54 protein-coding genes (2 of these 54 cut by a window edge) are annotated in these 56,678 nt (G+C 60.1%); 35 read left to right on the top strand and 19 right to left on the bottom strand.

What is annotated here, in order from left to right; genetic code table 11:
- From ABOK31_RS04140 to ABOK31_RS04130, 3 genes are all read left to right on the top strand, one after another.
- Positions 1 to 226: the 3' portion of a polysaccharide deacetylase family protein gene (locus ABOK31_RS04140; protein ID WP_174174201.1), read on the top strand. The gene continues 668 nt to the left of window position 1, outside the view; only the last 226 of its 894 coding nucleotides appear in the window; its start codon lies beyond the left edge, outside the window; it ends in the stop codon at positions 224 to 226.
- 117 nt (positions 227 to 343) lie between these two features.
- Positions 344 to 2,404, top strand: a complete 2,061-nt coding sequence (locus tag ABOK31_RS04135; protein WP_349957856.1) for a prolyl oligopeptidase family serine peptidase — start codon at positions 344 to 346, stop codon at positions 2,402 to 2,404.
- Between the two features lie 142 nt (positions 2,405 to 2,546).
- The gene (locus ABOK31_RS04130) at positions 2,547 to 3,656 is read left to right on the top strand and encodes a TRAP transporter substrate-binding protein (RefSeq protein WP_174174199.1); all 1,110 of its coding nucleotides are present in this window, start codon (positions 2,547 to 2,549) and stop codon (positions 3,654 to 3,656) included.
- A 95-nt stretch (positions 3,657 to 3,751) separates the two neighbouring features.
- On the opposite strand, the gene ABOK31_RS04125 is transcribed toward ABOK31_RS04130, so the two are convergent.
- Positions 3,752 to 5,521 carry a TRAP transporter large permease subunit gene (locus ABOK31_RS04125; RefSeq protein WP_349957855.1) on the bottom strand — a complete coding sequence of 590 codons (1,770 nt, stop codon included), beginning with the start codon at positions 5,519 to 5,521 and terminating at the stop codon, positions 3,752 to 3,754.
- Positions 5,521 to 6,096 carry a TRAP transporter small permease subunit gene (locus tag ABOK31_RS04120; RefSeq protein WP_349958853.1) on the bottom strand — a complete coding sequence of 192 codons (576 nt, stop codon included), beginning with the start codon at positions 6,094 to 6,096 and terminating at the stop codon, positions 5,521 to 5,523. Before ABOK31_RS04120 ends, ABOK31_RS04125 begins: the two co-directional genes overlap by 1 nt.
- A 228-nt stretch (positions 6,097 to 6,324) precedes the next feature.
- On the opposite strand from ABOK31_RS04120, the gene ABOK31_RS04115 reads away from it, so the two are divergent.
- Together ABOK31_RS04115 and ABOK31_RS04110 are read left to right on the top strand one after the other, a co-directional pair.
- Positions 6,325 to 7,248: a Gfo/Idh/MocA family oxidoreductase gene (locus ABOK31_RS04115; protein WP_349957854.1), complete on the top strand. Its 924-nt coding sequence runs from the start codon at positions 6,325 to 6,327 to the stop codon at positions 7,246 to 7,248.
- Positions 7,249 to 7,323: 75 nt separating this feature from the next.
- Positions 7,324 to 7,869 (top strand): GrpB family protein, encoded by a 546-nt coding sequence (locus ABOK31_RS04110; protein ID WP_174174195.1) that lies wholly within the window; start codon positions 7,324 to 7,326, stop codon positions 7,867 to 7,869.
- 27 nt (positions 7,870 to 7,896) lie between these two features.
- On the opposite strand, the gene ABOK31_RS04105 is transcribed toward ABOK31_RS04110, so the two are convergent.
- Both ABOK31_RS04105 and ABOK31_RS04100 read right to left on the bottom strand, forming a co-directional pair.
- Entirely contained in the window at positions 7,897 to 8,346 is a 450-nt protein-coding gene (locus tag ABOK31_RS04105) for a DNA polymerase III subunit chi (protein WP_349957853.1), read from the bottom strand.
- 32 nt (positions 8,347 to 8,378) lie between these two features.
- Positions 8,379 to 9,875 (bottom strand): leucyl aminopeptidase, encoded by a 1,497-nt coding sequence (locus ABOK31_RS04100; RefSeq protein ID WP_349957852.1) that lies wholly within the window; start codon positions 9,873 to 9,875, stop codon positions 8,379 to 8,381.
- A 201-nt stretch (positions 9,876 to 10,076) separates the two neighbouring features.
- Between ABOK31_RS04100 and ABOK31_RS04095 the strand changes: the two genes are divergently transcribed.
- From ABOK31_RS04095 to ABOK31_RS04080, 4 genes are all read left to right on the top strand, one after another.
- Positions 10,077 to 10,859: a phosphatase PAP2 family protein gene (locus ABOK31_RS04095; protein ID WP_349957851.1), complete on the top strand. Its 783-nt coding sequence runs from the start codon at positions 10,077 to 10,079 to the stop codon at positions 10,857 to 10,859.
- A 102-nt stretch (positions 10,860 to 10,961) separates the two neighbouring features.
- Positions 10,962 to 12,140 carry an LPS export ABC transporter permease LptF gene (gene lptF, locus ABOK31_RS04090; RefSeq protein WP_349957850.1) on the top strand — a complete coding sequence of 393 codons (1,179 nt, stop codon included), beginning with the start codon at positions 10,962 to 10,964 and terminating at the stop codon, positions 12,138 to 12,140.
- Positions 12,137 to 13,222: an LPS export ABC transporter permease LptG gene (lptG, locus tag ABOK31_RS04085; RefSeq protein ID WP_174174190.1), complete on the top strand. Its 1,086-nt coding sequence runs from the start codon at positions 12,137 to 12,139 to the stop codon at positions 13,220 to 13,222. Before lptF ends, lptG begins: the two co-directional genes overlap by 4 nt.
- Entirely contained in the window at positions 13,223 to 15,628 is a 2,406-nt protein-coding gene (locus ABOK31_RS04080; RefSeq protein ID WP_349957849.1) for an LPS-assembly protein LptD, read from the top strand. It begins immediately after the preceding gene.
- Here ABOK31_RS04080 and ABOK31_RS04075 read toward each other — a convergent pair.
- Complete coding sequence (locus ABOK31_RS04075) at positions 15,610 to 15,855, bottom strand: hypothetical protein (RefSeq protein ID WP_349957848.1); 246 nt, start codon at positions 15,853 to 15,855, stop codon at positions 15,610 to 15,612. The two genes, ABOK31_RS04080 and ABOK31_RS04075, sit on opposite strands and share 19 nt — an antisense overlap.
- 38 nt (positions 15,856 to 15,893) lie before the next feature.
- On the opposite strand from ABOK31_RS04075, the gene ABOK31_RS04070 reads away from it, so the two are divergent.
- The 3 genes from ABOK31_RS04070 to rsmA are packed head-to-tail and all read left to right on the top strand — an operon-like array spanning position 15,894 to position 18,640.
- Entirely contained in the window at positions 15,894 to 16,781 is an 888-nt protein-coding gene (locus tag ABOK31_RS04070; RefSeq protein ID WP_349958851.1) for a peptidylprolyl isomerase, read from the top strand.
- 6 nt (positions 16,782 to 16,787) lie between these two features.
- Positions 16,788 to 17,813, top strand: coding sequence for a 4-hydroxythreonine-4-phosphate dehydrogenase PdxA (gene pdxA / locus ABOK31_RS04065; RefSeq protein ID WP_349957847.1), 1,026 nt, complete (start codon positions 16,788 to 16,790; stop codon positions 17,811 to 17,813).
- Complete coding sequence (rsmA, locus tag ABOK31_RS04060) at positions 17,813 to 18,640, top strand: 16S rRNA (adenine(1518)-N(6)/adenine(1519)-N(6))-dimethyltransferase RsmA (RefSeq protein WP_349957846.1); 828 nt, start codon at positions 17,813 to 17,815, stop codon at positions 18,638 to 18,640. Before pdxA ends, rsmA begins: the two co-directional genes overlap by 1 nt.
- A gap of 25 nt (positions 18,641 to 18,665) precedes the next feature.
- Here the strand turns inward: rsmA and gmk are convergent, their stop codons facing one another.
- From gmk to fabD, 7 genes are all read right to left on the bottom strand, one after another.
- Positions 18,666 to 19,328 carry a guanylate kinase gene (gene gmk, locus ABOK31_RS04055; protein WP_349957845.1) on the bottom strand — a complete coding sequence of 221 codons (663 nt, stop codon included), beginning with the start codon at positions 19,326 to 19,328 and terminating at the stop codon, positions 18,666 to 18,668.
- A gap of 3 nt (positions 19,329 to 19,331) precedes the next feature.
- Entirely contained in the window at positions 19,332 to 20,219 is an 888-nt protein-coding gene (locus ABOK31_RS04050; RefSeq protein ID WP_349957844.1) for a YicC/YloC family endoribonuclease, read from the bottom strand.
- A 109-nt stretch (positions 20,220 to 20,328) separates the two neighbouring features.
- Positions 20,329 to 21,543 (bottom strand): endolytic transglycosylase MltG, encoded by a 1,215-nt coding sequence (mltG, locus tag ABOK31_RS04045; protein ID WP_174174993.1) that lies wholly within the window; start codon positions 21,541 to 21,543, stop codon positions 20,329 to 20,331.
- A gap of 212 nt (positions 21,544 to 21,755) precedes the next feature.
- Positions 21,756 to 23,018, bottom strand: a complete 1,263-nt coding sequence (fabF, locus tag ABOK31_RS04040) for a beta-ketoacyl-ACP synthase II (protein WP_349957843.1) — start codon at positions 23,016 to 23,018, stop codon at positions 21,756 to 21,758.
- Positions 23,019 to 23,132: 114 nt separating this feature from the next.
- Positions 23,133 to 23,369, bottom strand: coding sequence for an acyl carrier protein (locus ABOK31_RS04035; protein ID WP_004122114.1), 237 nt, complete (start codon positions 23,367 to 23,369; stop codon positions 23,133 to 23,135).
- Between the two features lie 286 nt (positions 23,370 to 23,655).
- Positions 23,656 to 24,393 carry a 3-oxoacyl-[acyl-carrier-protein] reductase gene (gene fabG, locus ABOK31_RS04030; RefSeq protein ID WP_349957842.1) on the bottom strand — a complete coding sequence of 246 codons (738 nt, stop codon included), beginning with the start codon at positions 24,391 to 24,393 and terminating at the stop codon, positions 23,656 to 23,658.
- 24 nt (positions 24,394 to 24,417) lie between these two features.
- Positions 24,418 to 25,362 carry an ACP S-malonyltransferase gene (gene fabD / locus ABOK31_RS04025; RefSeq protein WP_349957841.1) on the bottom strand — a complete coding sequence of 315 codons (945 nt, stop codon included), beginning with the start codon at positions 25,360 to 25,362 and terminating at the stop codon, positions 24,418 to 24,420.
- A 195-nt stretch (positions 25,363 to 25,557) separates the two neighbouring features.
- On the opposite strand from fabD, the gene ABOK31_RS04020 reads away from it, so the two are divergent.
- Entirely contained in the window at positions 25,558 to 26,601 is a 1,044-nt protein-coding gene (locus tag ABOK31_RS04020) for an aldo/keto reductase (RefSeq protein WP_174174180.1), read from the top strand.
- 145 nt (positions 26,602 to 26,746) lie between these two features.
- A complete protein-coding gene (locus ABOK31_RS04015) occupies positions 26,747 to 27,235 on the top strand; it encodes an AAA family ATPase (protein ID WP_349957840.1) in 489 nt (162 codons plus the stop codon).
- Between the two features lie 43 nt (positions 27,236 to 27,278).
- On the opposite strand, the gene ABOK31_RS04010 is transcribed toward ABOK31_RS04015, so the two are convergent.
- A complete protein-coding gene (locus tag ABOK31_RS04010) occupies positions 27,279 to 28,025 on the bottom strand; it encodes a phosphoglycerate mutase family protein (RefSeq protein ID WP_349957839.1) in 747 nt (248 codons plus the stop codon).
- Between the two features lie 390 nt (positions 28,026 to 28,415).
- On the opposite strand from ABOK31_RS04010, the gene rpsF reads away from it, so the two are divergent.
- The 4 genes from rpsF (at position 28,416) to rplI (ending at position 30,870) form a co-directional block, all read left to right on the top strand.
- Positions 28,416 to 28,862 carry a 30S ribosomal protein S6 gene (gene rpsF / locus ABOK31_RS04005; RefSeq protein ID WP_015339354.1) on the top strand — a complete coding sequence of 149 codons (447 nt, stop codon included), beginning with the start codon at positions 28,416 to 28,418 and terminating at the stop codon, positions 28,860 to 28,862.
- Between the two features lie 12 nt (positions 28,863 to 28,874).
- Positions 28,875 to 29,123: a 30S ribosomal protein S18 gene (rpsR, locus tag ABOK31_RS04000; RefSeq protein WP_004122103.1), complete on the top strand. Its 249-nt coding sequence runs from the start codon at positions 28,875 to 28,877 to the stop codon at positions 29,121 to 29,123.
- Positions 29,124 to 29,290: 167 nt separating this feature from the next.
- A complete protein-coding gene (locus tag ABOK31_RS03995) occupies positions 29,291 to 30,271 on the top strand; it encodes a DUF2232 domain-containing protein (RefSeq protein ID WP_174174177.1) in 981 nt (326 codons plus the stop codon).
- A 20-nt stretch (positions 30,272 to 30,291) separates the two neighbouring features.
- Positions 30,292 to 30,870: a 50S ribosomal protein L9 gene (gene rplI / locus ABOK31_RS03990; RefSeq protein ID WP_174174176.1), complete on the top strand. Its 579-nt coding sequence runs from the start codon at positions 30,292 to 30,294 to the stop codon at positions 30,868 to 30,870.
- 93 nt (positions 30,871 to 30,963) lie between these two features.
- On the opposite strand, the gene ABOK31_RS03985 is transcribed toward rplI, so the two are convergent.
- From ABOK31_RS03985 to ABOK31_RS03975, 3 genes are read right to left on the bottom strand one after another with little or no spacing between them, the layout of a single operon-like run.
- Positions 30,964 to 32,031, bottom strand: coding sequence for an HlyD family secretion protein (locus ABOK31_RS03985; protein WP_349957838.1), 1,068 nt, complete (start codon positions 32,029 to 32,031; stop codon positions 30,964 to 30,966).
- A gap of 17 nt (positions 32,032 to 32,048) precedes the next feature.
- Complete coding sequence (locus ABOK31_RS03980) at positions 32,049 to 33,695, bottom strand: MFS transporter (RefSeq protein WP_349957837.1); 1,647 nt, start codon at positions 33,693 to 33,695, stop codon at positions 32,049 to 32,051.
- Between the two features lie 8 nt (positions 33,696 to 33,703).
- Complete coding sequence (locus ABOK31_RS03975; protein ID WP_349957836.1) at positions 33,704 to 34,147, bottom strand: MarR family transcriptional regulator; 444 nt, start codon at positions 34,145 to 34,147, stop codon at positions 33,704 to 33,706.
- A 349-nt stretch (positions 34,148 to 34,496) separates the two neighbouring features.
- Here ABOK31_RS03975 and ABOK31_RS03970 point away from each other — a divergent pair, with 349 nt between their 5' ends.
- On the top strand, positions 34,497 to 35,993 hold the full coding sequence (locus ABOK31_RS03970; protein ID WP_349957835.1) for a replicative DNA helicase: 1,497 nt from the start codon (positions 34,497 to 34,499) through the stop codon (positions 35,991 to 35,993).
- 105 nt (positions 35,994 to 36,098) lie between these two features.
- On the opposite strand, the gene ABOK31_RS03965 is transcribed toward ABOK31_RS03970, so the two are convergent.
- The gene (locus tag ABOK31_RS03965) at positions 36,099 to 36,596 is read right to left on the bottom strand and encodes an N-acetyltransferase (protein WP_349958849.1); all 498 of its coding nucleotides are present in this window, start codon (positions 36,594 to 36,596) and stop codon (positions 36,099 to 36,101) included.
- Between the two features lie 233 nt (positions 36,597 to 36,829).
- Between ABOK31_RS03965 and alr the strand changes: the two genes are divergently transcribed.
- Positions 36,830 to 37,993, top strand: coding sequence for an alanine racemase (gene alr / locus ABOK31_RS03960; RefSeq protein ID WP_349957834.1), 1,164 nt, complete (start codon positions 36,830 to 36,832; stop codon positions 37,991 to 37,993).
- A 46-nt stretch (positions 37,994 to 38,039) separates the two neighbouring features.
- On the opposite strand, the gene ABOK31_RS03955 is transcribed toward alr, so the two are convergent.
- On the bottom strand, positions 38,040 to 38,675 hold the full coding sequence (locus ABOK31_RS03955; RefSeq protein WP_349957833.1) for a LysE family translocator: 636 nt from the start codon (positions 38,673 to 38,675) through the stop codon (positions 38,040 to 38,042).
- Between the two features lie 153 nt (positions 38,676 to 38,828).
- On the opposite strand from ABOK31_RS03955, the gene radA reads away from it, so the two are divergent.
- The 11 genes from radA (at position 38,829) to rarD (ending at position 50,148) form a co-directional block, all read left to right on the top strand.
- Positions 38,829 to 40,232 (top strand): DNA repair protein RadA, encoded by a 1,404-nt coding sequence (gene radA / locus ABOK31_RS03950; protein ID WP_174174169.1) that lies wholly within the window; start codon positions 38,829 to 38,831, stop codon positions 40,230 to 40,232.
- Between the two features lie 91 nt (positions 40,233 to 40,323).
- Entirely contained in the window at positions 40,324 to 40,944 is a 621-nt protein-coding gene (locus tag ABOK31_RS03945) for a CvpA family protein (protein ID WP_075852151.1), read from the top strand.
- Positions 40,945 to 41,108: 164 nt separating this feature from the next.
- Entirely contained in the window at positions 41,109 to 42,593 is a 1,485-nt protein-coding gene (gene purF, locus ABOK31_RS03940) for an amidophosphoribosyltransferase (protein WP_349957832.1), read from the top strand.
- Positions 42,594 to 42,673: 80 nt separating this feature from the next.
- A complete protein-coding gene (locus ABOK31_RS03935) occupies positions 42,674 to 43,414 on the top strand; it encodes an SDR family NAD(P)-dependent oxidoreductase (protein ID WP_349957831.1) in 741 nt (246 codons plus the stop codon).
- 226 nt (positions 43,415 to 43,640) lie between these two features.
- Complete coding sequence (cysS, locus tag ABOK31_RS03930) at positions 43,641 to 45,032, top strand: cysteine--tRNA ligase (RefSeq protein ID WP_349957830.1); 1,392 nt, start codon at positions 43,641 to 43,643, stop codon at positions 45,030 to 45,032.
- Entirely contained in the window at positions 45,029 to 45,508 is a 480-nt protein-coding gene (locus ABOK31_RS03925; RefSeq protein ID WP_349957829.1) for a GFA family protein, read from the top strand. Before cysS ends, ABOK31_RS03925 begins: the two co-directional genes overlap by 4 nt.
- Positions 45,505 to 45,996: a GFA family protein gene (locus ABOK31_RS03920; RefSeq protein ID WP_349957828.1), complete on the top strand. Its 492-nt coding sequence runs from the start codon at positions 45,505 to 45,507 to the stop codon at positions 45,994 to 45,996. Before ABOK31_RS03925 ends, ABOK31_RS03920 begins: the two co-directional genes overlap by 4 nt.
- The gene (locus tag ABOK31_RS03915; protein WP_174174163.1) at positions 45,989 to 46,465 is read left to right on the top strand and encodes a GFA family protein; all 477 of its coding nucleotides are present in this window, start codon (positions 45,989 to 45,991) and stop codon (positions 46,463 to 46,465) included. Before ABOK31_RS03920 ends, ABOK31_RS03915 begins: the two co-directional genes overlap by 8 nt.
- The gene (gene pip, locus ABOK31_RS03910; protein ID WP_349957827.1) at positions 46,462 to 47,421 is read left to right on the top strand and encodes a prolyl aminopeptidase; all 960 of its coding nucleotides are present in this window, start codon (positions 46,462 to 46,464) and stop codon (positions 47,419 to 47,421) included. The genes ABOK31_RS03915 and pip overlap by 4 nt, the downstream gene beginning before the upstream one ends.
- A 90-nt stretch (positions 47,422 to 47,511) precedes the next feature.
- Positions 47,512 to 49,128 carry a citramalate synthase gene (cimA, locus tag ABOK31_RS03905; protein WP_174174161.1) on the top strand — a complete coding sequence of 539 codons (1,617 nt, stop codon included), beginning with the start codon at positions 47,512 to 47,514 and terminating at the stop codon, positions 49,126 to 49,128.
- 108 nt (positions 49,129 to 49,236) lie between these two features.
- Positions 49,237 to 50,148, top strand: a complete 912-nt coding sequence (rarD, locus tag ABOK31_RS03900; protein ID WP_349957826.1) for an EamA family transporter RarD — start codon at positions 49,237 to 49,239, stop codon at positions 50,146 to 50,148.
- Between the two features lie 129 nt (positions 50,149 to 50,277).
- Here rarD and ABOK31_RS03895 read toward each other — a convergent pair whose 3' ends face one another.
- Positions 50,278 to 50,901 carry a TIGR00730 family Rossman fold protein gene (locus ABOK31_RS03895; protein ID WP_174174159.1) on the bottom strand — a complete coding sequence of 208 codons (624 nt, stop codon included), beginning with the start codon at positions 50,899 to 50,901 and terminating at the stop codon, positions 50,278 to 50,280.
- A 155-nt stretch (positions 50,902 to 51,056) separates the two neighbouring features.
- Between ABOK31_RS03895 and ABOK31_RS03890 the strand changes: the two genes are divergently transcribed.
- From ABOK31_RS03890 to pyrE, 4 genes are all read left to right on the top strand, one after another.
- A complete protein-coding gene (locus tag ABOK31_RS03890) occupies positions 51,057 to 53,120 on the top strand; it encodes a LysM peptidoglycan-binding domain-containing protein (RefSeq protein ID WP_349958847.1) in 2,064 nt (687 codons plus the stop codon).
- 205 nt (positions 53,121 to 53,325) lie between these two features.
- Positions 53,326 to 55,212, top strand: coding sequence for an ABC transporter ATP-binding protein/permease (locus ABOK31_RS03885; protein WP_349957825.1), 1,887 nt, complete (start codon positions 53,326 to 53,328; stop codon positions 55,210 to 55,212).
- Between the two features lie 130 nt (positions 55,213 to 55,342).
- Positions 55,343 to 56,041 carry a phosphatase PAP2 family protein gene (locus ABOK31_RS03880; RefSeq protein ID WP_349957824.1) on the top strand — a complete coding sequence of 233 codons (699 nt, stop codon included), beginning with the start codon at positions 55,343 to 55,345 and terminating at the stop codon, positions 56,039 to 56,041.
- A gap of 185 nt (positions 56,042 to 56,226) precedes the next feature.
- Positions 56,227 to 56,678, top strand: the 5' portion of a protein-coding gene (gene pyrE / locus ABOK31_RS03875; protein ID WP_349957823.1) for an orotate phosphoribosyltransferase. Its footprint extends 91 nt past the window's final position; the window shows 452 of its 543 coding nt (coding positions 1-452); its start codon is at positions 56,227 to 56,229; the stop codon falls past the right edge of the window.

Here is a 56,678-nt window from a genome sequence, read left to right as displayed (position 1 = left end):
TTCGACGCCCGCCTCGGTGGTCGATCGCACCATGAAACAACTCCATCAGCGCGGCCGCGGCATCGTTCTGATGCACGACATCCACCAGCGTACGGTCAGGATGCTGCCCACTCTTCTGAGCCGCCTGGAGAAAGAGGGCTACAAGGTCGTCACGCTGAAATACAAGCGCGAGTCCGCTCCGGCGACCAATCTGGTCGCACAGGCCGATACCAAAATGGTGCGCTGAGGCGGTCAATACCGAAAAATCCATGGACAATAAGGGCGCGGATGCACGGTTGCTTCCGCGCCCTTATTTTGGTTTGCTGATGCCTCACCACCATCAGCAATAGAATCCGGAGCCGCCATGCACCTCCACCTTGAACGCGACGACGATCCGCAAACCCTGCAATTCGTCGCCAAAATGGATGCGGACTCCGAGCGGCTGCTGAAGACGCCGGAATTCGAGGCGGATCGCATCGCGATCAAGGAAATGATCGAGCGAGAGGACCGGCTGATCACCACCACCCGGCGCGGCAACTGGCTGTTCGATTTTCATCGCAGTGCCGATCATCCGCTCGGCCGATGGTATCGGCTGCCAGCGGATCTTGCGCCCCTGCCCGATGCACCGTGGGAACCGATCTTCGATCTCGATGCCTTCTGTGCCCAGGAAGACAGGAAATGGCTCTGGCGCGGCGCGATCACCTGCCCCTGGGAGCCGACGCGGGTGCTGCTTTGCCTTTCCGACGGCGGCTCCGATCCCATCCGGCTATTGGAATTCGACTGTGAGACAAAAGGCATCGTCCAGGGCGGCTTCGATACGCCGGCGGTTCGCAGCCATGCGACCTGGCTCAGCCGCGACGAAATCGCCTATTTCGGCTCGATCGACCGCGAATCCTCGACGCGGTCCGGTTGGCCGCGCGTCGGCCGTCGCCTGAAACGCGGCCAGTCACCGGCGGATGCTCCCGTCCTCTATGCCGCCGAAGACAGCGACATCTATGGCTCCTGTTCGATCTTCGACCCACAGCTTGCCGGTCTTGCAGGGGAAGGTGAGGCCCGGCCGATCCGGATCTTCAGCGCGGGTCATGAAATCGGCAGCGCCAGTCACTTCATCGAGGATCGGGACGGTTCGCTGCGACAGATCGATTTGCCTGATGATATCGAATTCGGATTCAACCATTCCCATCTCGTCTGGCTTGCCAAGACCGACGAACGCATCCCCGCCGGCAGCCTGGCCTTGCAGCCCCTGCCGCGAGAGCCGGGGACATCTGGCGCCGATGCGAGACGCATCCTGTTTTCGCCCAATGAGCGGCAATCGGTTTCGCAATTCCTGCTGATGCGCGAATGGTGCGTCTTCATCGTGTCGGACAACATGCGGCCACATCTCTTCGTCCTTGATCTGGCCAAGGCCGATGCCGAAATCCGCGAAATCGCGCTGCCTGAGGATGTTCAGACGGCGTCGGTCGCACCGCTCTATTCCGATCTGCATCTCGGCGACGACACGCTCCAGGTCTATGGCGCAGGCTTTCTGCAGCCACCCTCCTCCTACCAGCTGGATCTTAGCGATCGCCGGACATCCCTTGAACTCAAGCACATTGCTAGTTCGCCGACCTACTTCGACAGCGAAGGCATGACCTCCATCCTGCTGGAAGCCATCTCCGAGGACGGTACGAAGGTGCCCTATCATGTCGTCCTGCCGAAAGTCTGGACCAAGGGTGAACTGCCTGTCCTGATGTATGGTTACGGTGGCTTCGACGTCGCGCTCGGCCCCTATTATTCCGGCGTCATCGGCCGCTGGCTCGAACAGGGCAACGCCTATGTGATGGCCTATATTCGCGGTGGCGGCGAGTTCGGACCGAACTGGCACCGCAGCGCCAAGAACCACGGCCGTCACAGGGCTTTTGCGGACTTTGCCGCCGTCGCCCGCGATCTGGTCGCACGCGGCTACACCAAACCATCCCGCATCGCCGGCAACGGCGGCAGCAATGGCGGTTTGCTGACCGGCGTCATGACGACGCGCTACCCGCAGGATTTCGGCGCGATCTGGTGCCAGGTGCCGGTGCTGGACATGACCCGCTTCCATGTCTTCCCGGCCGGGAAAGCCTGGATCGACGAATATGGCGATCCCGATGATCCGGCCGACCTTGAATATCTGCAGTCCTATTCACCCCTGCACAATGTCAAGGCCGCCTCCGAGATCACCTATCCGTCGATCTACATCGAAAGCTCGAGCAATGACGACCGGGTCCACCCCTCGCATGCCCGGCGTTTTGCCGCTCAATTGGAAGAACTCGGCCATCACCCGCTGTTCCACGAATTCGGCTCGGGTGGCCATGGCGGTGACGGCGCGTCCACGGAACGCGCGACGCGTACGGCGCTGGGCTACAGCTTCCTGCGGGAAACGATCGTGAAAGGCAAAAACCTCTAGGCCCACCTTCCGGTTCCGAGCAAAAATCAATGGTTGCACTCGCTTCCGATACGCTTGAAACGCGTCGAGGGGCATGGTTAGCTGCAGCCGTGATCACGAAGAGCGGGCGAGCCCGCCCGCTCGTATCCGGGGGGAGTAATAGATGGATCGTCGTTCATTTCTGCGGAAAGCAGGCGTCGCCGGCGCCGGCTCGGTTGCGGCTGCTGCAACCCTTGCCGCTCCGGCTATTGCGCAGAGCAATCCGAAGATCAACTGGCGCCTGACGTCGTCGTTTCCGAAGTCGCTCGATACGATCTATGGCGGCGGCGAAGTGTTGTCGAAATACGTGTCGGAAGCCACCGACGGCAATTTCAACATTCAGGTCTTTGCGGCCGGCGAAATCGTGCCGGGCCTGCAGGCGGCTGACGCAACTTCGGCTGGAACGGTCGAGGCCTGCCATTCCGTCGCCTATTATTATTGGGGCAAGGATCCGGTCTGGGCCCTGGGTGCTGCCGTTCCTTTCGCGCTCAACGCTCGCGGCATGAATGCCTGGCAATATCACGGCGGCGGCATCGACATGTTCAACGAATTTCTGGCGACGCAGGGGCTGATCGGCTTCCCGGCCGGTAATACCGGCGTGCAGATGGGCGGCTGGTTCCGCAAGGAAATCAACACGGTTGCCGATCTCAAGGGCCTGAAGATGCGCATCGGCGGCTTTGCCGGCAAGGTGGTCGAACGCCTCGGCGTCGTGCCGCAGCAGATCGCCGGCGGCGACATCTATCCGGCGCTCGAGAAAGGCACGATCGATGCGGCCGAATGGGTCGGCCCCTATGACGACGAGAAGCTCGGCTTCTACAAGGTTGCGCCCTACTATTACTATCCCGGCTGGTGGGAAGGCGGCCCGACGGTGCATGTCATGTTCAACAAGGCGGCCTATGACGGCCTGCCGAAGGCTTACCAATCGCTGCTGCGCACGGCCGCCCAGGCGACGGACGCCAACATGCTGCAGAAATACGATTACCTGAACCCGGCCGCCATCAAACGGGTCGTGGCCGAAGGTGCGAAGCTCAGGCCCTTCAGCACCGAGATCATGAATGCCTGCTTCGACAAGGCCAACGAGGTCTATGCCGAGATGGAAGCCAACAACCCGACCTTCAAGAAGATCTGGGAATCGATCAAAGGCTTCCGTGGCCAGCACTACCTCTATACCCAGGTCGCCGAATACAGCTACGACGTCTACATGATGACGCTGCAGCGCTCAGGAAAGATCTGATCGGCCAGCATATCGGAAAGAGAAAACCCCGGAGCGGTGCTCCGGGGTTTTTCGTTGTGTCCGATCGAAAAGCTGGCCGATGCAGACCACGCGTATCAATTGAACGACGGAGGCTGGCTGAGATCGTTGGCCGGTGGTTTCGGCTGATCGCTGCCGCCCTGTCCGGCCGGCTTGTCGTCCAGCGGGCTTCCCCCGGGAAGCTGCAGGCCCGGCAGGCCGAGGCCGCCGCCATTGTCCTGACCGGGCGCGCCGAAACCGGGAACCTCGATCTTGATCGTGTTGGGATCGACGCCCGCACCCTCTCCCTTGTAGTGCATGACCATCTGCGGGAACATGATCGTCAGCGCCACCATCAGGACCTGAATGCCGACAAAAGGCACCGAGCCCCAATAGATCTGCCCGGTTGTGACAGGCGCGATCTGCTTGCCTGTCACCTTGTCGAGATAGGGCACGCGTGCCGCCACCGAGCGGAGATAGAACAGCGCGAAACCGAAAGGCGGGTGCATGAAGCTCGTCTGCATGTTGACGCCGAGCAGCACGCCGAACCAGATGAGGTCGATGCCGAGCTTGTCGGCCGCAGGTGCAAGCAACGGCACGATGATGAAGGCAAGCTCGAAGAAATCGAGGAAGAAGGCCAGGAAGAAGACGAGCGCGTTGACGGCGATCAGGAAGCCGACTTCGCCTCCGGGCAGCGACACCAGCAGATGCTCGACCCAGACATGGCCGTTGACGCCATAGAAGGTCAGCGAAAAGACGCGCGAGCCGATAAGGATGAACAGCACGAAGGCCGAAAGCCGCGTAGTGGACGTCAATGCCGAGCGGATGACCTCCATGTTCAGCCTGCCTTTGGCGGCCGCCATTATGAGCGCGCCCACCGCGCCCATCGCGCCGCCCTCGGTCGGCGTTGCAATGCCGAGGAAGATCGTGCCGAGCACGAGGAAGATCAGTGCCAGCGGCGGAATGAGGACGATGATGACCTGCTGCGCCAGCCGGGACATGACGTTGAGCTTCATCCCCTTGTCGAGCACGGCAATCGCGTAGATGAAGGCGACGCCGACGGTTGCGCCGAGAATGTCGGCATTTTCGCCGTAGGCAGGCGTCAGATAGACGTGTGCGGCATAGGCCACGCCAGCGCAGATCAGCAGGGCGACGAGCAAAGAGGTAACGCCGGAGCCGAGCGAGCGGGCCTCCTTCGGCAATGCCGGCATGGAGTTCGGCTTCACGATCGACATGATCAATACATAGAGCATGTAGAGACCCGTCAGCACGAGGCCGGGAATGAGCGCGCCGGCATACATATCGCCGACCGAACGGCCGAGCTGGTCGGCCAGCACGATCAGGACCAGCGACGGCGGAATGATCTGCGCCAGCGTGCCGGAAGCGGCGATGACACCGGAGGCAACGCGCCGGTCATAGCCATAACGCAGCATGATCGGCAGCGAGATCAGCCCCATAGCAATGACCGAGGCCGCGACGACGCCGGTGGTGGCGGCCAGCAGCGCCCCGACGAAAATCACCGCATAGGCGAGACCGCCGCGGATCGGCCCGAACAGCTGGCCGATCGTGTCGAGCAGATCTTCGGCCATGCCGGATCGCTCCAGCACGATACCCATGAAGGTGAAGAACGGGATCGCCAGCAGCGTATCGTTCGACATCACGCCCCAGAACCGATCCGGCAGCGCGTTGAGAAGCGGCCAGGAGAGGTTGATGGTACCGCCCGAATAGGGCGCGAGCTCGACGCCGATCCAGAAGAACAGCAGCCCGTTCGCCGCAAGCGCGAAGGCGACGGGATAGCCTATGAGCAGGAAAATGATCAGCGAGGCGAACATGATCGGCGCCATGTTCACGGCGATGAATTCGAGCATCAGTGTGCCTCCCCTGCCGGTGTTTCGACATCGAGGGGCGCATGAGTCGGCATATAGGGGGTCGGATCGTCCATATCGCCGCGCATGACGGCGATCTTCTTGATAATCTCCGAGATCCCCTGCAGTGCCAGCAGGAAGAAGCCCGCCAGCAGCAACGCCTTGCCTGGCCAGATGATCAGGCCGCCGGCGCTGGAAGACACCTCTCCTGACAGGAAGGAGGTGCGGACATAGGGCACGAGGTCATAGACCATCAGGAGCACGAAGGGCATCAGGAACAGGCAGTGGCCGAGCAGATCGATCCAGTGCTGCACCCGGCGCGGCAGCGAGCCATAAATGATATCGATGCGGATATGCTCGTTCTGCCGGAGGGTATAAGCGGCGGCGAGCATGAAGGCTGCGCCGAACAGATACCATTGCGCTTCCAGCCACGCATTGGACGAAGTGTTGAAGACCTTACGGACGATGGCGTTTCCGGCGCTGACCAAGACAGCGACCAGAATGAGCCATGAGACTGATTTTCCAATGATCTCAGCCACATAGTCAACGATTCGGCTGAAGCCGAGCAATGCTTTCATGATTTCCCCCCGCAGCGATTCTTCCCGGATCTTTTGCCTGCGCAGAGGAAGAGTGCCGATTTCAGGCTGTGAATCAAGAGCCGGCACTCGTTTTCCAAGCATGATGACGCTTGGGCATAATGGTCCAACATTGGACCCAGCACCTACCTTTGCGATTTGCCGCCCCTTGCCCGAATGTGGCATTCTGTTAAAGATCGCATCAATAATCATACTAATCGAGAGACACCCATGTCCCCCATCAACCTCGCCATCGTCGGCGTCGGCAAGATCGTCCGCGATCAGCACCTTCCATCCATCGCGAACAATCCGGATTTCAAACTGATCGCAACGGCAAGCCGCCATGGTACTGTCGAAGGCATCCCCGCCTTCACGACCATCGAAGCCATGCTCGATGCCGTGCCGGAGATCGACGCCGTTTCTCTCTGCATGCCGCCGCAATATCGCTACGAAGCGGCCTACAAGGCTCTGTCGGCCGGCAAGCATGTTTTCCTGGAAAAGCCGCCGGGCGCGACGCTGAGCGAAATCGTCGACCTCGAAAACCTGGCAAAAGCCAAGGGCGTTTCGCTTTTTGCAAGCTGGCATTCGCGCTATGCGCCGGCGGTGGAGGCTGCAAAAGCTTTCCTCGCCAGCACCAATATCCGCAGCGCCCACGTCATCTGGAAGGAAGATGTCCGCCACTGGCATCCGAACCAGGAATGGATCTGGCAGGCCGGCGGCCTCGGCGTCTTCGATCCCGGCATCAATGCGCTATCGATCGTCACCCACATCCTGCCGCCGCTCTTCCTGACCGGCGCGACGCTGGAATTCCCGGAAAACCGCGATTCCCCGATCGCCGCCGATCTCCACTTCAAGAGCGGAACCGGGCTTCCCGTCCATGCCGAATTCGACTGGCGCCAGACCGGCAAGCAGAGCTGGGACATCGTCGCCGAGACGGATGCCGGCCAGATGGTTCTCATCGAAGGCGGCTCCAAGCTTTCCGTCAATGGAGAGCTGAAATTCTCGGCACCTGAGGCCGAATATCCCTCGCTCTATCGCCGTTTTGCCGAGATCGTCAAAGCTGGCACGTCCGATGTCGACGTTTCGCCACTGCGCCACGTCGCCGACGCCTTCATGCTCGGCAAGCGCAAATTCGTCGAAGCATTTTACGATTGATAGGTCTTTCCCGGTGAAGACAATGCCGCCCGCGACGTGCTAGCGTAGCGCATCGTCTTCACTGGAGAGATGCCTATGGCATCGGAGCATGAACAATCTTTCGGGCTCGGCGTCGGCAACAAGTCCGTCAAGCTCGCCGACCCGAACCAGAGCTGGCACGAGGCCTACCTGCTGGAAGAATCCGCCATTCGCAAGGCTCTCGGCGACCTTGCCGTGGACGTCCAGCATTTCGGCAGCACCTCCATTCCGGAGATCAAGGCCAAGCCGATCATCGATATCGCCGTCGGCGTGCGGCACTTCGAGGACGGTCTTGCCTGCGTCGAGCCGATGGCCTCTATCGGCTATGTCTATGCCGGCAGCAATATCGTTCCGGACGACCATATTTTCGGCCGCGATATCCAAGGCGATACCCGCACGCACCTCGTGCATGTGGTCGAATATGGTGGCCCGACCTGGCGCAACTTCCTCATCTTTCGCGACCGATTGCGCAGGGAGCCGGATCTCGCACACGCCTACGAAGCGCTGAAGATCGAACTCGCGGCGAAATATGCCAATGATCGCGCGTCCTATACGGCGGCGAAGAAGGAATTCATCCAGAAGATCCTGGCGGAAGGCGCATAAAGCCACTCCTCGCGAAGCGGGGAAAGGTCAGGCCTTCTTCTCCCAGCGGCCATCCTGCGTCTGCTGCCAATAGGTGAGGTTATGCCCCTCGCCTTTCAGGCGCTTCCATTGAGTGCGCGCTCTTTCCAGCTGCTCCTGATCGTAGCCGTCGAACATCAGCACGACGCGCTGATAGGCTTCGACATCCGTCGCTTCGGCGCCGTCGATGAAGAAACGCACGGTGGCATTATTCATATTGTCAGGCGAAATCGTCAGCAGCACGGGTTGGCGACTTGCCATCTCGTCTTCATCGGTACCATGCGGCAGAAAGCTATCCTCGCGATAGGTCCAGAGATGACCATCGAGGAGATCGCGCCGTGCAGGCTCACGCATCTGCACGGCGACCTGCCAGCCGCGCTCAACACTCTTGTCGATCAGCGGCGGCAGGGCGTCTTCGAGCTTCGATTCCGTCAGGTGATAGAAGAGAACATCTGTCATGGCGCTCCTTCTATCTCACAAAGCAAGGCTGGTCACGATTCGTAATTGGCGCGGACCAGCTCATCGAGCAAGCGCACGCCGAAACCGGAACCCCAGGACTGGTTGATCTCGTCCTGAATCGAGCCCATCGCCGTACCGGCGATATCGAGATGCGCCCAGGGCGTGTCGCTGACGAAGCGCTTGAGGAACTGGGCAGCGGTGATCGAGCCGGCATGGCGTCCGCCGGTATTTTTCATATCCGCGAACTTGCTGTCGATCATCTTGTCGTAGTCCTTGCCGAGCGGCATGCGCCACAGGCGCTCGTCGGTCGTAAGACCTGCCACCGTCAGCTCGCCCGCCAGCTTGTCGTCGTTGCAGAAGAGACCGGCCTGCAGATTGCCGAGCGCCACGAGGATCGCGCCGGTCAGTGTCGCCAGATTGATCATGAACTGCGGCTTGAAGCGGTCGTTCGTATACCAGAGCGCATCGCAGAGGACGAGCCGGCCCTCGGCATCGGTGTTGATGATCTCGATCGTCTGGCCGGACATGGAGGTGACGATATCGCCCGGACGCTGCGCGTTGCCGTCGGGCATGTTTTCCACAAGACCGATAACGCCGATGGCGTTGACCTTCGCTTCACGCGCGGCAAGTGTATGCATGAGGCCGGTGACGGCTGCCGCGCCGCCCATGTCACCCTTCATCTCCTCCATGCCGGCAGCCGGCTTGATGGAAATGCCGCCGGTGTCGAAGACGACACCCTTGCCGATGAAGGCGACCGGCTTGTCCTTCGCCTTGCCGCCCTTCCATTGCATGACCACAAGCCGCGGCGGCCGGGCCGAACCTTGCGCGACGCCGAGCAGGGCAGCCATGCCTAGCCGGCGCATCTCGCGCTCCGTCAGAATCTCGATCTCAACGCCGAGCTTTTCCAATTCCTTGGCTTTAGCTGCAAATTCCACGGGGCCAAGAACGTTCGGCGGCTCGTTGACGAGATCGCGCGCGAGAATCACGCCGCCGGCCACGGCTTCGGAAGTCGCATAAAGCTTCTTGGCGGCTACCGCTTCCTGGGTAACGATCGTCACCTTCACCGCCTTGCGAGAGGCACCCTTCTCGTCCTCATCGCCCTTCTTCGTCTTATAGGTATCGAAGCTGTAGGCGCGCAGAAGCATGCCCAAGGCAAAATCGGCCGCTTCCTTAGGCCCGACTTCGACGTTGGGCGCATCAAGGAAGATCGCAACCTTCTCCGTGTTGCGGATTTTTGCAGCTGCGCTGCCGCCAAGCTTCAGCCAGTCGTGCGCGGTCAGACCCTTGGCCTTGCCAGCACCGATAACGATGATCCGGTCGACGGGCGACGCTTCGGGCGCGATGATATCCAGACTGCTCAGCACTTTGCTCTTGAAGCCGGATACGGGTGCCGCCTTGGCGAAAACATTCGCCGGATCGGCGCTCTCGGCACCAGCCGGCAGCTCACTGTCCGTACCTTTCAGGAGAATGGCCAGACCGCCGCTGAGACGAACCGACTTGGCGAAGGAAATCTCGAATTTCACAGACATTTCTGCTCCGATAAATATGCGTCGTAGTGAGAGAATTTTACACAACCATCATTCAAGGTCTCGCTACGGAATACAAGCTTTTGGCGCGGCATTCCCTCTATAAGCCGGCCGGCGGCTTCAAATCCCTGTCATTTAGCGTGGCTAGACTGCACGGGATGGTGCTTTAGCCGCCATAGGCACAATTCTTGTCGGAAAGCCGCCTTGATCATAGATTTCAACAGCCTCAATCGCGAAGATCGTTTTCCGGAGATTTTGCGGCCACGTACGGCAGGTGATGCCTTCATCGCCCTCTTCTGTCTCTGGTGGGCTCTACTGGGTCTGTTTTCACTTTTTCCACAGATCGATCTCGGCGTCGCCAATATGTTCTTCCAACCGCAGCAATGCCTCGGAAGCACCAAGCCCGATCAGATCTGTGGCATTTTCCCTTATAGCGGCGATCAGCACATGCGCCTGCTGAGGGAAATATTCTTTCAGCTCCCCTACATCGTCGCCTTCCTGCTGCTCTGGATGCTTCTCAGATGCTGGCAGGATCACGGCGCAACCTTCAATGCGCTCAGAGCCCGCAATCTCAAGGTCGCGCTTGGCTCGTTACTCCTAGGACCGGTGTTGATCGTCAATCTGTGGCTGAAAGCCTTCTCCGGGCGGCCACGCCCGCGACAGACCGATCTCTTCGGCGGAGCGTTCGATTTCGTGCATGCAGGGTCTTTCGCCGGCAAATGTGTCAGCAATTGCTCGTTCATCTCCGGCGAAGCGGCAGCGGCGGGCTGGCTATTTTGTCTGATCCTCATCATTCCGCAGCCGTTCCGATCGGCGGCCGCCCTGCCGACCGCAGCAGTTTCGCTGCTGATTCCAGCACTTAGAGTCGCCTTTGGCGGACACTATCTCTCCGACGCCGTCCTCGGCTGGCTCTCCTCGCTTGTGATCTTCGCCGCCCTGCTGGCTTTATCTCAAACGACACACGACAGAAGAATCTCGGAAAATTAACGATTTTTTTTCGAGTTGGTTGTCGCCAAAAAAACGTAAACAGCGTAGAGGAGGGTGAATCTCTGTCGGCTTGCTCGGCAGCTGTTGCGTTTAAGGGCCGGCATGAAGTTATTCGAGACATATATCGTACGGCGTGTCGGTATGATGTTCCTGGTAGCGCTGCTGCCGGTGCTCGCCATTATCTGGACCACGCAGGTCCTGCAACGCATCAATCTCGTGACGGATAGCGGCCAGTCGATGGGTTCGTTCGCAAAGCTCGCGACGCTCATCCTGCCGACGATCATTCCGATCGTTCTGCCCTTCGCACTCGTCATCGGCATCACGCAGACGTTGACCGCGATGAACAGCGATTCCGAGCTGACCGTCATGGAGGCCGCCGGCGCGAAGCGCAGCATCATCATCCGCCCGATCATGATTCTCGCCATCGCGATCAGCGTATTTTCGTTCTTCGTCGATAACGTGGTAGAGCCCAGGGCCCGTGTCGCCGCCCGTCAGATGGTTGCCGAAGCCTATGCCGACCTTCTGTCCACGGTGATCGAAGAGAAGAATTTCCGGCGCATCGAAGACGGTCTCTACGTCCAGATTTCCCAGCGCCTGTCGGGGCGCATTCTCAAGGGGCTGTTCGTGGTCGATTCCCGCGACCCGGCCTTTGACCTCATTTATTATGCAAAGGAAGGCGCAGTCGATCCGAGCGGCACGTCGCTGCTGATGAAGGATGGCGAGGTTCACCGCAAGACGCCCGATGGCAGCGTCTCGGTCATCAAGTTCGATTCCTATTCCTTCGACCTGTCGGATATGACGCAAAGCCGTGGTCAGGCAAATGCGCGAGCCAGCGACCGCAGCCTTGGCTTCCTGTTCAATCCGGACACGAACGATCCGGACTACAAGCAAAGACCTGGCGACTACCGCGCCGAATTGCATCGCCGCCTCAACGACTGGGCGCTGCCGGCAATCTTTGCGCTGATATCGCTTGTCATCGCCGGCGATGCGCGGTCGCATCGCGAGGCGCGGCTGCATCCAATGGTATCGGCGCTAACCTTGTCCTTTGCTCTTCGCTGGGCAGATTTCTACGCTGCCAACCAGATCGACAATTCGGCCAAATTCATCGGCGTTCTCTACGCGATCAATATCATCGCGACGCTTATCGCGATCATCCTCTTGCTGCGGAATCGGAAGATGACGATGCCCGTCTCGATCCGCAACCGCCTCAGCAACTGGCGACAAAGAGTTCAGGACCGCATGCCGACCGCACCAGGCAGCTCGAACGGGGGCGGTGCATGATTTTCGGTACGCTCGGGCGCTACTTCTTCACGCGTTACATCGTGACGACGTTCTGGTTCTTCCTCGGCGTCATCTCGATCGTTTATCTCGTCGATTTCAGCGAGACCGCTGGACGGCTTGCCGGCTTGCCCGGATATACCGTCTCCATCGGCCTGCTGATGACGGCGGTCAGACTGCCGTTCATCCTGCAGCAGACAGTCCCGTTCATCGCGCTCTTCGTGGGCATGACGGTACTGATCGCGCTCAACCGCCGCCGCGAGCTGGTTATCGCGCGCGCGGCCGGCATCTCCGTCTGGCAGTTCATGATGCCCTTCATGATGGGTGCTTTCTGCGTCGGGCTTCTGACCATGCTCGCCCTCAATCCGGTAGCGGCTTGGGGCCAGCGACATGCAGAAGCGATCGAAGCTGATTTGCGCGGCGACCCGTCCTACCGCAATACACTTTCGATTCCGTGGCTGCGCCAGTCCAACGGAAAAGACGACACGATCATCGGTGCCAAGGCCATTCTGAACAACGGAACAACACTGACAGGCGTCGTGTTTATCCACTTCGATTCACAGGGAAATATCGTCCTGCGACAGGACGCGGACTCGGCAAAATTGGAAGATGGTTACTGGCTTCTTAACAATGTCGTCGAACGGCGACCGGGAGAAATTCCGGACCATAAGAGTTCGATACAAGTCCGTACGAATCTGAAACAGGATTTCGTCTCGCAACGTTTGGCTCAACCGGAAACCATTGCTTTTTATGATCTTTCTAATCGAATAAAGGCCGCACGCTCCTTCGGCATATCGACCAACGCACTTGAGACACAGTTTCATTCGCTTCTGTCACAGCCATTCCTTCTGGTGGCAATGACGCTGATTGCGGCAACTGTGTCCCTAAAATTCAGTAGATTCAATCAATCGCGCTCTGTGATTCTGGGTGGAATCCTCTCCGGCTTCGTGCTTTATGTTGTCACCGTGCTTGTAAAGGCATTCGGGAGCAGCGGAGTGGTTCCTCCCTATGTGGCGACATGGATACCCGTGATCGTCGCATTGGCATTCGGGGCAACGATCCTGCTTCATCAGGAGGACGGCTAAGTGGCGGCAGGCAACCGCAAGAGTATCAGAAAGTATGTGGCTGCCCTCGTTACGGGCACGGCCGCGTGTGCATATATTTTGAGTCCGGTCGTCGCTTACGCCCAGGCCAACAATAATAATGCCAACACCAACAACGGCGGCGCCGGCACTGCAACTTCTCCTATCAAGGTGAAGGTGCCGGAAGGCGCAAAGCTAGTCCTTTCGTCCAACGAACTGGTCTACAACAAGGATACGCAGATCGTCACCGCGAGCGGTGCGGTCCAGATCAACTATGGCGGCTACAGGATGGTCGCCCAGAAGGTCGAATATAATCAGAAGTCTGGGCGGATGACGGCTCTCGGCAATGTCGAGCTGATCACCCCGGATGGCAATCGCATGTACGGTGACAAAATGGACGTCACCGACAGCTTCTCCGACGGCTTCGTCAATGCCCTGCGCATCGAGATGCCTGACAATACCCGTATGGTCGCCGAAAAGGGCGAACGGGTCGGCGGCAATCAGCTGATCCTCACAAAAGGTGTCTATACCGCCTGCATGGCCTGTTCCGAGCAGGGCCGTGCGCCACTGTGGCAGGTCAAGGCCCAGCGTGTCGTTCAGAATGGTGTGACCCATACCATTCGTCTCGAGCATGCTCGCTTCGAGTTGTTCGGACAGCCAATCGCCTATGTTCCGTGGATCGAAGTTCCCGACAATACGGTCAAGCGCAAGTCGGGCTTCCTGTTCCCATCAGCGAGCGTTTCTCAGCGTCTCGGCGTCGGTGTAACGGTTCCTTATTATTACGTCATCTCGCCGAGCATGGATGCGACGGTCACCGCAACGGGCTACACGAATCAGGGCCTGTTGCTCCAGGGTGAATTCCGCCAGCGCTTCGAGAACGGTACCCACACCCTGCGTGTTGCCGGCATCAGCCAGATGGATCCGAGTGCCTTCACCGCCGGTACGACCGATGCCGAGCACAAAACTCGCGGCATGATCAGTTCCAAGGCGGATTTCAGGATCAATCCTCGCTGGACTTTCGGCTGGGATGTCATGGCGCAGAGCGATAATAACTTCTCGCGCACCTATGGCCTGGATGGTCTCAACCAGAGCACCCATACGAACCAAGCCTATTTGACAGGTATCGGAAAGCGCAATTTCTTCGATATGCGCGCCTTCTACTATAACGTGCAGGATACAGACAATAACGCCACGGCGCAGAAGCAGCAGGCGTACGTCTATCCGAGCGTCGACTATCACTACGTCGACCCGAAGTCGGTCTACGGAGGCGAGCTGTCGGCAACGATGAATTTCACGCACTTGTCGCGTGACAAGACATCCGTGCTCGACAATGTAGCAAGCCTTGGGGATAATCCGCTTGATCCTCAGCTGAATGACCGCTACCTCGGTCTTTCCGGAGATTATACGCGTCTGAGCACCGAGGTGCAGTGGCAGCGTACCTTCACCACGGATCAGGGCCTGGTGTTGACGCCGCTGGCAGCACTTCGCGGCGACGTCTATGGCCTGGACATGAACGGGCCTGCGGCCGGCACCTACTCGGGCAATTACGACTCGAGCGACTATGCCGCGCGTGGCATGGCGACCCTGGGTCTCGAGGCCAAGTATCCGTTCCTCATCACGACAAGCAACAGCACGCACGTGTTCGAGCCGATCGCGCAGATCTATGTGCGCCCGGACGAGCAGCTTGCCGGGCGGCTGCCGAACGAAGATGCGCAGAGCTTTGTCTTCGATGCGACCAACCTGTTTGATCGTGACAAGTTCTCGGGCTTCGACCGCGTCGAAGGCGGCACGCGTGCCAATGTCGGGTGGCGCTACACGGGTAGCTTCGACAATGGCTACAAGTTGCAGCACATTTTCGGCCAATCCTATCAGCTAGCCGGACGAAACTCGTTCGCATCGACTGATCTGGCTGGCGTAGGTTCGGATTCGGGACTTGAAACCACCCGTTCCGACTATGTCACCATGTTCGGCTTGACGACGCCGCAGGGCATTTCGCTGTCGCAATCCTACCGCTTCGATGAGAAGGATTTCGCCTTCCGTCGCGGCGATACGGCAGTCGGCTTCTCGAACGATGTGTTCCAGACATCCTTGATCTACACGCATATTGCTGCCCAGCCACAGTATGGCTTCACCAGCAACCAGGACGAAATCCAGACGCGTGCGCAGATCAAGTTCAAGGAATACTGGTCGGTCTTCGGCACGGTCAGCTACGACCTCAACAGCAATGATATCACCCGCCAGGGTGTCGGTCTCTCCTACGAGGACGAATGCACGATCTTCACCGTGTCATTCCTCGACAAGAAGGATACGACCGCCAGCTCGGCAAGCGACTGGACGATCGGCGCTCGCCTGACCTTCCGTACGCTTGGCGATGTCAACCTCGGCAGCGTTCAGGACGCAACGTTCTGATAGGGTTTGAAACTGCACGGAGCCGGCTTCATCGCCGGCTCTTTTGCGTTGATGCAGCTTGCTGCTGCCGGCGTCATTGTTTCGCCGCAAGGATTTTGCAATTCATCGCGCTTGATGTAGACATGTGGCGCAAAGTTGCCGTATTGCGCGATAGGCGTGCCAAAACGGCGCAATGCTGGCAGGAAATACCTTTGGGAAGGGGTAGTTGATGTTTTCTGGAAAGACACCGATGCGCGCTCTGCTGTTCGGAGCCGCGGCCTTGGTTATGGCGAGCTTCGCCGTACCGAGCAGCAATGTTGCTTTCGCAGCAAGCGAAGTGAAGGTCCTCGTCAATAGCCAGGTGATTACATCCGGTGATATTGCCAAGCGCGTCGCCTTCCTCAAATTGCAGCGCCAGAAAGGCGATCTGAACAAGCTCGCCAAGGATCAGCTTGTCGACGAAACGCTGAAGCGTGCCGAGATCTCTCGCTTGCGCATGTCCGTTTCGACGACAGACGTCGATGCCGCGTTCGGCCGTTTCGCCTCCAGCAACAAGATGACTCCGGCGCAGCTTAGCCAGATTCTCGAAAAGGCCGGCGTCGGCGTCGATCACTTCAAGTCCTATATCGCCGTTTCCATGAGCTGGCCGCGGGTTGTCAATGCGCGCTTCGGCGCAAAAAGCCGCATGTCGAACGACGATCTCGTGACGCGCATGACGGAAAACAAGACGAAGCCGGTCACGACGGAGTATTTCCTGAAGCAGATCATCTTCGTCGTCCCGACCGCTAAGCGAAACGCCATTCTGAACAAACGCAAGGCCGAGGCCGAAGCATCGCGCTCCAAATTCCCTGGCTGCGACCAGGCGAAGGTCTTTGCTGCAACCATGCATGACGTCTCCGTGCAGGACCTCGGCCGTGTGCTTGCACCGGAGGTTCCGGAAATGTGGAAGCCGCTGCTGGAAAAGGCTTCCGGCAACACGACCACTCCGATCGTGACCGATCGTGGCATCGAATACGTTGCCATTTGCTCACAGCGCCAGGTGAACGACGACGTCGCCGCGGCCGCCGTGTTCCGTGCCGAGGATCTCGGCAAGGACAAGGCTGAGGGTGTGAGCGCCAACGACAAGAAGTACATGGACGAATTGCGCTCCAAGGCGCAGATCGTCTATCGCTGATTGACGATGCCACCGCGCTCTTCCCTCCCTCTCGCGCTCACGCAGGGGGATCCGGCCGGCATTGGCCCTGATATCACGCTCGCCGCCTGGCTCCGCCGCGGCGAGCTGAATTTACCGCCCTTCCTGTTTCTTGGTGATGCCACCGTGCTTGCGGCACGGGCTTCTCAGCTCGGCCTGACCGTACCGCTTGCGACCGCCGATCCGGCGAATGCATGCAATATCTTTCCCGACGCGCTGCCGATCCTGCCGATCGAAGCTGGCATGGATGTGATCGCCGGCGAGCCGCATGTGGCGACCGCCAAGGGCACAATTTCCGCCATCGAAACGGCCGTTTCCCTTAGCATGAATGGCCGGACATCCGCAGTCGTCACCAACCCGATCGCCAAATCGGTGCTCTATGACGCCGGCTTCGGCTTTCCCGGCCATACGGAATTCCTGGCGGATCTTGCAACCCGCGCCACTGGAAAGCCGATCATGCCGGTCATGCTGCTTGCCGGTCCGAAGCTTCGTGCGATCCCAGTCACCATCCATATTCCGCTGAAAGATGTGCCTGAAGCGCTAACCTCCGATCTGATCGTCGAGACGTGCCGGATCACAGATCACGATCTGCGCAGCCGCTTCGGCATTTCCAAGCCCCGCCTTGCCGTTGCCGGCCTCAATCCACACGCCGGAGAGAATGGCGCACTCGGCAAGGAAGACGACGAAATCGTCCGGCCTGCGATTAATAGGCTCCGCTCCGAGGGCATCGATGCATTCGGCCCCCTGCCCGCCGACACCATGTTCCATGACGCAGCCCGCCGACGTTACGATGTGGCCATCTGCATGTATCACGATCAGGCTTTGATCCCCGCCAAGGCGCTCGGCTTCGACGATTCCGTCAATGTCACGCTCGGCTTACCTTTTGTACGCACCTCGCCGGATCACGGCACGGCATTCGGCATTGCCGGCAAGGGCATCGCCAAGGAAGACAGCCTTGTCGCCGCCCTCAAACTCGCGCATGAGATCAGCAGCAAGACCGGAAGCGATCGCTGATGGCTGCGCTGGATGGTTTGCCACCTCTTCGCGATGTGATCCAGCGTCATGGCCTCGACGCACGCAAGGCACTTGGCCAGAATTTTCTTCTCGACCTCAATCTCACGCAGAAGGTTGCAAGGACCGCCGGATCGCTTGAAGGCGTAACGGTCTTCGAAGTCGGTCCCGGACCGGGCGGCCTGACGCGCGCGATCCTGGCGCTCGGCGCGAAGAAGGTCGTTGCCGTGGAACGCGATGCGCGCTGCCTGCCGGCGCTGGCGGAAATCTCGGATCATTATCCCGGCCGGCTTGAGGTGATCGAAGGCGATGCGCTGAAGACGGACTTCGCGGCACTTGCACCCGATGGACCGGTCAAAATCATTGCCAACCTCCCCTACAATGTCGGGACGCAGCTGCTGGTCAACTGGCTGCTGCCGGCGAAATGGCCACCCTTCTGGCAATCACTGACCCTGATGTTCCAGAAGGAAGTCGGCCAGCGGATCGTCGCACAGGAAGATGACGATCATTATGGCCGGCTTGGTGTGCTCTGCGGCTGGCGGACCGAAGCCAACATGGCCTTCGACATATCTCCGCAGGCCTTCACGCCGCCGCCGAAGGTGACGTCGACGGTCGTGCATCTCACACCGAAGGAAAACCCCATTCCTTGCTCCATCGACAAGCTGGAGAAGGTGACGCAGGCCGCGTTCGGCCAGCGTCGGAAAATGCTGCGACAGAGTTTGAAGCCGATTGGCGGCGAAGCGCTGCTGCTGAAGGCCGACATCGATCCGCAGCGCCGCGCCGAAACTCTTTCGGTGGAAGAATTCTGCCGGTTGGCGAATTGCCTCTGATCGGAACCGGAGCACCCGGCCGATATTAAAGCTTAGGTGTCTCTTCCAGCAGGTCCCGAACGAAATCGAACATGCCATGCCGCCGGTCGCGGCGAAGACGCTCAGCCTTGACGATCGACTGGACGGCGTCGAAGGCGACATTCAGGTCGTCATTGACAATGACATAGTCATACTCCCGCCAATGGCCGATCTCGGCCCGCGAATTGGCGAGACGCATGGCGATCACCTCTTCGGAATCCTCAGCGCGGCGATGCAGACGCGATTGCAGCTCGGTCATCGTCGGCGGCAGCACGAAGATCGAGACCACATCGGCCGGCATCTTTTCCTGAAGCTGCTGGGCACCCTGCCAGTCGATGTCGAAGAGCATGTCGCGACCGTCAGCCATGGCGGTTTCAACCGGTTCGCGCGGCGTGCCGTAGAAATTGCCGTGGACTTCAGCCCATTCCAACAGCGAGTCGGAATCGCGAAGGCGCTCGAATTCACGCTGCGAGACGAAATGATAGTGCACGCCTTCGATCTCGCTCGGGCGCCGCTGCCGCGTCGTGACGCTGACCGATAGGCTCACCTGCTTGTCCTTGTCGAGCAGGGTGCGCGCGATCGTCGACTTGCCAGCGCCCGATGGCGAAGAGATGGCCAGCATCAAGCCCCGGCGGGCGATCGGGATGGATGTGGATGTCGCCGGCTTCATGGCCTACTCCAAATTCTGGACCTGTTCGCGGAACTGGTCGATGACTACCTTCAGTTCGATGCCGGCAGTAGTAACGGCAGCGGCATTCGATTTCGAACAGATAGTATTCGATTCCCGGTTAAATTCCTGTGCAAGAAAATCGAGCTTGCGGCCGACAGGCCCGCCCTTGGACATCAGATCGCGCGCAGCCGCCACATGCGCCTTCAGGCGATCGATCTCTTCGCGCAGATCGGCCTTGGTGGCAAGCAGAGCAGCCTCCGCATGCAGCCGGTCCCGATCGAGGCCGGACGTGCCGTCCAGAAGCATCGAAACCTGCGTCGCCAGCCTTGCGGCGATTTCCTGCGGCGAACGGGAGGGGTCGCGCTCGACCGTCGAAGTCAGCGCCTCGATCGTTGCGACATGACCGAGCAGAACCTTGCAGAGTGCATCGCCTTCCTGCCGGCGCATATCGCGGAGATCGCCGAGTGCCGCCTCAAGACCGACCATGATATCGGCATCGCGCGCGGCGACGGCATCCTCATCCTCTTCGGCTTCCTTGAATTCCACCAGGCCGCGTACGGCCATCAGGCTTTCCAGCCGCAGCGGAGCGGGATCGACGATACCAGCAAGCTGATCTCGCAGCGCCAGGACCGCCGCCAGCGCATCCTGGTTCACGACCACCTCGACACGGCTCTCTTCGACTGACAGTGACAGGCTGACCTGTAGATTACCGCGTGAGAGCCGATCCGCAATCGACTTGCGGACATCAGCTTCGAGGCGTTCCATGCCCGGCGGCAAGCGCAAGCGGATATCCAACCCCTTGCCGTTTACCGAACGCAGTTCCCATGCCCAGCGGCCACGACCACTCGTTCCCTCACGCCGGGCAAAGCCGGTCATGGACTGCAATGCCATGCAAGCCTCCGATAGTTCCTATCCCCAATCCATCGAAAATCTTCGGATTATGGGCCAATGTAAAGTGAATCCGCGCCGGACTCCTATGCAGACCACGGCGCGGTGAGGATTAGTTGGTCTTTTTCTTCTGCTGCGTGCCCGAGCCAGGGGCTACGGCAGCATCGTCGGGCTGGCCATCAACGGCAATGGCGCTCGGATCTTCACCCTTCTCGGCAACCAGCTTGCGCCAGCGTCTGACATTGGCATTGTGCTCGTCCAGCGTCGCGGCGAAAACATGCCCGCCCGTGCCGTCAGCCACGAAATAGAGGTCCTGCGTCTTCCAGGGGTTGGCGACAGCCTCCAGCGCATCTTTGCCCGGATTCGCGATCGGCGTCGGCGGCAAGCCCTTGATAAGATAGGTATTATAAGGCGTGTCCTTCTTCAGGTCGGACTGATAGATCGGGCGATCGGATGGCTTTCCTTCACCACCGAAGAGACCATAGATGACCGTGGGGTCAGACTGCAGGCGCATGCCCTTGCCCAGCCGGTTCAGAAAGACGGAAGCGACATGGGCGCGCTCGTCCGCCAGGCCGGTTTCCTTCTCCACGATGGAAGCCAGCGTGATGAAATCCTGCTTGTTCGCCAGCTGAACGCTCGAATCGCGCTTCTCCCAGATCTGATCGACCAGCTTCGTCTGTGCCGCCGCCATCTGCTGGATGATTTCGGTGCGCTTGGTGCCGCGCGTGAATTTATAGGTGTCCGGTCTCAGGCTGCCTTCCGGCGGCAAGGCCGACGGCAAATCACCCTCCAGCACGACATCGGCCTGCAGCTTGTTGAACATCTGCCGCACCGTAAGCCCTTCCGGCAAAGTAACCGAATAGAGGATCGACTTGCCGGACTTCAGCAGTTCCATGATATCCTTCATGGAGGCGCCGGCCTTGATCTCATATTCGCCGGCGCGGAGCGTTTCACCGTCACGCAGATAGGTGGCCGTCAGCCAGCGGAAGATACGCTGATCCGTGATGATGTTATTGGATTCAAGCCGATTGGCGATCTCGCTAAGACCGGCACCATTGCGCACGATGAAATTGGTATTGGTCGTCAGTGGGCCGGAACCCTGATAGATCGAAAACGCGTAGTAAGCGCCTCCGATGGCGGCAACGGCGACAAAAACCGCCAGCGTCATCAGGAAGTTCAGGAAGATAACCATCTGGCTGCGGGCTTTGCGCGAACGCTTCGGCGGATCCGGAACACGCTCCGGGCGCAGGGCTTCATTGGCCGATTTCGGGATAATCGGTCCCTTCTGCCCGTTCGGAGTTCCGTTGCTCTGGTTCGTATCGCTCACCGGCAATCCCTTCCCTTTTGTCATTGCCTGCTCTTTGGCCAAGCAATGCGGCAAAAAGCAGGTTCAGAAGATAAGGCGGAGCTGCAGGCTCCGACTTCGACCGATCAGGCGTTCCCGCACCGCATTCCCGAAAAGACGAAGGCGCAGCAACAATCAAGGATGCGGGCGAGATTGCCGCAAGGCACCCTCGCCCTAACCGTTACGCGTTGTTATTAAGCCTCATAGCGGCGCAGGACAAGCGACGCATTCGTGCCGCCGAAGCCAAAAGAGTTCGACAGCGCGACGTTGATTTCGCGCTTACGGGCCTTGTGCGGAACGAGATCGATAGCGGTCTCGCGCTCCGGATTATCCAGGTTGAGCGTCGGTGGGGCGATATTGTCGCGAATGGCGAGCGTGGTGAAAATCGCCTCGATGGCGCCGGCAGCTCCGAGAAGATGGCCCGTCGCCGACTTGGTGGACGACATGGAGATTCTTGGCGCCGCATCGCCGACCAGTCGTTCGACTGCGCCGAGTTCGATCGTGTCGGCCATGGTCGATGTGCCATGCGCGTTGATATAGTCGATGTCAGCCGCTGTCAGGCCCGCACGCTTCAGGGCCGAAGTCATGCAGCGGAATGCGCCCTCGCCGTCCTCCGAGGGAGCGGTGATGTGATGGGCATCGCCCGAAAGGCCGTATCCCACAACTTCGGCGTAGATCTTTGCACCGCGGGCCTTGGCGTGTTCCAGCTCTTCAAGAACGACAACACCGGCGCCCTCGCCCATGACGAAGCCGTCACGGTCGCGGTCATAGGGGCGCGAAGCCTTCTGCGGCGTATCATTGAAGTCCGTCGACAGCGCCTTGCAGGCAGCGAAGCCCGCAAGCGAAATACGGCAGACCGGAGCTTCGGCACCGCCTGCCACCATGACATCGGCATCACCGAGCATGATCAGCCGGGCGGCATCGCCGATCGCATGTGCACCGGTGGAACATGCGGTGACGACGGCATGGTTCGGGCCGCGCAGCTTATGGCGGATCGAGACCTGACCGGATACGAGATTGATGAGGCGACCGGGGATGAAGAAGGGCGAAATGCGGCGTGGACCCTTGTCGCGCAGCGTATAGCCGGCTTCGACGATGCCTTCGAGGCCGCCAATGCCCGAGCCGATCATGACGCCCGTGGCGATCTGATCCTCATCCGTTTCCGGATGCCAGTGGGCGTCGGCCAGCGCCATATCGGCAGCCGCCATGCCATAGATGATGAAGGGATCGACCTTGCGCTGTTCCTTCGGCTCCATCCAATCATCAGCATTGAAGGTGCCATCGGTGCCGTCGCCGACAGGAATGCGGCAGGCAATCTTTGCAGCGAGGTCCTCGACCTCGAATTCGGTCACGCGGCGTGCACCATTGTGCCCAGCGAGCAAACGCGTCCAGGACACCTCCGTGCCACAGCCCAAAGGTGATACCATGCCGGTACCCGTGATAACGACACGTCTCATCGCCCGCAGACCCCCGTCTTTTTATGATGATATGCGTATAAATATGCTTCGTCCGGCTTCGCCGGACGAAATAGGGCGGACTCTTCAGCCCGCCCCTTCAAAAAGCGCGAAAGATTAGGCCTGAGCCTTCTCAATGAACTTTACCGCGTCGCCGACCGTCAGGATCGAGTCAGCAGCGTCGTCCGGGATTTCAACGCCGAATTCTTCTTCGAAGGCCATGACCAGTTCGACGGTGTCGAGCGAGTCCGCACCCAGATCGTCGATGAAGCTTGCGCTTTCAACAACCTTGTCGGCGTCAACGCCAAGATGATCAACAACAATTTTCTTTACGCGTTCTGCGATATCGCTCATGTCGGTTTCCTCGACCTTATATCCTGATGAGAATGCCTTATGACATCCCTACCCTAATTCAAACCTGCAGCATCTGTTCCGACGCCGCTGGCAAACCCGTTCAACCCGGCATTGAGATCCGGTCCAGCGCCTTGAATGTGGCCCAGTCCGCCTGAATTTTCCGGACGACTGTTCACAGTCATGGCCCGCTTAACACGGTTTAAGTCCGTCGCAAAGCCAGAAAATAGCCGGCTCCGGGTTGCTCAACATGCTATTGGAGGGAAAGTTCCCTTCAACAGCAATTCCTTTAGATCATAGCCATGCCGCCGTTGACATGGATCGTCTGGCCCGTGACATAGCTTGCTTCCGAGGAAGCGAGATAGGCGACGGCGGAAGCAACTTCCGCGCCCGTGCCCATGCGCTTCATGGGAATGGCGCCCATGATGGCTTCCTTCTGCTTGTCGTTCAGCTTGCCCGTCATCGCGCTTTCGATGAAGCCAGGCGCAACGCAGTTGACCGTGACGTTGCGGGTGGCGATTTCCTGCGCCAGCGACTTGGTGAAGCCGATCATCCCAGCCTTGGAAGCACAGTAGTTCGCCTGGCCGGGATTGCCGGTGACGCCAACGACAGAGGTGATGTTGATGATGCGGCCGTAGCGGCGGCGCATCATCGGATGGGTCAGCTCGCGCGTCAGGCGGAAGACGGCGGTCAGATTGACTTCCAGCACGGCGTCCCAGTCTTCGTCGCTCATGCGAACGAAGAGGCCGTCCTTGGTGATGCCGGCATTGTTGACGAGAATATCGACGCCGCCGAGCTCCTCTTCCGCCTTGGCGCCGAGCGCCTTCACCTCGTCGCGATCCGACAGGTTGGCCGGGAAGATCTTGACGCGATCGCCGAGTTCGGAAGCCAGCGCCTCCAGCTTTTCGACGCGCGTACCGTGCAGGCCGACAATGGCGCCCTGCTTATGCAGGAGCCGGGCAATTTCTTCGCCGATGCCACCGGATGCACCGGTTACCAGGGCCTTGCGGCCGGTCAAATCAAGCATGTTTGTCCCTCGTTCCTTAATCTATTAGCCGAGCAAGGCGGCGAGCGCCGTGTCGATATCCGCAGCATTGTTGACGGCGATGCCATTGACCGTCTTGTCGATACGACGCGCAAGGCCCGTCAACACCTTGCCGGCGCCAATTTCATACAATGTTGTCACGTTCTTGGCGGCAAACCATTCCACCGTCTCGCGCCAGCGCACCTGGCCGGTGACCTGCTCGACGAGAAGCTTAGCGATTTCCTCTGCGTCCGTGACTGGAGCGGCCCGGACGTTGGCGATGACGGGCACAACCGGATTGGCCTTGGCAACGCCGGCAAGCGCCTCGCGCATGGCGTCGGCGGCCGGCGCCATCAGCGTCGAATGGAAGGGAGCGGAAACCGGCAGCAGGATCGCGCGCTTGGCGCCCTTGGCGGTCGCAAGCTCGGCAGCCTTTTCGACCGAAGCCTTCTCGCCGGAAATGACGATCTGGCCGCCGCCATTGTCGTTGGCGATCTGGCAGGCGCCGAGCGCGGATGCTTCAGCACAGACAGCAATGACATCGGCATGTTCGAGCCCGATGATTGCCGCCATGGCGCCGACGCCGACGGGCACCGCCGCCTGCATGGCGTTGCCGCGGATGCGCAGCAGGCGTGCCGTGTCGGCAAGCGAGAAGGTGCCGGCGGCACAGAGAGCGGAATATTCGCCGAGCGAGTGGCCGGCGACATAGGCGACCTTGCTCTTCAGATCGAGGCCACGCGCCTGCAGAACACGGATGACGGCCATCGATACCGCCATCAGCGCCGGCTGCGCATTGGCCGTGAGGGTCAGCGTCTCTTCCGGGCCGGTGAAGATGATGTCGGAGAGCTTTTCACCGAGCGCTTCATCGACTTCCTCAAAGACGGCACGCGCCTCGGCGAAATTGTCGGCAAGGTCCTTGCCCATGCCAACGGCTTGGCTGCCCTGGCCGGGAAATGTGAAAGCAACAGTCATTATAAAGCGTCCTTTTGGGGGTCGTTTTGCTTCCCAATGACATTGTTTGCGGCGGAGTCAATAGTGCAAGCCCCGCAGCCACAGGCTTTTGCGCCCGCGAAACGCAATGATTTTTTTCTTGCGCTCGCTCAGATGAGGCCTAAATTCTCGCGACCTCATTCATTTTGGCTTTCTCCCATCTCCCAAGGTTTTCCCATGAAATATAAGAATTTAGGCCGCACCGATATTTCCGTTTCGCAGATTTGCCTGGGCACAATGACCTGGGGCACGCAGAACAGCGAAGCCGAAGCCCATGAGCAGATGGACTACGCCGTTCATAAGGGCATCAATTTCTTCGACACCGCAGAAATGTATCCGACGACGCCGGTGGGACCGGAAACTCAAGGCCGCACGGAGGAATATATCGGAACCTGGTTCGAGAAGACCGGCAAGCGCAAGGATGTCGTGCTCGCCACCAAGGTTGCCGGCCCGGGCCGCGAATATCTGCGCGGCGGACAGGGTCCGGATGCCGCCAATATCAATGCAGCTGTTGATGCCAGCCTGAAGCGGCTGAAGACCGATTACATCGACCTCTATCAGATCCACTGGCCAAACCGCGGCCATTTCCATTTCCGCCAGAACTGGCGCTATAACCCCTTCAACCAGGATCGCGAAAAGGCGATTGCCGATATCACCGAGATCCTGGAGACGATGGGCGAACTGGTAAAGGCCGGCAAGATCCGCGCTATCGGCCTTTCGAACGAAACGACCTGGGGCATCCAGAAATATCTTACCATTGCCGAGCAGAAGAGCCTGCCGCGTGTCGCCACCACGCAGAACGAGTACAACCTGCTCTACCGGCATTTCGACCTCGATCTGGCCGAGCTTTCGCATCACGAAGATGTCGGTCTGCTCGCCTATTCGCCACTCGCCGGCGGCATCCTCACCGGCAAATATGTCGGCGGCGCCCGCCCGGCCGGCTCGCGCGGCTCGATCAACCAGGACATCGGCGGCCGCCTGCAGCCGCTGCAGGAACCGCCGGTAAAGGCCTATCTTGAAATCGCCGCCAAATACGGCATCGACCCGTCGAAGCTGGCGCTGGCCTACTGCCTGACCAAGCCCTTCATGGCCTCGGTCATCATCGGTGCGACGACGATGCCGCAGCTCGAGACCGATATCGCTTCAGCTTATGTGACGCTGCCGGAAGAGGCATTGGCCGAGATCGAGCAGGTGCACCGCAAGTATCCGATGCCGATGTGAGGCCTCAGAGCGGCAACTCGGTAACGGATACCATCGAGCGAACCAACGCGACCTTCGACTAACTGGAGCTACCCGCCGTCTTCGGCGGGATGGCCCTGCAGCCACCAACGCCATAACCGGAACTCGTTTATCCGGGAGCAATGGGATGGGTATCAGAAACTATTTGATCGAGGGCGTTTCCGGCACCGGCAAGACATCGGTCTGTCGCGCGCTGCAGCGGCGCGGTTTTCATGCCATCAATGGTGATACCGATTTGGCTTATCAGGGCGATCCCGAAACGGGGGAGCCTCTGGATGGACTTGCCCATGAGCACCATATTTGGGACGTGGACAAGGTCAAAGCACTGGTGGCTGACCAAGGCCATGCTGTGTCGTTTTTCTGCGGCGGCTCCAGGAATTTCCCCAGCTTCATTCATCTGTTCGATCAGGTTTTTGTTCTCGAGGTCGATCTTGACACTTTGACCCGACGGCTTGCCCAGAGGCCGGAAAACGAGTGGGGTGGAAGACCTGCCGAACGGCAGTTCATCGAGCGATTGCACGCAACGAAAGAAGATGTCCCAGCAAACGGCGTCGTCATCGATGCGACTGCACCGCTTGAACGTGTCGTGGCCGAGATTCTGGAAAAATGCAACTAAGCCGCATCCACTAAAAGAAGAGCGGAAAGCGGTCTGCCAATCTCTACTGCTCCGCCTTCGGCGCAATCGCCAATTCGGAGCCATGGGCTTCACGCAGCTCCTCCTGCCCTTTCACCCGGTCCGCGGACTTGTGAAGCAGGATCGATCGGTAGCCTTCCGAACTGCTTCCCTCGATCAAGGTCACATCGGCGTTGCCCGGATTACTCGACTGCTCGAACCAATCGACCGGGTGATGCAGGAAGTTCATCTCGAAGGCCCTGTTGGTGACGCCATGGCCGACGATGATGACACTGTTCCTGCCGTTTTCGGCATCGTGCATGACGGTCTGGAGGAACAGACGGACGCGCTGAGCGACATCGGCGCGGCTCTCGCCATCTGGCGGACGCGCATAGAACTTGCCGTTATTGTTGCGCAGCCTTGCCCATTTTTCGAATTCATCGGGGAATTTCCGCTTCTGTTCGGCATGATCGTAGATTTCGGTGAAGAGCCCGAAATCCTGTTCGCGCAGCAGATAATCCTCCCTCACGTCCCTGATCAGATCAACCGGCAAGACCCCCAGCAAGGCATCCTTGCTCTGGCGCGTCCTCAGGAAGGGCGAATACCAGACGCTCAGCTTGCGCAATTCGGTTGATGGCAGCCCTTTCAGATAGGCTGATATCGCCTCCCCTGCCTCCAGCACCTGCCGATAACCCCACTCGGTCAACGGCACATTGTGATCGCCGAACTGCCGATAGGCCCGGTCATCGATATTGCCAAGGGATTCGCCGTGCCGAACGAGAAAGATGCGCATGAACCATCCCTATTGCTGCAATTCGCCTCTTATCATATGGGAGAGCGCGGCGGGTGCAACGCTGCGGCAGGCCGGGGCTCACGATTTGGCCCGGGCATCGACGCCGCTTCCGAGCAAAACGGCATAATTTCGCTCGCACCCTTGCCTTTCGGAGAAAAATCCGTATAAGCCGCCCTGTTCGCAACCCGGTCTTCTGGCTGGTGGCTGAACGGAGGGCCGGTTTTTCGCAAGAAGAATCGTCGGAACGGAAGCGTTCCAGCCTCCCGTGTCTCCGCTCTCGACCGTCTCGGAAACGCTTTTCTTGCTTGGGTTTACCCTCTCAGGAGCAGTCGTTGAGGCTTAGCCGCCGAATATCGGGTTCAGATCAACGCAAGAAAGGCAAAGCTATCCATGGCTCTTTACGAACATGTATTCCTTGCCCGGCAGGATATTTCCGCTCAGCAGGTCGACGCCCTCGTAGAACAGTACAAGGGTGTCATCGAAGCTCATGGCGGTAAAGTCGGGCGTATCGAAAACTGGGGCCTCAAGTCCCTCACCTACCGCATCAAGAAGAACCGCAAGGCTCACTACGCCCTGATGGACATCGATGCTCCGGCCGCTGCGATCCAGGAAATGGAACGCCAGATGCGCATCAGCGAAGACGTCCTGCGTTACATGACGATCGCTGTCGAGAAGCACGAAGACGGCCCGTCGGCCATGATGCAGAAGCGCGACCGTGACGACCGTCCGCGCCGCGATGGCGACCGTCCGGAGCGTAGCTTCGGCGATCGTGGTCCGCGCCCGGATCGTGGTGACCGCGAAGATCGTCCGCGCCGTCCGCGCGAAGACCGCGTATAAGGAGATTTGAGAATGTCTGAAGTTTCCTCCGCACCGGTCCGCCGTCCGTTCCATCGCCGCCGCAAGACCTGCCCGTTCTCGGGCGCCAATGCGCCGCGCATCGACTACAAGGACGTCCGTCTCCTGCAGCGCTACATTTCCGAGCGCGGCAAGATCGTTCCGTCCCGCATCACGGCCGTTTCCCAGAAGAAGCAGCGCGAACTCGCCCAGGCGATCAAGCGCGCCCGTTTCCTCGGCCTGCTGCCCTACGTCGTCGCCTAATAGCGACCGACGCAGAATGAATTAAGAGGGAAGGCAGCGATGCCTTCCCTTCTCCCTTTCGCGATGGGCGCGGATCGGAACCTTGAAACCCCATGTTGGGGATAAGCTTTCAGGCCCGTGTGGCGAAGGCATCCTCTAACTGCTCGATCATGAAGCAGGACAGCGACGTGAAGAAGTTGAACGCAAAAGAGCTTGGCATCGGCGCGCTCGCCGGTCTGACCGCCGCCCTACTCGTGTATGGCGCGACGGTGCAGCCATTGCTGTTCATCCTGTTCGGCGCGCTTTCCGCTCTTCCGATCCTGATCGTCGGCCTCGGCTGGGGCAATATGGCCGTCATCGTCGCCGTCGCGGCGGCCGGCATCGTCGGCACGATCATCGGGCCCTCGATCTATTTCGGGCTGTTTGTCCTGCTGCTGACGCTGATCCCCGCATGGCTCAGCCATCTCGCCAATCTGGCGCGTCCCGCCTCTGAACTCGGCGGGCCGGATAATCTGATGGCCTGGTATCCGCTCTCCGACATCATGCTGCACCTGTGCGGTCTCGCCGCGGTCGTCATCATCGTCGCCGGCGCGGTCATGGGCTACGGCGCCGATCTCGTGGGCCAGGTCGTCGACGCCTACATCACAGCGGTGAACCAGCAGTCTCCCGATCTTCAACTCAATCCGGTTGCGATCGCGAAGATGAAGTCGCTGATGCTCTACATGATCCCGATCGCCTGGGGCATGATCTGGGTCATGATGCTGCTCGCCGCCTATTATGTCGCGACCCGCATCGTCGCGGCTTCGAGCCACAATCTTCGCCCACGCGAAGATATCCCCTCGGCGCTGCGCATGAACCGCAATGCGATCTTCGTCTTTCTCGTGGCGATCGTCGCCATCTTCTTCGGCGGTGTCCTCGGCCTCATTGCCGCCGCCGTGCTCGGTGCCTTCGGCGCGGGCTTCATCGTTTCCGGCTTTGCATCGCTGCATTACCGGACCCGCGGCAAGGATTGGCGCCTGCCGGTGCTGATCATCTGCTACCTGATGACCTTCCTGCTGACGCTGCCGCTCTTAATCATTCTCGTTCTCGGCCTCTACGATACCCGCAAGGCGATATCGCTCACCCCGAACAAGAATGCCGACACACCCAAACAAGACACGAAAATCTGATATCGAAAGGAACAACGAAAATGGAAGTCATTCTCCTCGAACGCATCTCCAAGCTCGGCCAGATGGGCGAAACCGTCAAGGTTCGTGACGGCTTTGCTCGTAACTACCTGCTGCCGCTTGGTAAGGCACTGCGCGCCAACGCCGCCAACAAGGCCCGTTTCGAAGCCGAGCGCGCCACGCTCGAAGCTCGTAACCTCGAGCGCAAGAGCGAAGCACAGAAGGTTGCCGACGTTCTCGGCGGCAAGTCCTTCATCGTCGTTCGCTCGGCTGGCGAAACCGGCCAGCTCTACGGCTCGGTCGCCGCTCGTGACGTCGTCGAAATCCTCGCTGCCGAAGGCTTCAACATCGGCCGCAGCCAGGTTCACCTGAACACGCCGATCAAGGCCATCGGCCTGCACCAGGTTGCCATCGCGCTTCACTCCGAAGTCGAAATCAACGTCGAGCTCAACGTTGCCCGTTCCGCTGAAGAAGCAGAACGTCAGTCCAAGGGTGAAACCCTCACCTCCGCCGACGCCATCTACGGCGTTGACGAAGACGCTCTGCGTCCGGAAGACTTCTTCGATCCGGAAGCTGAGCGCGACGGCGACGAAGAAGCTTGATCCTCAAGCCTTTTTCGTGATTGCGAATGAAAAAAGCCTGGGTCTTCCGACCCAGGCTTTTTTGTTTGCCTGCAAGGTATAAAGGTCTTTCAATCAGTCACCGGTCTTGGGCTCCGGCAATGCAGCCGAATCCTTGTCGATCGAAACGACGACGGACATGCCGGGCGCCAACTGATCCGCCAGAGGCTGCCCATCCTCGATCTTGACCCTGACGCCGAGACGCTGGGCGACCTTGGTGAAATTGCCTGTGGCGTTGTCGGGTTTGATCACGGCAAATTCCGAGCCCGCAGCTGGAGAGAAACGCTGGATGCGGCCCTTGATCTCGCGATGCCCGAGCGCATCCACGGAGATCGTCGCGGGCTGATCGAGCTTCATGCCGTCAAGTTGCGTTTCCTTGAAATTGGCGATGACCCAGACGTCTTTTGGGACCAGGTTCATCAGCTGCGTGCCGGGCGTCACATATTGGCCGAGGCGCACACCGACTTCCCCGACACGACCGTCCTGCGGCGCCCTGATCGTCGTATTGTCGAGATCGATATCGGCAAGCTGCACGGCAGCCTCCGCACCGCTGACGCCAGCCTCCAGCGAAGCACGGTTGACGATGATCGTCGTCAGGTTCTGCTGCGAGACGTCAAGTGCCGCCTTCGCTTGATTGACCGATGCCTCTGCCTGCTGCAGCGTCGCCTGCGCCTGTTCGGAATCGCTCGTCGTCGACACGCCCCTGGAAACCAGCGTGGTTACGCGATCGGCGGCAAGCTGGGCACGTTTCAGCGCCGCGTTGGCGCTATCGATCTGCGCCTGACTAGAGACGATGCCGGCCTTCGCGGCCTGCTCCTGCTGCTGCGAATTGGCGAGCGCCGCCTTCTGTCCATCCAGCGTGGCGTGCGCCTGCGCCACCTTCTGTTTGTAGATGCGGTTATCGATCTGGGCGAGCACATCGCCCTCCTTCACGAGCTTGTAGTCCTTGATCGGCACGTCGGTGATATAGCCGCTGACCTGCGGGCTGATGGTCGTGACATAGCCTTTGACATAGGCGTCGTCTGTGGTCTCGACCGAGGTTTTGAACGGCGGCAGATGCCATGCATAGAGCACCAGCATGACGCCGCCGACACCGGCGAGAACGGCGATGACTTCGATTGGGGAGCGAACGAGCCTCGACATGGAGCTATTTCATATCCTCATTGGTTAGATGTCACGACCTGCAACCGATCGTCGGCCAGGCGAGCCCTGACGAAGCGGAAGAGAACATGGATTGATAGGCCGGCAAGGGAAAGGAAGGCGATCACGGCGGCGACGAAAAATGCATCCCCATAGGCAAGCATGTTGGCCTCGCGGCTGACCTGCGCGCCGAGTAGCGCCACCCCCTCTCCCTTCAGAAGCGCGCTGTCGCCAATCACTTTGCCATAGGAGGATGAAAGCTGGCTGACGCGCTCGGCCACATGCGGATCGGTCAGCAGCACGCGTTCGGTCAGCACGGCGGAATGGAACTTTTCGCGAATGGTGATCAGCGTACCGTAAAAGGCCGAGCCGATGAGACCACCTATGCTCTGCGTAAAGGTGAAGACGACGAAGAAGGTCACCAGATAAGGCGGCCCTTTGGTGATGGCGGCCTTGAAACCCTCCGACATGGATGGCGGCAGAAAAAGCGCCGCGCCGGCCGCGACCAGCGCCTGGCTGAGATACATCTGCTCGGGACGGGTCAGGTTCGTTACCTGCGAATCCATCAGCGCGCCCACCCCCATCAGGATAAGCGCGACGAACTGGATCTGCCAGCTGAAGCCATAGCTCATGAACACGGTACAGATGAGACCACCGATGACGGAGAAGGCCAGGATGATCCAATAGAGCATGGAGAGCTGATCGTAGAGCAGTCCGACCGCGTTCTGATAAAAGGTCATGACGACCGAAGTCTGCTCGGCCGCAATGATGCGGAAGATCAAAAGGATCGCCGTCAGATGCAGAATTTCCGGCCGAAGCAGCCAGCGAACGTCGATCAGAGGCGTCGAGCGTCTCAATTCGACGACGATGGCGATGGTCAGGGACGCGACGGCAATCGCCAAGACGACCCCGAGCCATGGCACCTCCAGCCACCAGTAGAGGCGCCCGACCGACAGGGCGACAGCCAGACAGCCGAAACCGATCGCCACAAGGAGATAGCTGAAGATATCGCCCAGGACGATGACCTTGACACGCGGCGGCGGCGTCAGCGGCAGCAGGTAGATGATCGGCATGACCAGCAACGCCAATGCCATTTCAAGCGTGTAGAGGCCGCGCCATTCGCCATAATCCAGCAGCGAGGGCGATACGAGGCGAGTGATGGGCGCAGCAAGCAGCGTATTCATCATCGCCAGGCTAACGCCGATCGTCATCTTCTTCGCCGGCTCGAAAGCCTCCAGCATATAAAGGAAGCCGAGCGTCGAGAGCGGTGCGCCGGCGATGCCGCTCAGGAAACGGACGACAATCGCCGAATGCAGATCGGAAACGAAGAGATTGAGCAGCGAGGCGAGCACGAAGCCGAGAATGCTGACCTCGGCGAAATTGCGCACGCCATATTGGAGACGGATCTTCACCAGCGCGATGGCGAGGCTGACATTGGGCGCCATATAGGCGGCGGAGAGCCATGCGGACTCTGTGGTCGTTGCCGCAATGGTTCCCTGGATCTGCGTGAGATTGGCGAAGGCGAGATTGAGACCCAGGCCCTGGGTCAAGAAGAACATGACCGATGCCGCAATATAGAGCGGCACTTTCCAGCCCGGCATAGGCGGTGGAGCGGCAGGAACGGCGTTGGCTTCCGCGTTGGCGACCGGGCCTGGCTCACCGCTCATGCGCTACCTCATGATTTGCCGATATTCTGAAGATTGGCAGTCATGGCGCGGATAACCTTGAGTGCCATGCCGACATCCTCGTCCGAAATCCCTTCCAAGATATCTGCGCGTACACTGGTGGCAAGAGCCTCGACCTCGGCGGCGACGACTTTTCCGGATTCCGTCATGAAAATCTGCTTGGCACGGCGATCGGATATCGCAGCACGGCGCTCGATGAAATTCTGCGCCTCCATGGCATCAAGGATGCGCACGAGCGTCGGCGTTTCCAGCTCCAGCTCGTCGGCAAGCTCCCTCTGGTTGATCCCGTCCCGGCGGGAGAGTTTGCGAAAAACCCTTGCGCGGGAGAGCGTCATGCCGTGTTCGCGAACGAGGGCGTCAAACGCTGCCCTCAGCTTGCGATTGAACGCGGAAAGGTCGTCGAAGAGTTCTTGTCTTGATGGCGCACCTGGCATTATTGCAACTTTATACTATTAGCATCCTACCCTAATTCAAAGGGAATACCCGGATTTTCCCAGTTTTTCAAGCAGGATAGCCGCAACAATTGATGTACACGGCGAAAGACCCGGCTAAAATATTCCCCACGGATGGTTTGCATATGTGATTCGTGTGTCGATCTTTTCGTTGCAAAGTGGCCACAAGAGATTTTTTACGTGGCGGAAATCTGTCCCTGTGGACGAGTGGAAAAACGTTGATAGGCCAGGCCTATTTGCCCCACTCCGGGTGGACACCCATTTGCACGGTTGACCATGACATCGGATCGTCGCAAACCAGTCGACACCCTAAAGCATGAAGAGATGGAAAATGAACGAAGCTGCGCGCAAGCTCGCCGCCATTGCTCCCACCGACCAGCACTATCGCGAAGCGCCCAATAACATCGAGGCGGAACAGGCTCTGCTCGGTGCCATCCTCGTCAATAACGATGCCTATTACCGCGTCTCCGACTTCCTGAAGCCGATTCATCTTTATGAGCCTCTGCACCGAAAGATCTTCGAAGTTGCAGGCGACATCATCCGCATGGGCAAGACGGCGCATCCGGTGACCGTCAAGAGCTTCCTGCCGGCGGACGAGAAGGTCGGCGACATGACGGTTGCGCAATATCTCGCCCGCCTCGCCGTCGAAGCCGTGTCGATCATCAATGCGGAAGACTACGGCCGCGCCATCTATGATCTGGCGCTGCGCCGCGCGCTGATCACCATCGGCGAGGATATGGTCAATATCGCCTATGACGCGCCGCTCGACATGCCGCCGCAGACACAGATCGAGGATACGGAGCGCCGGCTGTTCGAGCTTGCGGAAAACGGCCGCTACGACGGCGGTTTCCAGTCGTTCAACGATGCCGTGGCGCTTGCGATCGACATGGCAGCCGTGGCCAAGGAGCGCGATGGCGGCCTCTCGGGCATCTCCACCGGCATTCATTCGCTGGACAGCAAGATGGGCGGCCTACAGCGCTCCGACTTGATCATCCTTGCCGGTCGTCCCGGCATGGGCAAGACATCGCTTGCCACCAATATCGCCTATAACATCGCCGCGGCCTTCGAAGGCGAAGTGCAGGCAGACGGTTCGACCAAGGCGAAGAACGGCGGCGTCGTCGGCTTCTACTCGCTGGAAATGTCGTCGGAACAGCTCGCCACCCGTATCATCTCCGAGCAGACGGAAGTTTCCTCGTCGAAGATCCGCCGCGGCGACATCAACGATGCCGATTTCGAAAAGCTGGTGGCCTGCTCGATGATGATGCAGAAAGTGCCGCTCTATATCGACCAGACCGGCGGCATCTCCATCGCCCAGCTTTCCGCGCGTGCACGACGCCTGAAACGCCAGCGCGGTCTCGACGTTCTGGTGGTCGACTACGTGCAGCTTATGACCGGCTCGGGAAAGTCGAACGAGAATCGCGTACAGGAAATCACCCAGATCACCACCGGCTTGAAGGCGCTCGGCAAAGAATTGAACGTGCCGATCATCGCGCTCTCCCAGCTCTCGCGTGCGGTCGAAAGCCGCGACGACAAGCGGCCTCAGCTCTCCGACCTTCGTGAATCCGGCTCGATCGAGCAGGACGCTGACGTGGTACTCTTCGTGTTCCGTGAGGAATATTACGTGAAGAACCAGGAGCCGCGCGATCCGAACGATCCGAAATATGGGGAATGGGAAGCCCTGTTCGACCGCGTGAAGGGTACGGCCGACGTCATTATCGCCAAGCAGCGTCACGGGCCGACGGGCACGGTGAAGCTCGCCTTTCAGTCGGAATTCACCCGCTTTGCCGATCTCGCCGATTCCTCGTTCATCCAATATGAGGAACATTGACGGAGGCACTTGGCGGCGCATGGACCCAACCTATGGCAAACGCCATCGGACGGCATCTTTCGGCCTCAAAGTGGCCGATGGCCGCAAGCGGCAATTTCGCAAAGGCTATGGATTTTCAAACGCATCTGCGAAGCGTAGCTCTCCCCTCGGAGCAGGGCCGAAAAAGACGATCCTCTGAACGAAGCGAGGCTCCACGTCCTTATAAGTGAGCTGCCCATCGCTTTCGAAGCCAAAACGGCTGTAGATTTTCGGATTGCCGATGAGCGCTACTCCGGCTGCGCCGCGTTGCTTGAGGGCATCAATCCCCTTGGCGACGAGGGACTTGCCGATACCCGCTCGCTGGCGGTCCGGCTCTACCGCAATAGGCCCAAGTCCAAACCAGCCACCGTGGACAGCATTGATTGTGACCGGAGAGAAAGCAACATGTCCGATGATTGCGCCATTTTCCTCCGCGACCAACGACACTTCAAGGTCGCCGGCCTGTCGAAGCCGGCGTATGATCGGCGCTTCGCTGCCATCGCTGAAGGCCATGGGCTTGAAGGCTCTTACCGTAAGGTCGTTGATTTCCGGCGCGTCTGACGGCTCTTCGTCGCGAATAATTATCATCTTGCAACCACTCGTTAGAGATCACACATGCACATTACGCATTTTCGTATAGGCGGATTTTCGTAGAGCTCGCAATGTCCGCCATCGGCGCGAAACCGCTGCCAAAAATGTAGTGGCAGCTTCTTCCCAATTCCGCATATGTGCGCCGCAGCACTTTTTCTTTTCATCGATGATCATTATCCTGGCCACAACCAAATCACCCCCGGCCACCTCGTTGTTCAGGCAGCTCCATGACAGATACTTTCAATGACGATGATGCTTTTGCTTCTGCCGGTCTGCGGCTGACAGTCGATCTCGGCGCGCTCGTCGAAAACTGGCGCGACCTGGCCCGTCGCTCCGGCAAGGCCCGCACGTCGGCCGTCGTCAAGGCCGATGCCTACGGGCTGGGGATCGAGGATGTCGGCGAAACGCTTTACGCTGCCGGCGCGCGCGACTTCTTCGTCGCTACCGCGGATGAAGGCGCAACCTTGCGGCTCTATGCGCCCGAGGCGCGCATCTTCGTCCTGAGCGGTATTTGGCCCGGCATGGAGCGCCGGTTCTTCGAAAACGATCTCGTGCCCGTCATCGCTTCGGAAGAACAACTGACCTTCTGGATGGCTGTGCTATCGGAATATGGCGATTATCCCTGCGCGCTGCAGGTCGATACGGGCTTCAACCGACTCGGCCTGCCTATGGATGATGCGATCGCGCTTGCCGATGACGTCTCCCGTCCGGCAAGCTTCTCGCCCGTTCTCGTCATGAGCCACCTCGCCTGCGGTGATGATCCCGCCAATGCGATGAACAAGCAGCAACTCGAGGCTTTCCGCAAGGTCAGCACGGCCTTCGAGGGCATCGAAGCGAGCCTTGCCAATTCAGCCGGCATCTTTCTCGGACAGGACTATCATTTCGATCTGACCCGTCCCGGGATCGCGACTTATGGCGGCGAGGCGGTTCCCGGCATGGCCAATCCGATGCGGCCGGTTGCAACGGCGGAAGCGCGGATCATCCAGACGCGCTCGGTCAAGGCAGGCGAAACCGTCGGCTATGGCCGCGCATTACAATTGACCCGAGACAGCCGGCTGGCGGTCGTATCGGCCGGCTATGCCGATGGCTATATGCGCAGTCAGTCGAGCGGCGGCGTGCCGCTGCGCCAAACCGGTATCACCGGCGGTCACGGCTTCATTGCCGGTCACAAGGTGCCTGTTGCCGGCCGCATCACCATGGACCTCACCATTTTCGACGTCACCGACCTGCCTGACAACCTTGTCCGTGCCGGCGACTATATCGAGCTTTTCGGCAATAACGTCTCCGTCGACGAGGCGGCAAGGTCGGCCGGAACGATCGGCTACGAGATGCTGACGAGCATGGGACTGCGGCACGAACGCCGGTATATCTCGGAAGAGACCGAAGAATAGCCCCCGGCTTCCGGCAGGAAGTCGCAGCGCCATTCCTCGAACTGTTTCAGCGATCCATGATCGCCAGCCGGACGCCGAGGGCGACGAACAGCGAGCCGAGACCGCGATCAAGCCACAGGCCGAAGCTGCGATTGCGTCGGAGAACTTCGCTCAGGCGGCCGCCGAGCAGAATGAGCGGCGGCTCGATGAAGGCGGCGACAACGATGATCAGGCTGCCATGCAGTAGCAGCTGCGCCCAGACCGGGCCGGCGCCTTCGACAACGAATTGCGGCAGGAACGCTAGAAAAAAGATCGCGACCTTCGGGTTGAGTAGCGAGACCATGATGCCTTGCCGATAGATGCGGCCAAAGGACAGGGTCTTGCGAGCCTCCTTGATCCATGCCCCCTCGCCCTTCGAGCGCAGCGCCTGGATGCCGAGCCAGATCAGATAGGCCGCACCGACCCATTTGACCGTCGAGAAGGCCAGCGCGGAAGCGGCGAGGATCGCCGACAGGCCGGCAGCCGCCATCAGCACATGCAGACAGGCGCCGCTCCAGATGCCGAACAGCGCCGCAAAGCCGGAGCGCATGCCGCTTCTGATCGTATGGCCGAGAATGAAGGCGATGTCCGGCCCGGGCGACAGATTAAGAAGGATTGCAGCGGTCAGAAACCCGATCCAATGGGCAAACGAATAGTCGAACATCAGTCATCATCCATAAAAACCCGGCATAAGAGCTGCCACGATCACCGCTGATACGGAAATCATTAGTTTTGATGTCTAGTGAAAGACATTATCTGACAGCCGATCGCGATTCGCTGCGAAGAGCGAAGCATTTGAACTTGAGAACAGCATCCGATGGCTAAGGCCCGTACACAATTCATCTGCCAGAACTGCGGCACGGTCCACAATCGCTGGGCCGGCAAGTGCGACAGTTGCGGCGCATGGAACACCATCGTTGAGGAAGATCCGATGGGCGGGATCGGCGGCGGACCGGCAAAGACGCCGCGCAAGGGCAAGCCGGTGACGCTGACAACGCTGTCAGGCGAGATCGAGGAAGCGCCGCGCATCCATACCGGCATATCCGAACTTGACCGCGCGACGGGCGGCGGCTTCGTGCGCGGCTCGGCCGTCCTTGTCGGCGGCGATCCCGGCATCGGCAAGTCGACGCTGCTGATGCAGGCTGCGGCCGCACTCGCTCGGCAAGGACACAAGATCGTCTATGTCTCCGGTGAAGAGGCCGTGGCGCAAGTTCGCCTGCGTGCCCAGAGGCTGAAGGCGGCCGACACAGAAGTACTGCTCGCAGCCGAAACCAATGTCGAGGATATCCTCGCAACGCTCGCCGAAGGCAAGCGGCCGGATCTGGTCATCATCGATTCCATCCAGACGCTCTGGAGCGAGCTTGCCGAATCCGCGCCCGGGACGGTCACACAGGTGCGCACCGGCGTTCAGGCGATGATCCGTTTCGCCAAGCAGACCGGCACGGCGATGGTGCTGGTCGGTCATGTCACCAAGGACGGCCAGATCGCCGGACCGCGCGTCGTCGAGCACATGGTCGATGCTGTCCTTTATTTCGAAGGCGACCGCAGCCATCATTACCGTATCCTGCGCACGGTGAAGAACCGCTTCGGTCCGACCGACGAGATCGGCGTCTTCGAAATGTCCGACGCCGGCCTGCGCGATGTGCCCAATCCATCCGAGCTCTTCCTTGGAGAGCGCAACGAAAAATCGCCGGGAGCGGCTGTCTTTGCCGGCATCGAGGGCACGCGCCCGGTGCTGGTCGAAGTGCAGGCGCTGGTCGCACCGACATCGCTCGGTACGCCGCGCCGCGCCATCGTCGGCTGGGATTCGGCCCGCCTGTCGATGATTCTTGCCGTACTGGAAGCACATTGCGGTGTGCGCCTCGGCCAGCACGATGTTTACCTCAATATCGCCGGTGGCTACCGCATTTCCGAGCCGGCCGCGGACCTTGCCGTCGCTTCTGCACTGGTTTCCTCCTTGGCCGGTCTTGCCCTGCCCGCAGATTGCGTCTATTTCGGCGAAGTCAGCCTGTCGGGCGCCGTCCGGCCGGTTGCGCACACCGCCCAGCGCCTCAAGGAAGCCGAGAAGCTGGGTTTTTCCGCGGCCGTTCTGCCTGCCGCTTCCGCCGACCTGCCGAAGGTCAACGGTGGACGCTGGAGTGAGATCGACAGCCTGCCGGATCTGGTGGCGCGCATTGCCGGATCGAAGGGTGCGCTCAAGCGCGCGGAAGACGAAGACTGAGCCTTACTTCAGCCGTTCTTGGCGAAGAAGAGGCTCATGATTGAGGCCGATGCCGACCATGAGGTCTGGCAAGTCTTGAAGTGGATTATAAATGCCCATTACGATTTTCGACGGTATTGTTATCGGCGTTCTTCTCTTCTCCGCCGTTCTGGCCATGGTTCGCGGTTTTTCGCGCGAAATTCTCTCGATCGTCAGCTGGGGCGGCTCCGCAGTCGCCGCTTACTATCTTTATCCGCTGCTCGTTCCCTATGCCCTGCAATACAAGGCCGACACCAAGATCGCCACGATCGCGTCCGCCGCCGTCATCTTCCTGCTGGCGCTCATCATCATTTCCTTCATCACCATCCGGATTGCCGATTTCATCATCGACAGCCGCATCGGTGCGCTCGACCGCACGCTCGGCTTCCTCTTCGGCGCGGCTCGCGGCCTGCTCCTGATGGTCGTCGTGGTCGCCTTCTGGAACTGGCTGGTGGCACCGGCCGCCCGTCCGGACTGGGTCAACAACGCCAAGTCGAAGCCGTTCCTCGATTCGATGGTCGAGAAGCTGACCGCTGCGCTTCCACAAGACATTCAGGCACGGTTGCCGGCAGAGATCCTCAACAAGATCGCGCCGAACCAGCAACAACAGCAGCAGCAGGGAAGTGGCGACAACGCGACGCCGAACGATACCGCGCCCTCGGATGACGCGCCCGCGCCGCAGACAAACAATTAACGGTGCGTTTACAGGCTTGACCTGCCGCCCGAGAATCGCCATTTGAGCGGCGTGATAATAGAAGATCCGGCCCGATATTTTTTCCGGCTGGATTTTGAGCTATTTTAATGGTCACTCGTGACGCCGCCCCGATCCGCCCACGTTGAGAGCAAAGGCCCGCAGCCATGAACCATTCCGTTTCCTTCGAGGACGATATCGACGGCGACACGCTGCATGAAGAATGCGGCGTCTTCGGCATCCTGGGACACCCGGATGCGGCAACGCTGACGGCGCTCGGTCTGCACGCCCTGCAGCATCGCGGTCAGGAAGCGGCCGGCATCGTCTCCTTCGATGGTCAGCGCTTTCATTCGGAGCGGCGGATGGGCCTGGTCGGCGACCACTACACCGACCCCGCGACGCTTGCTCGCCTGCCCGGCGACCGTTCGATCGGCCATGTGCGCTATTCGACCACGGGCGAAACGATCCTGCGCAACGTCCAGCCGCTGTTTGCTGAGCTGGAAGTCGGCGGCATCGCGATTGCCCATAACGGCAATTTCACCAACGGCCTGACCATGCGCCGGCAGCTGATCGCCGACGGCGCCATCTGTCAGTCGACTTCGGATACCGAAGTCGTGCTGCATCTCATCGCCCGCTCCAAGCATCCCTCCTCCTCAGATCGTTTCATCGATGCCATCAGGCAGATGGAAGGCGGCTATTCCATGCTTGCCATGACGCGCACGAAGCTGATCGCCGCCCGCGACCCGATCGGCATCCGGCCGCTGGTCATGGGTGAGCTCGACGGCAAACCGATCTTCTGCTCGGAAACCTGTGCCCTCGACATCATCGGCGCGAAATACGTCCGCGATGTCGAAAACGGCGAAGTCATCATCTGCGAGATCCAGCCCGACGGCTCGATCACCATTGACGCCCGCAAGCCGGAAGTTTCACAGCCCGAGCGCCTCTGCCTGTTCGAATATGTCTATTTCGCCCGTCCCGATTCCGTGGTTGGCGGCCGCAACGTCTATGTCGCTCGCAAGAACATGGGGATCAATCTCGCCAAGGAAGCGCCCGTCGCGGCCGATGTGGTCGTGCCGGTGCCGGACGGCGGTACGCCTGCTGCCATCGGCTATGCCCAGGCAAGCGGCATTCCCTTCGAGCTCGGCATCATCCGCAACCATTATGTCGGCCGCACTTTCATCGAGCCGACGCAGCAGATCCGCGCCTTCGGCGTGAAACTGAAGCATTCCGCCAACCGCGCCATCATCGAGGGCAAGCGCGTCGTGCTGGTCGACGATTCCATCGTGCGCGGCACGACCTCCGTCAAGATCGTGCAGATGATCCGCGATGCCGGCGCCAGCGAAGTGCATATCCGCGTCGCCAGCCCGATGATCTTCCATCCGGACTTCTACGGCATCGACACGCCGGACGCCGACAAGCTGCTTGCCAACCAGTATAGCAGCCTGCAGGCCATGTGCGATTATATCGGCGCGGACTCGCTGGAGTTCCTCTCGATCGACGGGCTGTACCGGGCAGTCGGCGGCGAGCCGCGTAACAATGCGCAGCCGCAGTTTACCGACCATTACTTCACCGGCGATTATCCGACGCGCCTGCTCGACAAGGAAAGCACCAGCAACGTGCGCAAGCTTTCCGTTCTCGCCAGCAACGGTTGACCTTATAAACGGTTGACCCCAGAAAGGGTAGTGGGGCGTCCTGCTCCTCTCCCTTCGCAACATATCCGGATCAAGGCAGCATGAGCGTCAATCTCAAGGACAAGATCGCCCTCGTCACCGGCGCATCGCGCGGTATCGGCTATTTCACGGCGCTGGAACTGGCCAAGGCCGGCGCGCACGTGATCGCCTGCGCCCGCACGGTCGGCGGACTTGAGGAGCTTGATGATGCCATCAAGGCGGCCGGCGGTTCCGCGACCCTCGTGCCCTTCGATCTTGCCGACATGAATGCCATCGATGCGCTCGGCGCTTCGATCTTCGAACGCTGGGGCAAGCTCGATATTCTCGTTGCCAATGCCGGTGTTCTCGGCGTGATCTCGCCGATCGGCCATGTCGAGGCCAAGGTCTTCGAAAAGGTGATGACCATCAACGTGACAGCCACCTGGCGATTGATCCGTTCCGTCGAGCCGCTGCTGATGCGCGCCGAGGCGGGCCGTGCCGTAATCCTGTCTTCGGCGGCCGCCCATCGCTGCCGGCCCTTCTGGGGTCCTTATTCCGCCTCCAAGGCCGCCGTCGAGGCGCTGGCCCGCACCTGGGCAGGCGAAGCGCAAAACACGCCGCTGCGCGTCACCAGCGTCGATCCGGGCGCGACCCGCACCGCCATGCGCGCTCAGGCGATGCCCGGCGAAGATCCGGATACGCTGCCGCATCCCCGCGACGTCGCCCAGGCGATCCTGCCGCTTGTCGGCCCCGATGTCACCGAAACCGGTAAGCTTTTCGTCGTGCGCGAGAACAAGCTCGTCAACTACCGGATGCCGGAATAAAAAACAGCCCTTCCCCATACGGGAGGGGCGCTCTCCCCACTTGACCAAATTCCTCCGGCGCGCGATAAAGCCGCCCATGAAAACGGTTATCTGCATTATCTGCCGGAAGATTATTCGCTAGCGTTTCGCTGGCCTGGCCGTTTTCGTCTCCCAAAATCCAAGATGACAAACGTCCGGCCCGCCGGTGACGGTATTTTTTTCGGATTTATGCCTTTGGGAGAGTGACATGGCCGCCGAGCCGCAACTGAAGTTCTACAACACGCTGACGCGCGAAAAGGTCGATTTCCAGCCGATCGACCGCAATAACGTCCGCATGTATGTCTGCGGCCCGACGGTCTATGATTTCGCCCATATCGGCAATGCCCGCCCGGCCATCGTCTTCGACGTGCTGTTCCGGCTGCTGCGCAAGACCTATGGCGAGAGCCACGTCACCTATGTCCGCAACATCACCGACGTCGACGATAAGATCAATGCACGTGCGCTCCGCGACCATCCCGGCCTCGCGCTTAACGAGGCAATCCGGCTGGTGACGGAGAAGACCGAGCAGCAATATCGCGAGGACACAACGGCGCTCGGCTGCCTGGAGCCGACGGTGCAGCCGCGGGCGACGGACAATATCGCGCAGATGATCGCCATCATCGAGACGCTGATCGCCAAGGGCCATGCCTACCGCGCTGCCGGCGAAGTGCTGTTCGACACCAAATCGATGGCCGATTACGGCCAGCTTTCGAAGCGCAATCTCGACGAGCAGCAGGCCGGCGCCCGCGTCGCCGTCGACGAGCACAAGAAGAGCCCCGGCGATTTCGTGCTCTGGAAGCTGTCGGATGAGAACGAGCCCGGCTGGGAAAGCCCCTGGGGCCGCGGCCGTCCGGGCTGGCATATCGAATGCTCGGCCATGAGCGGGCGCTATCTCGGCGATGTCTTCGACATTCATGGTGGCGGGCTCGACCTGATCTTCCCGCATCACGAAAACGAGATCGCCCAGTCGCGCTGCGCGCATGGCACGCATGCGATGGCGAATGTCTGGATGCACAACGGCTTCGTGCAGGTCGAAGGCCGCAAGATGTCGAAATCGGAAGGCAATTTCGTCACCATCCACGAGCTGTTGCAGACGGACAAGCTCGGTGGCCGGACTTGGCCGGGCGAGGTCCTCAGGCTTGCCATGCTGATGACGCATTACCGCGAGCCGATCGACTTCTCCGTCAAGCGTCTCGATGAGGCAGAAAGACTGATCGCCAAATGGCCGGCGGCAGACGTCAGCGATGCCGCGCCGGATCAGACGGTTCTTGCCGCTCTCGGCGATGATCTGAACACCGTTGCCGCTATCCAGGCGCTGCACGCCCTGGCGCAAGCCGCCAATGCCGACGCCAGCCTCCTGCCGGTCTTTGCGGCCAGCGCCGATCTTCTCGGCCTGCTGCCGAAGAAGGCGGAGATCGACGAAGCTGCCGTCGCGGAAATCGATGCCAAGGTGCGCCAGCGCCTCGAGCTGCTGAAAGCCAAGAACTTCGCCGAGGCCGACAAGCTTCGCGAGGAGCTGACGGCAAGAGGTATCCAGCTCAAGGACGGCAAGGATGCGGCGACAGGTGAGCGGATCACGACTTGGGAGATCAAGCGGTGAGCAAGGCCTACACCGGCGGCTGTCAGTGCGGCGCGGTTCGCTTTCGGGTGCGAGGCGAACTGAAGGATGCGTCGATCTGTCATTGCCGGATGTGCCAAAAGGCTTTCGGCGCCTATTATGCGCCGCTGGTTTCGACGCGCGGTGCCGAGCTCGCATGGACGCGCGGAGAGCGCAAGGTGTTCCAATCGTCGAACTATGTGAAACGCGGTTTCTGCGGCGATTGCGGTACGCCGCTGACCTATGAGGCGCCGGATGGCATTGCGGTCGCGGCCGGCGCCTTCGACGATCCATCGCAACTGCCGCCTGTCGTGCAATACGGCACCGAAGCCAAGATCGGCTTCATCGACCGGCTGCATCTGCTGCCGGGACACCGGACAGAGGAAGATGCCGAGCAGGCGCCCTTCGTGCTGGAGATCGTATCCTATCAGCATCCCGATCACGATACGGCGACATGGCCACCGGAGCGCGGCAAATGACGATGACGGCGGGACACAGCGGTGGATGCCAATGCGGCGCGGTTCGTTATCGCACTGCCGGCGCACTCGGCTATCCGCATCTTTGTCATTGCCGCATGTGCCAGAAAGCGTCTGGCAATTACGCCCTGCCATTGGGTAGTGCCAAACGTGCCGATTTCGAGCTGACGCGTGGCGAAGCTACATGGTTTCATTCGTCGGATCTTGTGCGCCGCGGCTTTTGCGGCACCTGCGGTACGCCCTTGTTCTATGATGTGCCCGGCACGGATTCCATCAATGTGACACTTGGTTCACTGGATGAGCCGGCGCTGATCCAACCCGTCGCGCAATCGAACCGTGCGGCAAAGATGCCCTGGTTCCATGTGCTCGATACGCTGCCGATGGAACCGGATGAGGATAGCTCGGATCGTGCGATATCGATCAAGCTCTCCAATCATCAACATCCCGACTACGATACCCAAAGCTGGCCAGAGGAGAAGAGCCATGAGTGAAGCCACCAGAAGCGGAGGATGCCAATGCGGCGCGGTGCGGTTTCGCATCCGCGGCGAGCTTGGCCGCCCGTCGATCTGCCATTGCCGCATGTGCCAGAAGCAGTTCGGCAATTTCTTCTCCGCCCTGGTGACGGCACCGAGCGATGGTCTTGAATGGACGCGCGGCGAGCCGACTTACTTCCAGTCCTCCGTCAACATCGAACGCGGCTTCTGCAAAAACTGCGGCACGCCGATGACCTACCGCCATCCGGGCGGCCTGGAAATCGCCATCGGTGTCTTCGACGAGCGCGACGATCTCGCTCCGCAGATCCAGGTCAACCATGCCTACCGCCTGCCCTGGGTGGAGACGATCTTCGAAAAGCCTGTCCATCAGGATCCGGACTTCTATTCGCGGCAGGAGCAGATCATTTCCTTCCAGCATCCCGATCACGACACGGATGTCTGGCCGGCGGAAGGGCTGAAAATATGACCGAGGTGCTGCGGACGTTCTATCCGGAGATAGAACCCTATGCTTCCGGCCGTCTCGATGTCGGCGACGGTCATGTGATCTATTGGGAACGCGTGGGAACGCCGGGTGCCAAGCCCGCCGTCTTCCTGCATGGCGGCCCGGGCGGCGGTATCTCGCCGAGCCATCGCCGCGTGTTCGATCCGGCGCTTTATGACGTCACACTGTTCGACCAGCGCGGCTGTGGGCGATCGACGCCGCATGCCGGCCTGGAAGCCAACACCACCTGGCACCTGGTTGCCGATATCGAACGGCTGCGCGAAATGGCCGGCGTCGAAAAATGGCTGGTTTTCGGCGGCTCCTGGGGCTCGACGCTGGCGCTCGCCTATTCCGAAACGCATCCGCAGCGGGTTTCCGAGCTGGTCGTGCGTGGCATCTACACCCTGACGAAGGCCGAGCTCGACTGGTATTATCAGTTCGGCGTCTCAGAGATGTTCCCCGACAAATGGGAGCGTTTCATCGCCCCTATCCCGCAGGAAGAGCGCCATGAGATGATGGCCGCCTATCATCGGCTGCTGACACATCCGGAGAAGGCCGCGCGTCTGGAAGCTGCCAAGGCATGGTCGATCTGGGAAGGTGAAACGATCACGCTGCTGCCGGAGCCCACCGTCAGCGCCCAGTTCGAGGATGCGGAATATGCGCACGCCTTTGCCCGCATCGAGAACCATTTCTTCGTCAATGCCGGCTGGCTTGAGGAAGGTCAGCTGCTGCGGGACGCCCACAAGCTGAAGGACATTCCAGGCGTCATCGTCCATGGCCGCTATGACATGCCGTGCCCGGCAAGATATGCCTGGGCGCTGCACAAGGCCTGGCCGAAAGCGGAATTCCATCTGATCGAGGGCGCGGGCCATGCCTCGTCGGAGCCTGGCATTCTCGATCAGCTCATCCGCGCGACAGACAAGTTTGCTGGGAAGATTTGATCTCAGTAAGCCCCTCACCCCAGCCCTCTCCCCGTTAACGGGGAGAGGGAGCGACTGAGCAAGAAAAACCGGTTCGCCGGAGGAAACAGTATGACACGCGAAAAAATCTATCTCTTCGACACGACGCTCCGCGACGGCCAGCAGACGCCCGGCATCGATTTCTCGGTCGAGGACAAGATTGCCATTGCGACCATGCTGGATGAATTCGGCCTGGATTACGTCGAAGGCGGTTATCCCGGCGCCAATCCGACCGATACGGCATTCTTCAACGAGAAACGCACAAGTTCGGCCTCCTTCGTCGCCTTCGGCATGACGAAGCGCGCCGGCGTCTCCGCCTCCAACGATCCCGGCCTTGCCAGCCTCCTGCAGGCGAAGTCCGACGCGATCTGTTTCGTCGCCAAGAGCTGGGACTATCACGTTAAGGTGGCGCTCGGTTGCACCAACGAAGAGAACCTCGAAAGCATCGCCGAAAGCGTCAAGGCGGCCGTCAGTGCCGGCAAGGAAGCCCTGGTCGATTGCGAGCACTTCTTCGACGGTTACAAGGCCAACCCGACCTATGCGCTGGCCTGCGCCAAGACGGCCTATGACGCGGGCGCCCGTTGGGTCGTGCTCTGCGACACCAATGGCGGCACGCAGCCGCCGGAGGTACGCGCCATCGTCGAAGCCGTCATCGCCTGCGGCGTCCCGGGACACTGTCTTGGCATCCATGCGCACAACGACACCGGTCAGGCGGTTGCCAATTCGCTGGCCGCGGTCGAGGCCGGCGTCCGGCAGATCCAGGGCACGCTGAACGGCATCGGCGAGCGCTGCGGCAATGCCAACCTGATCACGTTAATCCCGACGCTGGCGCTGAAAAGAGCCTATAGCGAACGTTTCGAGACAACGATCGACGCCGAGCGGCTGGTGGGCTTGACCGGCCTTTCGCACGCTTTCGACGAGTTGCTGAACCGCTCGCCCGACCATCAGGCGCCCTATGTCGGCGCCTCGGCCTTCGCGACGAAAGCGGGCATCCATGCCTCGGCGCTTCTGAAGGATCCTCGCACCTACGAACACGTGCCGCCGGAAAGCGTCGGCAATTTCCGCAAGGTGATGGTCTCCGACCAGGGCGGCAAGTCGAATTTCATCAATGCCCTGAAGCGACGCGGCATCGAGGTGGGCAAGGATGATCCCAAGCTCGACCAGCTGATCCAGATCGTCAAGGAACGTGAAGCGACAGGCTATGCTTACGAAGGTGCCGATGCGAGCTTCGAACTGCTCGCACGCCGCACGCTTGGCACCATCCCGGAATTCTTCGCGATCGACGGTTTCCGCGTCATGGTCGAGCGCCGCTTCGATTCCCACGGCCGGGTGAAGATCGTCTCGGAAGCCGTGGTCAAGATCATCATCGACGGCGAGACCATCATGTCGGTTGCCGAAGGCGACGGCCCGGTCAACGCGCTCGACCTGGCGCTGCGCAAGAATTTCGGCAAATACCAGCACGAGATCGACGATCTGGAACTGGCCGACTTCAAGGTGCGTATCCTCAATGGCGGCACGGAAGCCATAACCCGCGTCCTCATCGAATCCACCGATAGCGACGGCGTGCGCTGGTGGACCGTCGGCGTTTCGGAAAACATCATCGACGCATCGTTCCAGGCGCTGATGGATTCCGTCATCTACAAATTGATGAAGAACCGGCACATGGCGGGCAGAATCGCGGCGGAGTGATCCGCCGCCCATCAAAAAGCTTGACGATGCCGTCAAGGAAATGAATTAGCCACGCGTCACGCATTGGAGTAATCCCGTCTCAAATAACAGGGAATGACGGGAAAATTCATGGCCACCGATGCGGTGAAACCGGAAATCAAGAACAACGATGCTGTCCGGGGCTTCGGCTTCGCGATGACTGCCTATCTCTTCTGGGGCATTCTGCCGCTCTATATGAAGGCGCTGGCGCACATCCCGGCTTTCGAGGTCATCGCTCACCGTATCGTCTGGTCGGTTCCCGTCGCAGGTATCGTGTTGGTGGCACTTGGACGCCTGGGTGACGTAAAGGCGGCGTTTCGCAACCCGCGGACAATCGCCATGGCGTCGCTGACGGCAGCGCTCGTCACCATCAACTGGGGAACCTATGTCTGGGCCATCGGCGCCGGCCATTCGCTCGATGCAGCCCTTGGCTATTTCATCAATCCGCTGTTCAGCATCGCGCTCGGCGCCATCCTGCTCAAGGAAAAGCTCGCGCCAACGCAGATTGTCGCGATCTGCCTTGCAGCCGCCGCAGTCATTATCCTGACCGTCAAGGCCGGCACCCTGCCCTGGGTCGCGTTGTCTCTGACCTTCTCCTGGGGCTTCTATGCCTTTTTCCGCAAGACCCTGCCTGTTGGAGCCAATCAGGGGTTCTTCATCGAGGTGCTGCTGCTCTGCATTCCGGCAGCACTTTACATCCTCTATCTGGAAGCGCGCGGCGAAGGTCATTTCTACCAGACCGGTCTTTCGGACACCGCACTTCTGCTCGGCTGCGGGCTTGTGACGGCGCTGCCGCTGATGATCTTCGCCAACGGTGCGAAGCTTCTGAGGATGTCGACCATCGGCATCATGCAGTATATCGTGCCGACGATGGTCTTCCTGATCGCCGTCTTCCTGTTCAGGGAGCCGTTCGGAACCACCCAGCTGATCGCGTTCTCGCTGATCTGGGCCGGTCTCGTGCTTTACACCTGGTCTATGCTGCGTCAAAGCAGAGGGCGCTAACGGCGCGATATGGTTAGCAAATCGCTAATTGGGGCAGTTGAGCTTTCACAGAAGCCGTGAACTGCCCCAACTCATCATCATCACGCAAGTCCAGACAGAAAACCGCTGCGCAATTTCCCGGAACAGCTTTTAGAGCTTGGAAATGACGGCCTCTTCTCCGCCGCGGTCGCCGCGTGTCTCTGCGGCATGTTTGCGGATGGCCGGAATGATGTCGGCCACCTTGTCGATGACGAGCGGCTGGACGCGATGGGTCGTATGGACAAAACCCTCTTCCGTCATATGGCGGATGAGTTCCATCATCGGGTCCCAGAAGCCATTGATATTGGCGAAGACCATCGGCTTTTCGTGACGGCCGAGCTGACCCCAGGTCATGATCTCGACGATCTCTTCCAAAGTGCCGATGCCGCCGGGAAGCGCCACGAAAGCGTCGGCGCGCTCGAACATGCCGTGTTTGCGCGTATGCATGTCCGGCGTTATGATGAGTTCGTCGAGTTGACCGAGCGAATGGCGCGTCGCTTCCATATCGACGAGAAATTCCGGAATGATGCCGGTGACCTGACCGCCGTGCGACAGCACGCCGCTCGCGACAGCGCCCATGATGCCCTTCGTTCCGCCACCATAGATCAGGCGCAGGCCGTTTTCGGCAATGCTTTTGCCCAGTTCACGGCCGGCAGCCATGTGGGAGGGATCGCGCCCCGGCCGTGAGCCGCAATAAACACAAATGGATCGAATTGGCGTGGAATCGTCGGTCATGAATGCAAACAACTATGCTGCAGATGCTCAGTCAAGATTTTTCAAAGGAAAACTTGTGTCGGGACATGCGAAAATGGCTGAGAAAGCTTGTAAAAGCAGGCGAAATCGCTAGCAATTTCAGGAGTTGCGACGACTTCGCCGCGTGGAGATGAATGATGATGAAGAACCGTGCCGGTTGGCTGGCTCTGTTGGTGTTGATAGTGGCGACCCTGTTGATGGTCTTTTTTGTGATGCCGCGCATCAACGGTGACAAGACCCCGATCGGCGATGTCGTCAATCAAGCCGGCAACGCGGTGAAGAATACGATCGACCAAAACGCGCAGAAGGCCGGCGAGACCGCCGAGAACGCGACGAAGGCCACGCAGAATGCCGTATCGACCGCCGCCAGCACAGGAGACCTTGCCAAGAAGCTGACCGACCTGACGGGCGCGGCAACCGCTTCGCTGGCCGATTTGAAGGCACTCTTCAAGGACGGCAATGCACCGGCCCAAGATGTCTTCACAGCTGCGAAGACAAAGGCGATTACCGCGCTGCAATCCATCGTCGGTTTCGCTCTTCCCGAAGGGCTCGACGCAACGGCGACGGGACTTGTGAAGAAGGCACAGGACGGTGCGGGCAAGGCGCTCGCCATCATCCAATCTCTCCCCGACAACGCGACCGAAGCCAGTGCCGCGATCGACAAGGCTTTCGCAGCCTTGACCGGCCAACCGGCGCCTGAGACCAACGCTGCTGCCAATCCTCACGTACCATCATTCGACGTATTGCGCGTCGAGCCGGATGGCTCCACGGTTATCGCCGGCTCGGCCGAGCCGAATGCCAAGCTGGAGATCGTCGACGGCGAAAAGGTCGTCACGACGACCAATGTCGGCCCGAGCGGCGACTTTGCCGCCGTACTCGACAATCCGCTACCGCCTGGCGATCACGAACTGGTACTGCGCGCCACCGGCAAGGACGGCAAGCCCGTCAATTCCGAGGAAGTCGCCACCGTCTCCGTGCCGAAGGACAATTCCACCCAAGTTCTCGCGATGGTGTCGAAGCCAGGCACCGCAAGCCGCATCATTACGGCGCCTTCCGCCAAGCAGGGCCGCGTGACCTCCAGCGAACAGGATGCGTCGGCAGCCGATGCACAGGCCAAAGCAACGGATAAGCCGGCAGCCACGACAGATGCCAAGCCGCAACAGGATGGCACGAGGGTCGCATCCGCCAATCCCGAAGCGGGCACGGCAACGCCGCCAGCAGCGAAGGTGGAGGCGGAGCAAGACGTCATGGTCAATGCGGTGGAGATCGAAAACGACCACATCTTCGTCGCCGGCACCACGAAGCCGAATGCCAAGGTTCGCGCCTATGCCGATGACAAGCTCATCGGTGAGAACGTCGCGGGTGCGGACGGTCATTTCGTTGTAGATGGACCCATGCCTCTTGCCGTCGGCGATCACAAGATCCGCGTCGATGTGCTCGATGGAGCTGGCAAAGTCGTGGTGCGCACCAGCGTCAACTTCACGCGCCCCGAGGGCAATCAGGTGACGGTCGCGGCGCAGACGCCCGCCGCCAATGGTCAGACGCAAGCAACCACGGCAAACATGGTGCCGCTCGACGAGGGTGAGCTTGCCAAACTCAAGGAAGGCGCAGGCAAGGCTTTCGCGCTGCTCAAGGGGCTCTTTGCGGACGGCAAGCAACCGAATGCCGAACAGCTCGCAGCCGCCCGCTCCGGCACGGAAATCGCGCTGAAATCGCTCTCGGAATTCCGTCCGACCATCGCCGCCAGCGCCGTGCTCAAGAAGGCCGCAGCCGATGCCTCCAGCGCTGCCGCCAAGGCACTTGCTGCTCTCGTCGCCCTGCCGAAGGACCCGAAGTCAGTCGGTGCCGCCCTGCCCGGCCTGGAGCAGATGATCGCCGTCATCACCGTGCCCGCCGAGACGGCACCGGCGCAACCCAACGCAGAGGTCTCTTCCAGCGACAACGGCCCGAAGACGATCGAGCAGGCGCCGCTCTCGCAGGACGCCAATGCCGTCATCATCCGCCGCGGCGATACGCTGTGGCAGATCTCGCGCCGCATCTACGGCGCGGGCGTGCGCTATACGACGATCTATCTGGCCAACGAAGACAAGATCAACAATCCGGACCGGATCTTGCCGGGTCAGGTCTTCGGCCTGCCGAAAGACGCCCTTCCGAATGCCGAGGAGCTTCACCGCAAGCGGCTTTCGGGCGAGCATCTCTAGCGACGACTACCGTCCATCGCGAATATTGGCAGCGGCCAGGCTCTGATGAGCCTGGCCGCTGCTTTTATACGGCATAAAAATAGTATAAGCGTCGCCCGACCCCCATAGCCTTCGCTCAATGGCCATGTCTTGGCTGTGAAGGCTTGCCAGTCGGCTGTGCAAACGCTGCCACGCCCGGCTGCCCAATCATTCGCCGGAGACGGACATGGCAGGCCAGAAGAAAACCATATCGGCGGATTCCAGCAATCCATTGAACACGATCGTCAATCTCTGGCCCTATATGTGGCCGAGCGGGCGCATGGATCTGAAGATGCGGGTGGTCTGGGCGACCGTCTTCCTGCTGGTCTCGAAATTCTTCCTGCTGCTGGTCCCCTATTTCTTCAAATGGTCCGTCGACGCGCTGAACGGCAAGCTCGACATGCAGGGCATTCTGCCCGCTTTCATGGTCGGCGCCGTCGCCTTGATCATCGCCACCAACGCGACGCGCCTGATCCAGCTCGGCCTCAACCAGCTGCGCGACGCGCTGTTTGCAAGCGTCGGCCAGTATGCGGTGCGCCAGCTCGCCTACAGGACCTTCGTGCACATGCACGAGCTATCGCTGCGCTTCCATCTGGAGCGAAAGACCGGTGGCCTCTCGCGTATCATCGAGCGCGGCACGAAGGGTATCGAAACCATCGTCCGCTTCACGATCCTCAACACGTTCCCGACCTTCATCGAATTCCTGCTGACGGCCATCATCTTCTGGCGCGGCTACGGCTTTTCCTATCTCGCGGTGACCGCCGTCACGGTCTGGCTGTACATCTGGTTCACGGTGAAGGCGAGCGACTGGCGCATCTCCATCCGCCGGACGATGAACGACAGCGACACGGACGCCAATACGAAGGCGATCGATTCCCTTCTGAACTTTGAAACCGTCAAATATTTCGGCAATGAAGAGATGGAGGCCAAGCGCTTCGATCAGTCGATGGCGCGCTACGAGAAAGCTGCGACCGGCGTCTGGACATCGCTCGGATGGCTGAACTTCGGCCAGGGCGTGATTTTCGGGCTCGGCACGACCGTCATGATGGTCATGTCCGGCTGGTCCGTCCTCAACGGGCAGCATACGGTCGGCGATTTCGTCTTCATCAACGCCATGCTGCTGCAGCTTTCGGTGCCGCTGAACTTCATCGGCTTCGTCTATCGCGAAATACGCCAGGGCCTGACCGATATCGAGGAGATGTTCGACCTGCTCGAGGTTCAGCCCGAAGTAATCGATGCGCCAGATGCCAAGGAGCTCATCATCGGCAATGGTGCGATCTCGTTCAAGGACGTGCATTTCGCCTATGATCCGGCACGGCCGATCCTGAAGGGCATTTCCTTCGAAGTGCCCGCCGGCAAGACGGTCGCCGTGGTCGGACCCTCGGGTGCCGGCAAATCGACGCTGTCACGGCTGCTCTATCGCTTTTACGACGTACAGAGCGGCACGATCACCATCGACGACCAGGATCTTCGCACCGTCACGCAGAAAAGCCTCCGTAAGGTCATCGGCATGGTGCCGCAGGATACCGTGCTCTTCAACGACACTATCGCCTACAACATCCGCTATGGCCGGCCGGGCGCGAGCGAGGCGGAAGTAACCGGAGCGGCCGAGATCGCCCAGATCGGCGAATTCATCCGTCTTCTGCCCGAAGGTTTCGAGACCAAGGTCGGCGAACGCGGCCTCAAATTGTCGGGCGGCGAGAAGCAGCGCGTGGCGATCGCCCGCACCGTTCTCAAATCGCCGCCGGTTCTGATCCTCGACGAGGCGACCTCGGCGCTCGATACGACGACCGAGCGCGAAATACAGGCCGCCCTCGACGTCGTCTCCAAGAACCGCACGACGCTTGTCATCGCGCATCGCCTGTCGACCGTCATCGGCGCAGATGAGATCATCGTGCTGAAAAGCGGCGTCATCGCCGAGCGCGGCACGCATGCCGAGCTTCTGGCACAGAACGGGCTTTACGCGTCCATGTGGAGCCGCCAGCGCGAGGCGACGCAGGCCGAGGAGCATCTGAAGCAGGTACGCGAGAACGACGATCTGGGCGTTGTCGACCGATTGGCGCCGGCAAGCTGAGAAAGCCTGCAGGAGCGCCGCGTTCCGTAACCCGCACAGGATCGGGGCGCCGCACTTATGCACCGATGGCTGTCACGAGGCTGAGATGACAGCTTGCTAGGTACGGCTCTCACATAAAGGGAGCCCCAAAATGCGTACTTTTGCCAAAGCTTTAAGCCTGTTGCTCGTCGTCGGCCTCGCCTCGCCGGTTTTTGCCGACGATGCCAAGCCTTTCTCCGATGCCAAGGAGATCAATCTCCTCGATCTGCTGCCGCCCCCGCCTGCCAATGATTCCGCACAGATGAAGGCAGAGCTCGGCGAAATCCTGACGATCCAGGTGACCCGCACGCCGGAAATGGCAGCTCGCGCAGTGGCCGATGCCGAAGAGAACGTCTGGCGCTTCTCCGACGTCATCGACAGCCCGAAATTCACCAAGGAAAACCTGCCGAAGTTCTCGGCCTTCTTCGACCGCGTCGTCGAAACCGAAGGCGCCGTCGTCGACCCAGCCAAGGATGTCTGGAAGCGTCCGCGCCCGCATCTCTACAGCGACCTCGTAAAGCCGATCGTGCCGCTCTCCAAGTCCGGCTCCTACCCGTCCGGCCACACCACGGTCGGCACGCTGATGGGTATCGTTCTCGCGAACATGGTGCCTGAGAAGCGCGCCGTCATCATGGCTCGCGCCTGGGAATACGGCCATAACCGCGTCGTCGGCGGCATCCACTACGCTTCCGACATCGAAGCCGGCCGCATTGCAGGCACCGTCATCGCCGAAACCATCATGACGCATGACGATTACAAGACCGAGTACGAAGGCGCCAAGGCTGAGCTGCGCGCCGCTCTCGGCCTTTGATTTCCGATCTCTGACAGATGTGGAAGCCGCCGGATGACCTTCGGCGGCTTTGTCTTTTCCTCCCCATCTCCCCAAGCCTTTCAGAAATTTGCACCTCACAGGACCCCTCTCAAGATACCCATCTGGTTTGCGGCTGGATGATTTCCGCGTATATGCGAGGGCAGCGCGACGAAGGAGGCTGAGCGATGGCAGATGGGATCATTCATGCGAAAACCGATCTCGCCCGGCGCATCGCCGAGGTGTCGATGTTGCAGGGCGAATTCGAACTCCGCTCGGGCCAGATCTCCAACCGGTATTTTGACAAGTACCGCTTTGAAGGCACGCCTTCACTACTGAAGCCGCTTGCGCGCGCGATGGCCGATCTCATCCCGGCCGAAACCGAAATCATTGCCGGCCTGGAATTGGGCGGCATCCCGCTTGTGACGGCAATCTCGCTGGAGACCGGCCTTCCTGCCGCGTTCGTCCGCAAGGAAGCAAAGACTTATGGGACCTGCCAGGCAATCGAGGGGCAAGACGTTTCCGGCCGCCGCGTAACCTTCATCGAGGATGTGATTTCGACGGGTGGTGCGGTACAAGATGCCTATCACCTGGCAATCGGCTCGCAGGCGCACATTCTCGCCGTCATCTGTGCGATCTG

The sequence above is a fragment of the Rhizobium sp. ZPR4 genome (genome assembly GCF_040215725.1).
GTDB lineage: Bacteria > Pseudomonadota > Alphaproteobacteria > Rhizobiales > Rhizobiaceae > Rhizobium > Rhizobium rhizogenes_D.
This window is presented reverse-complemented; position numbering and strand designations above follow the sequence as displayed.

Excerpts from the sequence above, each read along its gene's own strand:
- ABOK31_RS04135 (WP_349957856.1), top strand. The coding sequence starts at position 344 with ATGCACCTCCACCTTGAACGCGACGACGATCCGCAAACCCTGCAATTC.
- ABOK31_RS04130 (WP_174174199.1), top strand. The coding sequence starts at position 2,547 with ATGGATCGTCGTTCATTTCTGCGGAAAGCAGGCGTCGCCGGCGCCGGC.
- ABOK31_RS04125 (WP_349957855.1), bottom strand. The coding sequence starts at position 5,521 with ATGCTCGAATTCATCGCCGTGAACATGGCGCCGATCATGTTCGCCTCG.
- ABOK31_RS04120 (WP_349958853.1), bottom strand. The coding sequence starts at position 6,096 with ATGAAAGCATTGCTCGGCTTCAGCCGAATCGTTGACTATGTGGCTGAG.
- ABOK31_RS04115 (WP_349957854.1), top strand. The coding sequence starts at position 6,325 with ATGTCCCCCATCAACCTCGCCATCGTCGGCGTCGGCAAGATCGTCCGC.
- ABOK31_RS04110 (WP_174174195.1), top strand. The coding sequence starts at position 7,324 with ATGGCATCGGAGCATGAACAATCTTTCGGGCTCGGCGTCGGCAACAAG.
- ABOK31_RS04105 (WP_349957853.1), bottom strand. The coding sequence starts at position 8,346 with ATGACAGATGTTCTCTTCTATCACCTGACGGAATCGAAGCTCGAAGAC.
- ABOK31_RS04100 (WP_349957852.1), bottom strand. The coding sequence starts at position 9,875 with ATGTCTGTGAAATTCGAGATTTCCTTCGCCAAGTCGGTTCGTCTCAGC.
- lptF (WP_349957850.1), top strand. The coding sequence starts at position 10,962 with ATGAAGTTATTCGAGACATATATCGTACGGCGTGTCGGTATGATGTTC.
- lptG (WP_174174190.1), top strand. The coding sequence starts at position 12,137 with ATGATTTTCGGTACGCTCGGGCGCTACTTCTTCACGCGTTACATCGTG.
- ABOK31_RS04070 (WP_349958851.1), top strand. The coding sequence starts at position 15,894 with ATGGCGAGCTTCGCCGTACCGAGCAGCAATGTTGCTTTCGCAGCAAGC.
- pdxA (WP_349957847.1), top strand. The coding sequence starts at position 16,788 with ATGCCACCGCGCTCTTCCCTCCCTCTCGCGCTCACGCAGGGGGATCCG.
- rsmA (WP_349957846.1), top strand. The coding sequence starts at position 17,813 with ATGGCTGCGCTGGATGGTTTGCCACCTCTTCGCGATGTGATCCAGCGT.
- gmk (WP_349957845.1), bottom strand. The coding sequence starts at position 19,328 with ATGAAGCCGGCGACATCCACATCCATCCCGATCGCCCGCCGGGGCTTG.
- ABOK31_RS04050 (WP_349957844.1), bottom strand. The coding sequence starts at position 20,219 with ATGGCATTGCAGTCCATGACCGGCTTTGCCCGGCGTGAGGGAACGAGT.
- fabF (WP_349957843.1), bottom strand. The coding sequence starts at position 23,018 with ATGAGACGTGTCGTTATCACGGGTACCGGCATGGTATCACCTTTGGGC.
- ABOK31_RS04035 (WP_004122114.1), bottom strand. The coding sequence starts at position 23,369 with ATGAGCGATATCGCAGAACGCGTAAAGAAAATTGTTGTTGATCATCTT.
- fabG (WP_349957842.1), bottom strand. The coding sequence starts at position 24,393 with ATGCTTGATTTGACCGGCCGCAAGGCCCTGGTAACCGGTGCATCCGGT.
- fabD (WP_349957841.1), bottom strand. The coding sequence starts at position 25,362 with ATGACTGTTGCTTTCACATTTCCCGGCCAGGGCAGCCAAGCCGTTGGC.
- ABOK31_RS04020 (WP_174174180.1), top strand. The coding sequence starts at position 25,558 with ATGAAATATAAGAATTTAGGCCGCACCGATATTTCCGTTTCGCAGATT.
- ABOK31_RS04015 (WP_349957840.1), top strand. The coding sequence starts at position 26,747 with ATGGGTATCAGAAACTATTTGATCGAGGGCGTTTCCGGCACCGGCAAG.
- ABOK31_RS04010 (WP_349957839.1), bottom strand. The coding sequence starts at position 28,025 with ATGCGCATCTTTCTCGTTCGGCACGGCGAATCCCTTGGCAATATCGAT.
- rpsF (WP_015339354.1), top strand. The coding sequence starts at position 28,416 with ATGGCTCTTTACGAACATGTATTCCTTGCCCGGCAGGATATTTCCGCT.
- rpsR (WP_004122103.1), top strand. The coding sequence starts at position 28,875 with ATGTCTGAAGTTTCCTCCGCACCGGTCCGCCGTCCGTTCCATCGCCGC.
- rplI (WP_174174176.1), top strand. The coding sequence starts at position 30,292 with ATGGAAGTCATTCTCCTCGAACGCATCTCCAAGCTCGGCCAGATGGGC.
- ABOK31_RS03985 (WP_349957838.1), bottom strand. The coding sequence starts at position 32,031 with ATGTCGAGGCTCGTTCGCTCCCCAATCGAAGTCATCGCCGTTCTCGCC.
- ABOK31_RS03980 (WP_349957837.1), bottom strand. The coding sequence starts at position 33,695 with ATGAGCGGTGAGCCAGGCCCGGTCGCCAACGCGGAAGCCAACGCCGTT.
- ABOK31_RS03975 (WP_349957836.1), bottom strand. The coding sequence starts at position 34,147 with ATGCCAGGTGCGCCATCAAGACAAGAACTCTTCGACGACCTTTCCGCG.
- ABOK31_RS03970 (WP_349957835.1), top strand. The coding sequence starts at position 34,497 with ATGAACGAAGCTGCGCGCAAGCTCGCCGCCATTGCTCCCACCGACCAG.
- alr (WP_349957834.1), top strand. The coding sequence starts at position 36,830 with ATGACAGATACTTTCAATGACGATGATGCTTTTGCTTCTGCCGGTCTG.
- ABOK31_RS03955 (WP_349957833.1), bottom strand. The coding sequence starts at position 38,675 with ATGTTCGACTATTCGTTTGCCCATTGGATCGGGTTTCTGACCGCTGCA.
- radA (WP_174174169.1), top strand. The coding sequence starts at position 38,829 with ATGGCTAAGGCCCGTACACAATTCATCTGCCAGAACTGCGGCACGGTC.
- ABOK31_RS03945 (WP_075852151.1), top strand. The coding sequence starts at position 40,324 with ATGCCCATTACGATTTTCGACGGTATTGTTATCGGCGTTCTTCTCTTC.
- purF (WP_349957832.1), top strand. The coding sequence starts at position 41,109 with ATGAACCATTCCGTTTCCTTCGAGGACGATATCGACGGCGACACGCTG.
- ABOK31_RS03935 (WP_349957831.1), top strand. The coding sequence starts at position 42,674 with ATGAGCGTCAATCTCAAGGACAAGATCGCCCTCGTCACCGGCGCATCG.
- cysS (WP_349957830.1), top strand. The coding sequence starts at position 43,641 with ATGGCCGCCGAGCCGCAACTGAAGTTCTACAACACGCTGACGCGCGAA.
- ABOK31_RS03920 (WP_349957828.1), top strand. The coding sequence starts at position 45,505 with ATGACGATGACGGCGGGACACAGCGGTGGATGCCAATGCGGCGCGGTT.
- ABOK31_RS03915 (WP_174174163.1), top strand. The coding sequence starts at position 45,989 with ATGAGTGAAGCCACCAGAAGCGGAGGATGCCAATGCGGCGCGGTGCGG.
- pip (WP_349957827.1), top strand. The coding sequence starts at position 46,462 with ATGACCGAGGTGCTGCGGACGTTCTATCCGGAGATAGAACCCTATGCT.
- cimA (WP_174174161.1), top strand. The coding sequence starts at position 47,512 with ATGACACGCGAAAAAATCTATCTCTTCGACACGACGCTCCGCGACGGC.
- rarD (WP_349957826.1), top strand. The coding sequence starts at position 49,237 with ATGGCCACCGATGCGGTGAAACCGGAAATCAAGAACAACGATGCTGTC.
- ABOK31_RS03895 (WP_174174159.1), bottom strand. The coding sequence starts at position 50,901 with ATGACCGACGATTCCACGCCAATTCGATCCATTTGTGTTTATTGCGGC.
- ABOK31_RS03890 (WP_349958847.1), top strand. The coding sequence starts at position 51,057 with ATGATGAAGAACCGTGCCGGTTGGCTGGCTCTGTTGGTGTTGATAGTG.
- ABOK31_RS03885 (WP_349957825.1), top strand. The coding sequence starts at position 53,326 with ATGGCAGGCCAGAAGAAAACCATATCGGCGGATTCCAGCAATCCATTG.
- ABOK31_RS03880 (WP_349957824.1), top strand. The coding sequence starts at position 55,343 with ATGCGTACTTTTGCCAAAGCTTTAAGCCTGTTGCTCGTCGTCGGCCTC.